The 57,671-nt window shown below is 68.1% G+C and carries 51 protein-coding genes and 5 pseudogenes (1 of these 56 running past the window's edge); 34 read left to right on the top strand and 22 right to left on the bottom strand.

Annotation, left to right across the window (positions count from 1 at the left end):
- Positions 1-998: RICIN domain-containing protein (locus ACYVLT_RS08455; RefSeq protein WP_461119575.1), on the top strand; the 998-nt coding region annotated here is incomplete at its 5' end.
- A gap of 252 nt (positions 999-1,250) precedes the next feature.
- Here the strand turns inward: ACYVLT_RS08455 and ACYVLT_RS08460 are convergent.
- From ACYVLT_RS08460 to ACYVLT_RS08470, 3 genes are all read right to left on the bottom strand, one after another.
- Complete coding sequence (locus tag ACYVLT_RS08460) at positions 1,251-2,186, bottom strand: IS3 family transposase (protein WP_461119576.1); 936 nt, start codon at positions 2,184-2,186, stop codon at positions 1,251-1,253.
- Positions 2,159-2,404: a transposase gene (locus ACYVLT_RS08465; protein ID WP_461119577.1), complete on the bottom strand. Its 246-nt coding sequence runs from the start codon at positions 2,402-2,404 to the stop codon at positions 2,159-2,161. Before ACYVLT_RS08465 ends, ACYVLT_RS08460 begins: the two co-directional genes overlap by 28 nt.
- A gap of 162 nt (positions 2,405-2,566) precedes the next feature.
- Positions 2,567-2,947 carry a hypothetical protein gene (locus ACYVLT_RS08470; RefSeq protein ID WP_461119578.1) on the bottom strand — a complete coding sequence of 127 codons (381 nt, stop codon included), beginning with the start codon at positions 2,945-2,947 and terminating at the stop codon, positions 2,567-2,569.
- Between the two features lie 38 nt (positions 2,948-2,985).
- Here ACYVLT_RS08470 and ACYVLT_RS08475 point away from each other — a divergent pair, with 38 nt between their 5' ends.
- Together ACYVLT_RS08475 and ACYVLT_RS08480 are read left to right on the top strand one after the other, a co-directional pair.
- The gene (locus ACYVLT_RS08475; RefSeq protein WP_461119579.1) at positions 2,986-3,669 is read left to right on the top strand and encodes a choice-of-anchor K domain-containing protein; all 684 of its coding nucleotides are present in this window, start codon (positions 2,986-2,988) and stop codon (positions 3,667-3,669) included.
- A gap of 94 nt (positions 3,670-3,763) precedes the next feature.
- Positions 3,764-3,895: a hypothetical protein gene (locus ACYVLT_RS08480; RefSeq protein WP_461119580.1), complete on the top strand. Its 132-nt coding sequence runs from the start codon at positions 3,764-3,766 to the stop codon at positions 3,893-3,895.
- Positions 3,896-4,259: 364 nt separating this feature from the next.
- On the opposite strand, the gene ACYVLT_RS08485 is transcribed toward ACYVLT_RS08480, so the two are convergent.
- Positions 4,260-4,883: a trimeric intracellular cation channel family protein gene (locus tag ACYVLT_RS08485; RefSeq protein WP_461119581.1), complete on the bottom strand. Its 624-nt coding sequence runs from the start codon at positions 4,881-4,883 to the stop codon at positions 4,260-4,262.
- A gap of 84 nt (positions 4,884-4,967) precedes the next feature.
- A complete protein-coding gene (locus ACYVLT_RS08490) occupies positions 4,968-5,675 on the bottom strand; it encodes an alpha/beta fold hydrolase (RefSeq protein WP_461119582.1) in 708 nt (235 codons plus the stop codon).
- 596 nt (positions 5,676-6,271) lie between these two features.
- On the opposite strand from ACYVLT_RS08490, the gene ACYVLT_RS08495 reads away from it, so the two are divergent.
- Complete coding sequence (locus tag ACYVLT_RS08495) at positions 6,272-6,520, top strand: hypothetical protein (protein ID WP_461119583.1); 249 nt, start codon at positions 6,272-6,274, stop codon at positions 6,518-6,520.
- A 246-nt stretch (positions 6,521-6,766) separates the two neighbouring features.
- Here ACYVLT_RS08495 and ACYVLT_RS08500 read toward each other — a convergent pair whose 3' ends face one another.
- Both ACYVLT_RS08500 and ACYVLT_RS08505 read right to left on the bottom strand, forming a co-directional pair.
- The gene (locus ACYVLT_RS08500; protein WP_461119584.1) at positions 6,767-7,771 is read right to left on the bottom strand and encodes a DUF2399 domain-containing protein; all 1,005 of its coding nucleotides are present in this window, start codon (positions 7,769-7,771) and stop codon (positions 6,767-6,769) included.
- Positions 7,772-8,105: 334 nt separating this feature from the next.
- On the bottom strand, positions 8,106-8,564 hold the full coding sequence (locus ACYVLT_RS08505) for a hypothetical protein (RefSeq protein WP_461119585.1): 459 nt from the start codon (positions 8,562-8,564) through the stop codon (positions 8,106-8,108).
- Between the two features lie 68 nt (positions 8,565-8,632).
- On the opposite strand from ACYVLT_RS08505, the gene ACYVLT_RS08510 reads away from it, so the two are divergent.
- Entirely contained in the window at positions 8,633-8,827 is a 195-nt protein-coding gene (locus tag ACYVLT_RS08510) for a hypothetical protein (protein ID WP_461119586.1), read from the top strand.
- Here ACYVLT_RS08510 and ACYVLT_RS08515 read toward each other — a convergent pair.
- Positions 8,806-11,157: a hypothetical protein gene (locus ACYVLT_RS08515; RefSeq protein WP_461119587.1), complete on the bottom strand. Its 2,352-nt coding sequence runs from the start codon at positions 11,155-11,157 to the stop codon at positions 8,806-8,808. The genes ACYVLT_RS08510 and ACYVLT_RS08515 overlap by 22 nt on opposite strands.
- Before the next feature lie 574 nt (positions 11,158-11,731).
- Between ACYVLT_RS08515 and ACYVLT_RS08520 the strand changes: the two genes are divergently transcribed.
- The 9 genes from ACYVLT_RS08520 to ACYVLT_RS08560 are packed head-to-tail and all read left to right on the top strand — an operon-like array spanning position 11,732 to position 18,150.
- Entirely contained in the window at positions 11,732-12,085 is a 354-nt protein-coding gene (locus tag ACYVLT_RS08520; protein ID WP_461119588.1) for an antibiotic biosynthesis monooxygenase family protein, read from the top strand.
- Positions 12,086-12,088: 3 nt separating this feature from the next.
- Complete coding sequence (locus ACYVLT_RS08525) at positions 12,089-12,697, top strand: SchA/CurD-like domain-containing protein (RefSeq protein WP_461119589.1); 609 nt, start codon at positions 12,089-12,091, stop codon at positions 12,695-12,697.
- Complete coding sequence (locus ACYVLT_RS08530) at positions 12,694-13,083, top strand: cupin domain-containing protein (RefSeq protein WP_461119590.1); 390 nt, start codon at positions 12,694-12,696, stop codon at positions 13,081-13,083. Before ACYVLT_RS08525 ends, ACYVLT_RS08530 begins: the two co-directional genes overlap by 4 nt.
- Positions 13,080-14,336, top strand: coding sequence for a beta-ketoacyl-[acyl-carrier-protein] synthase family protein (locus tag ACYVLT_RS08535; RefSeq protein ID WP_461119591.1), 1,257 nt, complete (start codon positions 13,080-13,082; stop codon positions 14,334-14,336). The genes ACYVLT_RS08530 and ACYVLT_RS08535 overlap by 4 nt, the downstream gene beginning before the upstream one ends.
- Positions 14,333-15,565, top strand: coding sequence for a beta-ketoacyl synthase N-terminal-like domain-containing protein (locus tag ACYVLT_RS08540; protein ID WP_461119592.1), 1,233 nt, complete (start codon positions 14,333-14,335; stop codon positions 15,563-15,565). Before ACYVLT_RS08535 ends, ACYVLT_RS08540 begins: the two co-directional genes overlap by 4 nt.
- Before the next feature lies 1 nt (position 15,566).
- On the top strand, positions 15,567-15,809 hold the full coding sequence (locus ACYVLT_RS08545) for an acyl carrier protein (protein ID WP_461119593.1): 243 nt from the start codon (positions 15,567-15,569) through the stop codon (positions 15,807-15,809).
- Position 15,810: 1 nt separating this feature from the next.
- Positions 15,811-16,269, top strand: a complete 459-nt coding sequence (locus ACYVLT_RS08550; RefSeq protein ID WP_461119594.1) for an SRPBCC family protein — start codon at positions 15,811-15,813, stop codon at positions 16,267-16,269.
- Positions 16,254-16,583 carry a TcmI family type II polyketide cyclase gene (locus ACYVLT_RS08555; protein WP_461119595.1) on the top strand — a complete coding sequence of 110 codons (330 nt, stop codon included), beginning with the start codon at positions 16,254-16,256 and terminating at the stop codon, positions 16,581-16,583. Before ACYVLT_RS08550 ends, ACYVLT_RS08555 begins: the two co-directional genes overlap by 16 nt.
- Positions 16,576-18,150 (top strand): FAD-dependent monooxygenase, encoded by a 1,575-nt coding sequence (locus ACYVLT_RS08560; RefSeq protein ID WP_461119596.1) that lies wholly within the window; start codon positions 16,576-16,578, stop codon positions 18,148-18,150. The genes ACYVLT_RS08555 and ACYVLT_RS08560 overlap by 8 nt, the downstream gene beginning before the upstream one ends.
- Positions 18,151-18,419: 269 nt before the next feature.
- On the opposite strand, the gene ACYVLT_RS08565 is transcribed toward ACYVLT_RS08560, so the two are convergent.
- Positions 18,420-19,478 (bottom strand): amidohydrolase family protein, encoded by a 1,059-nt coding sequence (locus ACYVLT_RS08565; protein ID WP_461119597.1) that lies wholly within the window; start codon positions 19,476-19,478, stop codon positions 18,420-18,422.
- Between the two features lie 705 nt (positions 19,479-20,183).
- Between ACYVLT_RS08565 and ACYVLT_RS08570 the strand changes: the two genes are divergently transcribed.
- Positions 20,184-21,953 (top strand): PKD domain-containing protein, encoded by a 1,770-nt coding sequence (locus ACYVLT_RS08570; RefSeq protein ID WP_461119598.1) that lies wholly within the window; start codon positions 20,184-20,186, stop codon positions 21,951-21,953.
- 72 nt (positions 21,954-22,025) lie between these two features.
- On the opposite strand, the gene ACYVLT_RS08575 is transcribed toward ACYVLT_RS08570, so the two are convergent.
- Positions 22,026-24,911 carry an ATP-binding protein gene (locus ACYVLT_RS08575; protein ID WP_461119599.1) on the bottom strand — a complete coding sequence of 962 codons (2,886 nt, stop codon included), beginning with the start codon at positions 24,909-24,911 and terminating at the stop codon, positions 22,026-22,028.
- Positions 24,912-26,205: 1,294 nt separating this feature from the next.
- Here ACYVLT_RS08575 and ACYVLT_RS08580 point away from each other — a divergent pair.
- A complete protein-coding gene (locus ACYVLT_RS08580) occupies positions 26,206-26,454 on the top strand; it encodes an integrase core domain-containing protein (protein ID WP_461119624.1) in 249 nt (82 codons plus the stop codon).
- 80 nt (positions 26,455-26,534) lie between these two features.
- Here ACYVLT_RS08580 and ACYVLT_RS08585 read toward each other — a convergent pair whose 3' ends face one another.
- On the bottom strand, positions 26,535-29,603 hold the full coding sequence (locus ACYVLT_RS08585; protein WP_461119600.1) for an SEL1-like repeat protein: 3,069 nt from the start codon (positions 29,601-29,603) through the stop codon (positions 26,535-26,537).
- A gap of 1,034 nt (positions 29,604-30,637) precedes the next feature.
- On the opposite strand from ACYVLT_RS08585, the gene ACYVLT_RS08590 reads away from it, so the two are divergent.
- Positions 30,638-31,945 carry an NB-ARC domain-containing protein gene (locus tag ACYVLT_RS08590; RefSeq protein WP_461119601.1) on the top strand — a complete coding sequence of 436 codons (1,308 nt, stop codon included), beginning with the start codon at positions 30,638-30,640 and terminating at the stop codon, positions 31,943-31,945.
- Between the two features lie 53 nt (positions 31,946-31,998).
- Positions 31,999-32,160: a hypothetical protein gene (locus ACYVLT_RS08595; RefSeq protein ID WP_461119602.1), complete on the top strand. Its 162-nt coding sequence runs from the start codon at positions 31,999-32,001 to the stop codon at positions 32,158-32,160.
- A 300-nt stretch (positions 32,161-32,460) separates the two neighbouring features.
- Here the strand turns inward: ACYVLT_RS08595 and ACYVLT_RS08600 are convergent, their stop codons facing one another.
- Positions 32,461-32,982, bottom strand: a complete 522-nt coding sequence (locus ACYVLT_RS08600; protein ID WP_461119603.1) for a hypothetical protein — start codon at positions 32,980-32,982, stop codon at positions 32,461-32,463.
- A gap of 402 nt (positions 32,983-33,384) precedes the next feature.
- Positions 33,385-33,756, bottom strand: a complete 372-nt coding sequence (locus tag ACYVLT_RS08605; protein WP_461119627.1) for a hypothetical protein — start codon at positions 33,754-33,756, stop codon at positions 33,385-33,387.
- Here ACYVLT_RS08605 and ACYVLT_RS08610 point away from each other — a divergent pair.
- From ACYVLT_RS08610 to ACYVLT_RS08655, 10 genes and pseudogenes are all read left to right on the top strand, one after another.
- Positions 33,649-33,969 (top strand): integrase core domain-containing protein, encoded by a 321-nt coding sequence (locus ACYVLT_RS08610; protein ID WP_461119604.1) that lies wholly within the window; start codon positions 33,649-33,651, stop codon positions 33,967-33,969. The two genes, ACYVLT_RS08605 and ACYVLT_RS08610, sit on opposite strands and share 108 nt — an antisense overlap.
- Before the next feature lie 62 nt (positions 33,970-34,031).
- Positions 34,032-34,745 (top strand): annotated as a pseudogene (locus ACYVLT_RS08615) (aminotransferase class IV); the annotation flags it as partial.
- A 55-nt stretch (positions 34,746-34,800) separates the two neighbouring features.
- Entirely contained in the window at positions 34,801-35,199 is a 399-nt protein-coding gene (locus ACYVLT_RS08620) for a hypothetical protein (RefSeq protein ID WP_461119628.1), read from the top strand.
- Positions 35,200-35,666: pseudogene (locus ACYVLT_RS08625) on the top strand (GNAT family N-acetyltransferase). It abuts the gene before it with no gap.
- A gap of 505 nt (positions 35,667-36,171) precedes the next feature.
- Positions 36,172-36,918, top strand: a complete 747-nt coding sequence (locus ACYVLT_RS08630) for an integrase core domain-containing protein (protein WP_461119605.1) — start codon at positions 36,172-36,174, stop codon at positions 36,916-36,918.
- A 375-nt stretch (positions 36,919-37,293) separates the two neighbouring features.
- A pseudogene (locus ACYVLT_RS08635) lies at positions 37,294-37,425 on the top strand (helix-turn-helix domain-containing protein); the annotation flags it as partial.
- Positions 37,380-37,577 (top strand): annotated as a pseudogene (locus tag ACYVLT_RS08640) (winged helix-turn-helix domain-containing protein); the annotation flags it as partial. The pseudogenes ACYVLT_RS08635 and ACYVLT_RS08640, both read left to right, overlap by 46 nt.
- A 145-nt stretch (positions 37,578-37,722) precedes the next feature.
- Positions 37,723-37,908 carry a hypothetical protein gene (locus tag ACYVLT_RS08645; RefSeq protein WP_461119629.1) on the top strand — a complete coding sequence of 62 codons (186 nt, stop codon included), beginning with the start codon at positions 37,723-37,725 and terminating at the stop codon, positions 37,906-37,908.
- Positions 37,909-38,088: 180 nt separating this feature from the next.
- Positions 38,089-39,882, top strand: a complete 1,794-nt coding sequence (locus ACYVLT_RS08650) for a serine/threonine-protein kinase (RefSeq protein ID WP_461119606.1) — start codon at positions 38,089-38,091, stop codon at positions 39,880-39,882.
- A gap of 287 nt (positions 39,883-40,169) precedes the next feature.
- Positions 40,170-40,952 carry an FHA domain-containing protein gene (locus tag ACYVLT_RS08655; RefSeq protein WP_461119607.1) on the top strand — a complete coding sequence of 261 codons (783 nt, stop codon included), beginning with the start codon at positions 40,170-40,172 and terminating at the stop codon, positions 40,950-40,952.
- 42 nt (positions 40,953-40,994) lie between these two features.
- Here the strand turns inward: ACYVLT_RS08655 and ACYVLT_RS08660 are convergent.
- The 6 genes and pseudogenes from ACYVLT_RS08660 to ACYVLT_RS08685 all read right to left on the bottom strand — a co-directional run.
- A pseudogene (locus ACYVLT_RS08660) lies at positions 40,995-41,153 on the bottom strand (integrase core domain-containing protein); the annotation flags it as partial.
- A 917-nt stretch (positions 41,154-42,070) separates the two neighbouring features.
- Entirely contained in the window at positions 42,071-44,164 is a 2,094-nt protein-coding gene (locus ACYVLT_RS08665) for a tetratricopeptide repeat protein (protein WP_461119608.1), read from the bottom strand.
- A 60-nt stretch (positions 44,165-44,224) separates the two neighbouring features.
- Entirely contained in the window at positions 44,225-44,590 is a 366-nt protein-coding gene (locus tag ACYVLT_RS08670) for an FxLYD domain-containing protein (RefSeq protein ID WP_461119609.1), read from the bottom strand.
- Entirely contained in the window at positions 44,587-45,378 is a 792-nt protein-coding gene (locus ACYVLT_RS08675; protein WP_461119610.1) for a TIR domain-containing protein, read from the bottom strand. Before ACYVLT_RS08675 ends, ACYVLT_RS08670 begins: the two co-directional genes overlap by 4 nt.
- A 31-nt stretch (positions 45,379-45,409) precedes the next feature.
- Positions 45,410-45,538 carry a hypothetical protein gene (locus ACYVLT_RS08680; RefSeq protein ID WP_461119611.1) on the bottom strand — a complete coding sequence of 43 codons (129 nt, stop codon included), beginning with the start codon at positions 45,536-45,538 and terminating at the stop codon, positions 45,410-45,412.
- 27 nt (positions 45,539-45,565) lie between these two features.
- Positions 45,566-47,539, bottom strand: coding sequence for a TIR domain-containing protein (locus tag ACYVLT_RS08685; protein WP_461119612.1), 1,974 nt, complete (start codon positions 47,537-47,539; stop codon positions 45,566-45,568).
- A gap of 460 nt (positions 47,540-47,999) precedes the next feature.
- Here ACYVLT_RS08685 and ACYVLT_RS08690 point away from each other — a divergent pair, with 460 nt between their 5' ends.
- From ACYVLT_RS08690 to ACYVLT_RS08705, 4 genes are all read left to right on the top strand, one after another.
- On the top strand, positions 48,000-48,821 hold the full coding sequence (locus ACYVLT_RS08690; RefSeq protein WP_461119630.1) for an IS3 family transposase: 822 nt from the start codon (positions 48,000-48,002) through the stop codon (positions 48,819-48,821).
- Positions 48,818-49,093 (top strand): integrase core domain-containing protein, encoded by a 276-nt coding sequence (locus ACYVLT_RS08695; RefSeq protein ID WP_461119625.1) that lies wholly within the window; start codon positions 48,818-48,820, stop codon positions 49,091-49,093. Before ACYVLT_RS08690 ends, ACYVLT_RS08695 begins: the two co-directional genes overlap by 4 nt.
- Before the next feature lie 117 nt (positions 49,094-49,210).
- A complete protein-coding gene (locus ACYVLT_RS08700; RefSeq protein ID WP_461119613.1) occupies positions 49,211-50,260 on the top strand; it encodes a hypothetical protein in 1,050 nt (349 codons plus the stop codon).
- 15 nt (positions 50,261-50,275) lie between these two features.
- Positions 50,276-53,074 carry a CHAT domain-containing protein gene (locus ACYVLT_RS08705; protein WP_461119614.1) on the top strand — a complete coding sequence of 933 codons (2,799 nt, stop codon included), beginning with the start codon at positions 50,276-50,278 and terminating at the stop codon, positions 53,072-53,074.
- Here the strand turns inward: ACYVLT_RS08705 and ACYVLT_RS08710 are convergent.
- Both ACYVLT_RS08710 and ACYVLT_RS08715 read right to left on the bottom strand, forming a co-directional pair.
- Positions 53,071-53,235 carry a hypothetical protein gene (locus ACYVLT_RS08710; protein ID WP_461119615.1) on the bottom strand — a complete coding sequence of 55 codons (165 nt, stop codon included), beginning with the start codon at positions 53,233-53,235 and terminating at the stop codon, positions 53,071-53,073. The two genes, ACYVLT_RS08705 and ACYVLT_RS08710, sit on opposite strands and share 4 nt — an antisense overlap.
- Positions 53,232-53,891: a DUF6338 family protein gene (locus ACYVLT_RS08715; protein WP_461119616.1), complete on the bottom strand. Its 660-nt coding sequence runs from the start codon at positions 53,889-53,891 to the stop codon at positions 53,232-53,234. Before ACYVLT_RS08715 ends, ACYVLT_RS08710 begins: the two co-directional genes overlap by 4 nt.
- A 485-nt stretch (positions 53,892-54,376) precedes the next feature.
- Between ACYVLT_RS08715 and ACYVLT_RS08720 the strand changes: the two genes are divergently transcribed.
- On the top strand, positions 54,377-55,459 hold the full coding sequence (locus tag ACYVLT_RS08720; RefSeq protein ID WP_461119617.1) for an integrase core domain-containing protein: 1,083 nt from the start codon (positions 54,377-54,379) through the stop codon (positions 55,457-55,459).
- A complete protein-coding gene (locus tag ACYVLT_RS08725; RefSeq protein ID WP_461119618.1) occupies positions 55,456-55,881 on the top strand; it encodes an integrase core domain-containing protein in 426 nt (141 codons plus the stop codon). Before ACYVLT_RS08720 ends, ACYVLT_RS08725 begins: the two co-directional genes overlap by 4 nt.
- On the opposite strand, the gene ACYVLT_RS08730 is transcribed toward ACYVLT_RS08725, so the two are convergent.
- Positions 55,853-57,671 carry the end of a tetratricopeptide repeat protein gene (locus ACYVLT_RS08730; RefSeq protein ID WP_461119619.1) on the bottom strand. Its footprint extends 2,105 nt past the window's final position, so only the last 1,819 of its 3,924 coding nucleotides appear in the window; its start codon lies beyond the right edge, outside the window — the gene reads right to left on this strand; its stop codon occupies positions 55,853-55,855. The two genes, ACYVLT_RS08725 and ACYVLT_RS08730, sit on opposite strands and share 29 nt — an antisense overlap.

Here is a 57,671-nt window from a genome sequence, read left to right on the forward strand (position 1 = left end):
GGGGCGACGTGTCGAACATGTGGCGCACCACCGAGGACATCACCAACAAGTGGGACACCGGGCAGACCAACGGCTACCCGATGGGCATCCAGAACATCGTCAACGTCACCGTGCCGCTGGCCTCCTACGCCAAGCCCGGGTCGTTCAACGACATGGACATGCTCGAAGTCGGCCGCGGCGGCATGAACGACACCGAGATGCGCAGCCACTTCGCCCTCTGGGCGATCATGGCCTCGCCCCTCATCGCCGGCAACGACCTGCGCAACATGGACGCCGCCACCCAGACGATCCTGAAGAACCCCAACCTCATCGCCATCAGCCAGGACACGCTCGGGTTGCAGGCCGTGCAGATCTCCAACGACGGCACCCGTCGCGTGCTGGCCAAGCGGCTGGCCAACGGCAACGTCGCGGTCGCCCTGTTCAACCAGGGCGGTGGCACGACCACGGTCTCGACCACGGCGAGCGCGATCGGCCTGTCGGGCAGCTCGTTCACGCTGCGCGACGCCTGGACCAACGGCACGACCACCACGTCCGGCACCATCTCGGCCAGCGTCCCGGCGCATGGCACGGCGGTGTACGTCGTCAGCGGTGGCGGAGGCCCCGCGCCCACGTCGTTCTCGTTGGTGAGCCAGAGCTCCGGCCGATGCCTGGACATCCCCGGCAGCACGCCGACCAACGGCGCCCTGGCCCAGATCTGGGACTGCAACAGCCAGACCAACCAGCGCTTCACCGCGACCGCGGCCGGTGAGCTGCGCGCCTACGACGGCGCGAAGTGCCTGGACGTCTACAACCAGGGCACCGCCAACGGCACCGCCGTGACGTTGTGGGACTGCAACAGCCAGACCAACCAGCAGTTCCGCGTCAACTCCGACGGCAGCGTGACCGCGGTGGCGTCGGGCAAGTGCCTGGACGTCAACGGCGGCGCCACCGCCAACGGGACGAAGGTCATCATCTGGGACTGCCACGGCGGCACCAACCAGAGGTGGACCCGCACCTGATCCCCGGGCGGCGACCGCGGACTCCGGGGTCGCCGCCCACCGGACCGACCTCGGTGGCGCGGTCAGCGGCTGGGACCCAACCTGGGCACGACCGGCGGTAACGAGCGCATGACCGCGCACCACCGGACCCGCCCCGCGCCACCTCGTCCCACACACCACCAGCCGACGATCCCGCCGACCTCGACGGCGGCCCGCTTCCGAGCACCGGGAGTCACGCGGTTCTGTCAATCCCCTCAAATCGTGGAGACGATGTTATGCCACTTCGGTCCTGACCTGGGCCGTTGATGCCGACCGTGTTCGTGCCATCCGATGCTCGAACGGGATCGGGGCCAGCCCGTCGTTGGCGCTGTGTCTCCGGGTGGTGTTGTAGAAGTCCGCGATCCAGGTTGAGATCTTGATCCGGGCCTCGGCGCGGGTCCGGAAGTGCTGTCGGTGCACGAACTCGACCTTGAGCGTGCTGTTGAACGCCTCGGCGGCGGCGTTGTCCAGGGCGCAGCCGACCCGGCCCATCGACTGCACGATGCCCAGCGACCGGCAGGCGGCGGCGGTCGCGGTAGCGGTGTATTCCGACCCGCGGTCGGTGTGGAGAACCACCCCGTCGACGTCCCCGCCCCGGATCGCGGCGGCCATCCGCAGCGACGCCACGACCAGGGCCGCGTCGTGGTGTTCGGACATCGCGTGACCGAGCATCCGACGGGAGAACAGGTCCTCGGTCGTCGCGAGGTAGAGCGGTCCCTCGTCGGTGTCGACCTGGGTCACGTCCCCGCACCACAACACATCCGGCGCCACGGCGGTGAAGTTCCGCCGCACCAGGTCCCGGGCCACCGGCCGTCTTCCCTGCCGGGTCAGCGACCGCCGCCGCTTCGGCGGACGCCCGGCCAGACCCAGTTCGGCCATCCGCGCCGCGACGGTGTTCTCCGAGATCACCCAGCCGGCCTCGCGCAGGTCACGGGTGATCCGCGGGCTGCCGTAGGTTCCGCCCGAGGCGGTGAACAGTCTTCCGATCTCCTCGTCCAGCCGCGCCCGCCGCCGGTCACGCGCGGTCGGCTTCCGGTTGACCCACTTGTAGAACCAGGACTGCGAGACCTCCAAGGCCCGGCAGGCGATCGCATGCGGGACACCAAAGGCGGTCCTCTGGGACGCGATGAACTCCGCCACGATCACCGGTCCATCGAGTCCTTCACCCACAGGACCACCGAGCGCTTGAGGACATCACGCTCCATCTCCAGCTCGGCGCGTTCCTTCTCCCACCGCGCCCGCTCGGCCCGCAGCCGCGCCATGTGCAGGGTGTAGGCGCTGATCCCCAGATCCCGGGCCACCTGCGCGACCGGTTTGCCGGTCTCGGCCACGATCCGCACAGCACCCGCACGGAACTCCGGATCGAACCGGCGTCTCTTGTCTCCCACGACCCAACCATCTCTCTTGGTTCAGGTCTCCACGCTACGAGGGGAAGCGCATTCCCCATCCGTGACTGCGACGGCAAGTTCCCCGCCCTGTTGACGTCATCCTCGCCGACGCGGGCACCCGAGGCATCCTCAGCGGCGTCCGGATACCGCGGATGAACGCGATCATGGAACGCTGGATCCGGACCTTGTGCCTGCCGATAACCTCATCCATGCAGGTAGAAGACGCACGGCGCTTGGCGTCCCGAGGCGCTCAGGGTCTCGGCTGCCATCCGCTGTGGCATCGACCAGCACGGCATGATGACCGGCGACCCGGAACCGCAGCGGCAGGTCGTGGCCGGAGAGCAACCGGCCCGGCATCGCGATCCGCTCCGGTTCGGGCAGCGGGGCCTGGCGGGTGATGATCCGGGGCCGCAGCTTCGCGACCGCGGCCGACGGCGCGGGCCGGCCGTCGGTGGCGGTCTTGCGGACGCCGGCGGTCTCCGCGGTGGTGGCCACCAGGTCGGCCGGGGTGCAGCCGAGGATGTCGCAGAATGCGGACAGCACCTGAAGCGAGAGCCGTTCCGGGTGCGGGAGACCAGGCGGTGGACCTGGGACCGTCCCAGATGATCACCCGTTCGGATGATGTGGATGCGCTCGTGCACGCACCACTGTTGGCGCATACCTCGTTCGTGGAGAACCCCAAGCGCAAGGAGCGCCTCGTGGTGGATCAAATTCGCACCGTCGGCAAGTGGATCTCAGTCGATCCGAACACGCCCGAGATGAAGCTCGACGGTCTGGACAGCGATCACATCAAATGGGGCGTCCCGGCCACGGGTGACCCGAACGCCGGGCGGAGCGAGTACGAGTTCACCGGCGCCCTCGCTCACACGAAACACGACGGTAGCAACAAGTTCGAGGTCACACTGGGCACGTTCACGCACCACAACTACGTGATCTTAATGGGGCAGCAAACGGAATTCCAGGCGACTCTCGAGGTCGACATCGAGTTCAGGGACGATGGTACCAAGCACAAGTGCACCGTCGTTTTCTCTCACGTCGAAACCGTCAACTCGCCTGGCTACGTGGACGACAAGGTCAAATTGCCGGAGGTCTCCGGTAACGAGATCGTGCACATCGAAGGTGTCGAGTACAAGGTGTCGATCGTCGGTTTCCTGGTGGGCGGCCACGGCGAACCGCTTCCCCAATTCCTCAGCGCTGAGGGCAGGCACAACGAGGCCGACATCATCGCCAGGTTCGAGCGGACGAACCCGTTGGTCGGTGGCTGAACCGTGGATGGGCTTGATGACGGTTGTGGTCGCCTCGGGCGTAGCTGCTCCAGGTCGTTCCGGCTTGTGCGGCGACCTTGGCGGCGGTGACTTGGTGGTAGCCGAGGGCGTCGGCAACGACCGGGGCGGGCATCTCCGAGACGTGCTGGCGGAACGCGGCGGTGCGGCCGGCAACGGTCGGGACGCCGAGCTCGTGGACGAGTGCGGTCAGGTGCTCGGCGTGTAGCGGCTGGTTGGCGCGGCGGCCGGGGAACAGCCAGGTGGCGCCGGGGTTGGTCGCGGTGCTCGTGTTCGCGCGGTCGGCCGCGTAGTTCAGCAATGAGCCGCGCCTCCGTCGGCAACTCGCGAGTCCAGTCCGCTACGAGCCCGCGGACCGGCTCTGGTTCGCCGCCCTGTCCGGCTTGGTGGATCGTCGACGTCGGTCGGAGATCTTTCCGGTCACCCCGGCGGCGGCGGTAAGAACGCTCGTGCTGAAGCCCGGCAGCACCCCACCGCAGCACACGACCCCGCCGCCCACAGACCGCTCCGCACCCGCGTCCTCGGCGGGCTCATCAACGAGTACAGACCAGCAGCGATGACATCAGGTGCTGTTAGAACGCGCGCTGCTCGGGAAACGTCCAGTCGAAGCGGATCGCGATCAGACGCAGAGCCGTGGTCACGACAACGCAGACCAGACCCGCGATCGGGATGGGCGTACCGAACTCGGCGAGCACGACGAGCATCCCCGCCCCCGCTCCGGCTGCGACCGCGTAGAGAGTGCCGACCTGGAGAAACGAGATGGGCAGGCTCAGGATGACGTCGCGCAGCATTCCGCCGCCGATCGCTCCGATGACGCCCGCGACCACTGCTCCGGCCTCGCCGGCGCCGAGCGACAGCGCCTTCGAGGCCCCGATGGCGCCGAACAGTCCCATGACGACCGCGTCGAGCCCGGTGATCAGCCAGTCGACCCGCGCGAGGACCGGTTGCAGTGCCATGCCGAGGATCGCGGAAGCTCCCGCCACCACCAGGTACCAGTTCTTCCACAGCACGACGGGCGGCTGGTCGAGCACGATGTCGCGCAGCAGGCTGCCCCCGAGCGACACGGCGAGACCGATCACGACGACGCCGAGCACGTCGATGCGGCGATGCCGCTCCCCCGCCGCGAACAGAGCACCCTGAAGGCCACCCAGACCCGCGGCGGGGAGCTCGATCCACAGCGCCACCTGAAACGGCATGACGGACATGCTGGGACGCCCTCCGAAAAACCGGGGGCCGGCTCGCGGAGCGTGCGAGCCGGCCCGGGATGAGACAGCCGTGCGTCAACCGTTGGCGGCGGCCTTCTGCGTGGCGGTGACGATGACGTCGGCGACGACACCGGCCTGCGTCGCGTACAGGGCGTGGCTCGCCGAGACGTTGGTGATCTCCGCACCGATGCGCTTGGCCATGTGCTGCAGCATCGCCTGGTCGAATGCCTTGTCCTCGGTCGCGATGACGGCCCAGCTCGGCTTCTCGCGCCAAGCCGCGTTCTTCACCGGCTCCGCGAAGACCGACATGTTGATCGGCACCTGCGAGTCGCTCAGGAAGGCGGCGTCCTCGTCGCTGGCGTCCGCGGCGAAACCGGCCTTGAACTTGTCGCGGTTGATGAAGCCGTAGCCGTCGTCCCCCACGTCGATGACGAAGTCCGGTGTCGCGGCGAACCCGTCGTACTGCTGGGCGGTCGTCTCACCGGCGTCGGGCGCCAGCGCCGACACGTAGACCAGGCCGGCCACCTTCGGGTGGACTCCGGCCTCGGTGATGACCGTGCCTCCCCAGGAGTGGCCGACGAGGATCGCCGGGCCGTCCTGCAGGTCGAGCACGCGCGTGGTCGCCGCGACGTCGTCCTCCAGCGAGGTGAGCGGGTTCTGCACGATCGCGACCCGGTAGCCCTGGGCCGTCAGCCGGTCGTACACACCCCGCCATCCCGCGCCGTCCGCGAACGCGCCGTGCACCAGCACGACGTTCTTGATCTCTTGACCGGTGCTCGTCATGAGGCTTGTCCTTCCGTGTGCCGCGCCTGGTGCAGTCGGAGCGGTTCGAGTGAGTCAGCGGCCTCCAGGAACCTGTCAGCCGCTCGGGCAACTAATATATTGGACATTACATATCGGAGCTCGTCTTGGCCAGTGCGTCCCGAAGCAGCCGACCGCAGTCGCCGAACCCGCCCTGACCAGGCCTTTGTTGGGTTGATGCAGCAAGACACCTGCCGAGACGACTGACGCCCGGCTGCGGCTCTCGGGCACTTGAGTGCACTTCGTCGCGCCCAGAGGGCATCCGCCGACGTCCTCGCTTGCTCTCCGCAGCCGCTCGGCTACAGAAAGGCCGCTGCCTGTGGGGTGTCAGAACTCCGCACTGGCATGCCGAGCTACGACGATCCCGCGCGCTGGGCCTCCAGGGCATGATCGTGGGGTGTGGCGTTACGACTGCTGCACCTGATCTTCGTCCGACTCAGTGACTGGCTGGTCCTGCTCAGCCGGTCCTCCGCAGCGGAGCGGTAATGCAACATGCTGATCGGTCCTGCTCCTCGGGCTGATCTATCTGAAGTTCCCTGGAAGTGACCAACGCATTCGCGTTGCTGCGCCTGGCGCCTATGGGCGATCGAGACAAGGACATGGAGAGCGTCGCGCTACGGCACCGGACTACCGTCCTGCAGCGCCAACTGGGCAACGCCCACCTGCGGTTCTCCTCCGCCGACCAAGCGTTCCTCGCGGCAGTGCTGCACCGGCTCCCGGCGGACGTGCTTCGCCGGACCCGCCTGCTGGTGCGCGCGGGGATAGTCCTGCGCTGGTCCCGCTCCTGGAGTGCCAGAACTCTGCACTCGGGCGCTGAGCTGCGGTGATCGCCCATCATGTGCCGTGTGCCGCTCGAAAAGTCATCGCCGCTGCTAGAGCGCGAGCGACACCGTCTCGGGAGCATGACCGTGTGATCGTGTCCCTGCTGTACAGGGCGACTCGGGAGCTGCTGTCCACCCCGCCGGCGCTGCTGCGCAGCGAGGCCGCGAAGGACGTCGAACCGCTGACCTGCGGAGGATCGTGCGCAGATCATCTACGGGGGCACAGGTGGCGGGACGTGAAGCGGTTCGCCGTCAGAGGAGTGACGGCAGCACGTGCTCCTCGGTGATCATCAGGCCCGTGGCGGTCATGGTCTTGGCCAGGTCGGGATCCCAGGTGGCCTCCGCGGGGCCGTTGTTCAACGTCGGCAGTTCGACGCCGCGGGCGATCAGGGTGGTGACGGCCTCGCGGTAGTCGTTCGCCGACATGCGCCACGCCGTGCCGCCGGTCCAGGCGAGGATGTCGTTGGTCGCGCGGACGCCGTCCGGTGTGAAGTCGTTGTGGCAGCGGACCGCCTTGCCGACGAGGTGGTGCTTGGCCTGTGTGGTGAGGCCGTTCGGGAGCACCATCAACGGGCCGGGCACGCCGGATTCGAGCAGGCGCGGGCTGCGGACAACGGTGATCTCCGGGGTCTCGAGGGTGTCGTTCAGCGTCAGGTAGCCCTGGGAGGTCAGCACCGGATCGCTATAGGCGTCCTTGAGGATTCCAGCCTGCTCCCAGGTCGTGCCCATGAGTTCGAGCGCCTTGCCCACGATCCGGGCGAGCGGCCGTCCGTCGTCGAGGTCGTTGCCGGCCAAGGCGTACCGGGTCGTGGTCGGACCGAGCTTGCCGAGTACCCAGGCCGCCTGGTTGGCGAGCATCGGCAACGCCGGTTGTGGGATCTTGCCGTACCGGCGCACGTGCGCGATCCACGGTGCGGCCCACGGTTCGTGCAGCAGGTTGTGCTGACGCAGTGCGAACTTCAGCACGGCGTCGGCCGTCGAGGCCTCCTCGGCCGTGGACATGCCGATCGGCCTGCCGTGCAACGCTTCCAGCACCTCGGTCAGCGTGCTGCCGTGCGCACGGACGTGCTCGTCCAGACGCGCCAGGGAGATCTGCCGGCGGGCCGGGTGCGCGACCGGCTTGCGCAACAGTTCGGTGAGCGCCGCGGCGGTCTTCTCGTCCTCGACGCGAATGCCGAACGCAGACCGGCCGCCACCCTCCAGGGTCTCGCGGGCCAGCCGCCACAGCTCAGCGAGTTCAGGTTGGTCCAAGCGCACCGCCCAAGCCTAGTTTCGCGATCCGGAGCGCGCGCGCCAGCCCTGAACACCCTTCGTAGCCGGAGAGGGTGGGCACGGCCCATGCGTTGAACCTGTGCAGTCGCGATCCTGCCGAGGTGGAACGCGGTCTGGATCACCGGGAGCGTTTGGGGTGCCAGAACTCTGCACTGAGGCGCTGATCTGCGGCGGCGAACTGCTCGTGCTACGAAACGAAGCCGCCGTACTGCACCGGACCACTCCCCGCCCGCGGCTGGAGTGGGCCGATCGCGCAGTGCCAAAAGCCGGGCACGTGCTCTGACCTGCGGTTGGGCTGCTGTGGGTTCGTACTCGTTGATCAGGCCGCCGAGGACTGGTCGGTGGCGTATCGAGGTGTAGCCCGGCTTTGCCGTCGGTCGATCTGGCCGCGGTGGCACGAGATGCAGTGCTCTGTGGGGTCGTCGGTGGTGTAGTGGGTCGCGTAGTGGTCCAGCACGGTCCGGAGATGGTGTTCGTTGATGATGAGAAGGCGGTCGGTGGCTTCGCGTCTGACGGTGCTGACGAACCGTTCGGCGTAGCGGAAGACGGCGTCGAACGCCTGGGCGTACTTGTCGTCGCGGTCGCGCAGCCCGCCGATCGGTTCTGGTTCGCTGCCCTGTCCGGGTTGGTGGATCGTCAGTTCCTCACCGCCCAGGCCCAGGGAACCATCGCGGCCGACTTCCTCCACCTCGATACCGTGCCCGGGAGGCGCCTCTTCGCACTGGCCTTCCTCGAACACGGCACCCGCCGACCGCACATCACCGGCGTCACCGCCCACCCACACAGGCATGGACAACGCAGCAGGCCAGGAACCTCGCCACCGACCTCGGTCATCGGATGGAGTCCTTGCGCTTCCTGCTCCGCGACCGCGACGGCAAGTACGGCAAGACGTTCGACACCGTCTTCCAGACCGACGACCTGCGCGTCATCGAGAGCGCGCCACAAGAGCCTCGTATGAACGCCCACACTGAAGGTGCTGTCCCGCGGCGGGGCGCGAATGGCCCCGCCGCGGGAAGGGCTCAGGCGCGGACCGTGAAGTAGTGGTCCCGCGTGCCTGAGACGTAGCCTTCCGGTGTGCGGCTGAACACCCGGAGCCTGTGGGTGTACGCGTTCGTCGGCGTGTAGGTGATGGTCGCCGTGCCGTCCGGACCGGCCGGGACGGTGATCTGCGGGCCGAATTCCAGCCAGTAGACGAACTCCGTCGACTCGGGCAGTGCCGAGGTGAAGGTGAACTCGATCGGTTCGCCGACCCGGACGCCACCGCTGCCGTCCGGCGGGTACTGCGGGCTGGCGACCGTCGGCTCGAACGCCTTCACCTGGAAGTCGTGCCGCGCGTGCGCCGACACCAAACCGGTTCGGGACACCGCTTTCACGTACATGTACCACCAGCCTGGCTTGGTCGGCGTGAAGTCGAAGGACGCGGTGCCGTCCGGGTTGGCCGGAACCACGCGCTCCGGCTCCCCTTCGAACCAGTACCGGTATTCCACGACGTCGGGCAGCTGTGACGACAAGCTGAACGCGCCCTTGACACCCGGCCGGCCGGACACTTGCCACGCGGGGTAGTCGGTGCTGGTGACCACGGGCGCGGCGCCGTCCGCGTGGAACTCCACCGTGGCAGCGCCGGACCGGACGCCCTCCCCGTTCGTGCTGAACACGGACAGCTCGTACCAGCCCACCTCAGTCGGGGTGAAGGCAAGCTCCGCCGTGCCGCCGGCGGACGCGGGCACCGTCGTCTGCGGCCCGTTGTCGACGCGGTATGTGAACGACACGGCGTCGGGCATCGTGGCGGTGACGGAGAACTTCCGCTCACGGCCGATCGGGCCTTCCCACGTGTCGATCGACACCTCCGGACGCATCGCGTCCAGGTAGAAGAAGTCCATCGAGGTGCCCGACTTCTGGCCGGTCGCGTTGGTGGTCCACGCCACCAGCTCGTGGAACTCCGGATCGGCCTCGGTGACCGTGATCGTCGCCTTCGCCGTGCCGTCCGGGCCGAGGGGGACGGTGGTCTCGGGTCCACTGTCCAGCCGGTAGGTGAGCTGGACCGCGCCCTCCTGGCGGGCGGTGAAGGTGAACTCCTCGGGCTTGCCCAGCTGCGGGCTGCCGTCGATCAACGGCCCGGTGGAGCGCACCCAGAACCGGTAGCTCCGTTCGGGTGAGCGGTTGCCGGCGCGGTCGATGCTCGTCACGGACAGGTACACCGGACCGTCGGCGACCGGGGTGAGGGACACCGTCGCCGACCCTCCGGGCCGGTCGGCGGAAACCCTGCCGTAGGGCAGGCCGATGCCGTCGTACTCGAATGCCACCACGTCGGCCACGCCGTTCGCGGTGAACGTGAAGTCGCCCGGCACGCCCTGCCCGCCGTCACCGGGCGGTCCGCCGTCCTCCCGGTACACCGGGGAGGTCACCGTCGGCTCGACGTCCGGCCTGGTGTGGTCGGCGGTGAACAGGCACTGCTCGGACCACTCGGACGTGGCGAAGCCGTCCTCGCCGCGCACCTGCCAGGCGTAGGTGCCCCCGTCCTGGACCATGTCCTGGGGGAAGTACGCGGCGGCGTAGCCGCTGCCCGCCCAGACGGGGAACACCTCGCGCCGCTGATCGGGCGCGGCCACCGGCCAGTACGCGAAGCGGGCTTCCAGCCCGTAGGGCCCGTCCGGGTCGCCGACCTGGGCGTGCAGGTTCGGCCCGTGGGAGGCGGTGATCATCGGCTCGGCACCGCAGTCCATGCCGTCGAGCTTCAAACCGGTGGGCTTCGCGGGCGGTTTGTTGTACCCGATGTAGACCCACGGGTTGTTGTCGTAGGTGCGCCCGTACGCGACGTCGTCCTGGAAATCGGCCGAGATCCGCGCCACGACGGTCAGCGTCGTGCCGCCTTCCGCGAGCGTCTGCCGGACGGCGTCGCCCAGGTCCCACGTGACGCGGTCGAACAGGCAGCCCTCCGGGGCGTTCGGACCGGGCAGCTTCACCTTCTCGCGCGGCTGGCGGGCCCACGAGACGGTACCGGTCGGCTTGACCAGCCACAGCTCGGTCGCACGCGGCTTCGCGCAGTCGTTGGCGGCGACTTCGGGTAATCGGAGGAGCGCGGAGAACACCGCGGCGCCTTGGAGTTGCGCCAGGTCGAATGTGAAGTAGGACTTGCTGATGTGCAGCTTGTCGTCGTCGTCCCGCCACGCGCCGACGCGCGCGTCACCGGTGGTGATGTTGCGGTGCGGGTTGCGGCTGTCGGTGCTCGACCAGGTCGAGCGGTGGACGGTGGCGTAGGACGGCTGAGCCGCCGCGGCGGCGGTGCCGGTGGGCACGGTCAACGCCCCGCCCACCAGAGTGGAGATGATCAATCCGGCGCGCACGAGGCGCACAGGTCTCGTCGGTTTCATGTCCCCCCTTGGGATGTGGCGGCTGTGTAGCCACCATCACGAATGATGCCATCCAACAGGATTCGGTGAGGCCGCAAGGACATGATCGTGAGATGTGGCGTTACGACTGCTATACCTGATCTTCGTCCGAGTCGGTGACCGGCTGGTCCTACTCAGCCGGTCCTCCGCGGCCAGGGACGTGCAATTGCTGGTCATTCGAGCTGTGCGCACTGGGTAATGCGGTACCGGCTCGGCAGACTGAACACCCCACTGCGGTGTGACGCATCCGGCGATGAAGACCGGAAGGTCATGCCCTAGGTAATCCGGTCGGGTGATGTAACACCCGGTTGAACGGTTCTGCGGCGTTGATCGGCTAGCCGTTCACTTCGCGGGCATCCCTAGTCCCGACGCCCCGGTGCGGACCGTGCTGGACGGTCCGGCAGCGCGTTCGGGGCGACAGAGGAGGGATCACGCCCATGTCACTCGAATCCCGCACCGCAAAGTCCTTCACGGCGATGTGTCGAGCACCCGGTTTCGGCATGTCGACGGCCCGCACGACACTCGCCGCCACCGCGTACCCGGAACACACATCCTCATGACAGCCGTGGACGCGCGGCACGCAGGCCGCCTGCGTGTGATCTTCCGCCTGCGCATCGCAGACGGCTCGGAGGAACCATTCCTGGCCGCGTACCGGCAGATCTCTCACCAGATATCCGAAGTGGACGGCTATCTCGGTGACCAGCTGTGCCAGTCGGAGGAGGATCCCGCCGACTGGGTGATCACCAGCGAGTGGTCGAGCCCTGCGCAGTTCCACGCGTGGGAGGCGACTCCCGGCCACCGCGAGATCGCGGCCCCGTTGATGGCGTGGGTGACGGCACGCAGTTCGCTGCGCTACCACATCCGCCTCGCCACCGCGGCGGCGTCGAAGTCGAGCAAGGTTGGAGGCTAGGTCGTGAACCGCTACGCGTTGACGTTCTCGGTGCGGCCAGGGTCGGAGACCGAGGTGGCCGAGATCCTGTCCACCTACGCCGCACCACCCGCGGGCCGGCCGGAGGCCGCGCGCCCGCTGCTGGATCGCACGTCGGTCTTCATGGCAGGCCAGGTCGTGGTGCGAGTCGTGGACATCAACTGCCCGCCCTCGGTGGCCGTCCGGCACCTGGCCGGGCAACCGCAGATCCGGGCGGTCGAGGAACGGCTCCGGCCGCACCTGATCGAGGACCGCGACCTGTCCGACGACAACAGCCGCCGGCGTTTCCTGGCCACCTCGGTGATGCGGGTCGTGTCCTCGCGCAATGCCCACACCGGTCACCTGGCCCGCACCGCCGCGCTCTACCAGGCACTGCCGCGCCAGGGCCGTGAGGTCGCCCGCCTGCTCGCCGCCGACGGCGCGGGTTCCGGTTGCGGTGCGACGGTGTTCCGCCGGCGCGACCTGGTGGTGCACCTGCTGGAGTCGTCCGACGAGGCACCCGCCGTGCCGCTGGCGGGTCTGCTCGCGCCGCACGTGCAGCTGGCGCGCCCGATGACGTTGGTGACCGACCGCGTAGTGGGAGTGATGAGATGACCGGCCAGTTGCACCGGATGGTGAGCACGTCCGACGCCACCCCCAACCGCAGGCGCGGCGGGGACATCCGGGTCCTGTTGAGCCCGACGACCGTCGGCGCGACCGGGGGATTCCTCGGCGTGACGCTGTTGGAGCCGGGCGAGCAGGTCAACGAGCACTACCACCCGTACTCCGAGGAATTCCTGTACGTCGCGGAAGGCGCCATCGACGTGGACCTCGACGACGTGCCGCACACCGTGCCGACCGACCACGCGCTCCTGATCCCGATCGGTGTCCGCCATCGGGTGCGCAACACCGGATCCGGGCTCGCCCGCGTGGTGTTCCAGCTGTGCCCGCTCGCGCCCCGGCCGGAACTGGGTCACGTCGACACGGAGCGGACGTCATGACCCGCCGGGTGGCCGTGACCGGACTGGGGGTGGTGGCACCGGGCGGCATCGGGAGGAAGGCGTTCTGGGAGCTGCTGGTCTCGGGACGCACCGCTACCCGACCCATCAGCCTCTTCGACGCGGCGGGTTTCCGGTCCAGGATCGCCGCCGAGTGCGACTTCGACCCCGCGGACGCGGGGCTCGGTCCGGCCGAGGTCGCACGCATGGACCGGTACGTCCAGTTCGCCGCCGTTGCCGCAGACGAGGCGTGGCGGCAGGCGGAGGTGGACGTGGTGGACCCCTGGCGGGTGGGCGTGTGCACAGGTTCGGCGGTCGGCGGCACGACGCTGCTGGAGCAGGACTACGTGACGACCTCACACGCGGGTGCCCGATGGCTGGTCGACGCGGGCTTGGCGTCGCCGTTCCTTCACCGCGTCCTCTCACCGGCCACGCTGGCCGCCGAGGTCGCCGACCGGGTCGGCGCGCGTGGGCCCGTGCGCACGGTGTCCACCGGCTGCACGGCCGGACTGGACGCGGTGGGCCACGCCGCCCGCCTCATCGAGGAGAACCGGGCGGACGTGATGGTCACGGGTGCGTCCGAGTCGCCGATCTCGCCGATCACGGTGGCCTGTTTCGACGCCATCCGCGCTACTTCGGCCCGCAACGACGATCCCGCGCACGCCGCGCGTCCGTTCGACCGCGACCGGGACGGGTTCGTGCTCGGCGAGGGTGCGGCGGTGCTGGTGCTGGAGGAGTTGGGGCACGCCCGCCGCCGGGGCGCGGTGGTGCACGCCGAGGTGGCGGGTTTCGCCACCCGCAGCAACGCCCACCACATGACCGGGTTGAAAGCGGACGGCGTCGAGATGGCCGAAGCGGTGCGGCGGGCCATGGACCAGGCCCGACTGGGGCTCGACGACATCGACTACATCAACGCGCACGGCTCGGGCACCCGGCAGAACGACCGGCACGAGACCGCAGCGTTCCGGCGGGTGTTCGGGGCGCGGGCGTACGAGGTGCCCGTGAGTTCGATCAAGTCCATGATCGGCCACTCGCTCGGCGCGATCGGCTCCATCGAGCTGGCGGCCTGCGTGCTGGCCCTGACCAACGGCGTTGTCCCGCCGACCGCGAACCTGGACACGCCCGATCCGGAGTGTGACCTGGACTACGTGCCGCACACCGCCCGGGAACGGGACCTGCGCGCGGTGCTGTCGGTCGGCAGCGGCTTCGGCGGTTTCCAGTCCGCCGTGGTGCTGGCCCGGGGGGACCGGTCATGAACGCCGTCGTCACCGGTCTTGGCGTGGTCGCGCCGAGCGGTATCGGGGTCGACGAGTTCTGGCCGGCCGTGCGGGACGGGCGCGTGGCACTGGGGCCGTTGCGCCGGATCGAGCCCAACCCGTACCCGGTGGTCGTGGCGGGCGAGGTGGACGGGTTTGAACCGGACGGCTGGATCGACCCGCGGATCACCGTGCAGACCGATCGGTTCACCCACTTCGCGCTCGCCGCAGCGGGAATGGCGCTGCGGGACGCCGACCTCGACCCGGCCACCGTTTCGCCGTTCGGGTTCGGTGTGGTGACGGCGAGCTTCTCGGGCGGTGTGGAGTTCGGCCAGCGGGAGATCGAACGGCTCTGGAAGGACGGGCCCGGGCACGTCGGCCCCTACCAGTCGATCGCGTGGTTCTACGCCGCGTGCACCGGTCAGATCTCCATCGGCAACGGCCTGCGCGGGCCGTCCGGGGTGTTCGTGGCGGACGAGGCGGGCGGTCTGGACGCCTTCGCGGCGGCGGGCGGCGAACTGCGCCGAGGTGCCAAGGCGATGCTCGTCGGTGGCGCGGAAGCCCCGTTCTGCCCGTTCTCGGTGTGCTGCAACCTCGGGCTCGGCCTGTTGAGCACGGGCGCGGACCCGGCCACCGCGTACCTGCCGTTCACCGTGCACGCGAACGGGTTCAGCCCAGCCGAGGGTGGCGCGATGGTCGTGATCGAGGACGAGGACGCCGCGCGCGGGCGAGGTGCCGAGGCGCGGGCGGTCGTCGCCGGGCACTGCGCCACCTACACCGGCTCGCAACACCCTGACCTGTCCGCGGAAGGGCTGCGGCGGGCCGCAGAGGGCGCGTTGGACGAAGCCGGACTCGGCCCCGGCGACGTGGACGTGGTCTTCCTCGACGCGTTGGCCGATCCACGTGCCGACGACGCTGAAGCCGAGGCCGTGCGCCTGCTGCTCGGCGAACGCGCCGACCGGGTGCCGGTGACCGCGCCGAAGACCGGGTACGGGCGCTGCTACGCGGGCGCGGCCGTGCTCGACGTCGCCGTCGCCGTCCTGGCGATGGAGCACGGCGAAGTGCCGCCCACGCCGGGCGTGCGCGACTGCCGGTTCGACTTCGACCTAGTCACCGGAACATCCCGGGCGGCCGACATCCGCACCGCCTTGGTCCTGTCCCGGGGCCTGTACGGCGGGAACTCGGCGCTGGTGCTCCGGCGTCCGGAACCGATCAGAGGAGACGACTGACATGGACACGACCCTTTCCCCCAACGACCTGGCCGCGCTGATCAGCCGCTGCACCGGGGTCACCGTGACCGGTGAGCAGGTCACCGATGCCGCCCGCACCTTCGACGACCTCGGCGTCGACTCCCTCGGCCTGATGGGTGTTGTGGCCGAGCTGCAACGAAACCACGGCATGCCCCCCGGCGTCGAACTGGAACCGAGCCAGTCGCCGCGGGAGCTGCTGTCCCTGCTCGCCGGGAGGGCGTGAGATGGCCGGGCACACCGATAACGAGATCGTGATCAACGCGCCGATGGACTTGGTCTGGGAGCGCACCAACGACGTCGAGAGCTGGCCGGACCTGTTCAGCGAGTACTCGTCGGCGCAGGTACTGGAACGAAACGGGAACCGGATCCTCTTCCAGCTCACCATGCACCCGGACGCGGACGGCAACGTGTGGACCTGGGTGTCCGAACGCGTCGCCGACCTCGCCACGAGGACGGTCACCGCGCGACGCGTCACGACCGGCCCGTTCGAGCGGATGGACATCCGGTGGACCTACGAGCAGGTCGACGGCGGCGTGCGGATGCGCTGGACGCAGGACTTCGCGATGAAGCCGGACGCACCTTTCGACGACACCGCCATGACCAGGCACATCAACGACAACAGCCGCGTTCAGATGGCACTGATCAAGCAGAAGGTGGAGGAGTTCGCGTGCACCGCACCCTGATCGTCGCCCGGATGGTCCCGGACACCGCCGACAAGATCGCGGCGGTGTTCGCGGACTCGGACCACAACTCCGGCCTGGCCGAAGCGATCGGGGTCCGGGCACGCAGCCTGTTCCAGTTCGGCGAGTTGTACCTGCACCTGATCGAGGGTGACCGGCCGTTGGCGGAGGCGGTGGCCGGACACCGCCACGACCCCCGGTTCAGGCGGATCAGCGAAGACCTGGGCCCGTTCGTCAGCGCGTACGACCCGGAGGTGTGGCGCGAGCCCAAGGACGCCATGGCGCACGAGTTCTACCGGTGGGAACGCCATGTCTGAAAGCGCCGGTCGGCACATCCCGGTGCTGATCGCCGGCGGTGGCGTGACCGGACTGTCCGCAGCGGTGTTCCTGGCCTGGTACGGCGTCCCGGCGCTGCTGGTGGAACGCCGCCCCGCGCCGCTGGACGATCCGAGGGCACGCGCGCTCCACCCGCGCACCATGGAGCTCTACCGCGCGGTGGGTTTGGAGGACGTCATCCGGGAGGTGCGGTCGCCGATCCTCGGCAACAACGTCGTCGCGCACGCCGAGACCTTGGCCGGTCCGGAACTCCTGAGACTGCCCAGCTTCCTGGATGCCGACACCGGTGCGCTCAGCCCGTGCGGGTGGGCGACCATCGACCAGAACCAGCTCGAACCGGTGCTGCGTGACCGTGCCGTGTCGGCCGGTGTGGACGTTCGGTACGGCACCGAGGTCGTGGCGGTGAACGACACACCGGACGGTGTTGTCGCGTTGCTGCGCTCCCGCCGCACCGGGCACGAACAACTCGTGCGCGCCGACTACCTCGTCGCGGCCGACGGGTCGCACAGCCCTGTCCGCCGCATGCTCGGTATCGGGCACGACGGCCCAGGGACGCTCGCCCGCAAGGTGAACGTCTACTTCGACGCCGACCTGCGGGAACCGTTGCGCGGGCGCAGGGTCATCGTGATGACCCTGCGCAATCCCGCCGTGCACGGCTTCCTCAGCCCGATCGATGGCATGAAGCGCTGGCGGTTCGCCATCTCACTCAAGCCCGACCAGGACACCGCGATCAGCGAGACCCAGAGCGTCCGGCTGGTCCGGGCGGCCATCGGCGTGGACACCCTGCCGATCGTCATCGACAGGGTGTCCGAGGTGCCGTGGGAGATCTCCGGCCGCGTCACCCGCCGGATGTGCACCGGCCGCGTCTTCGTCGCGGGCGACGCCGCCCACACCATGCCGCCGGTCGGCACGTTCGGTGTGGCGACGGGTGTGCAGGACGCGTTCAACCTGGCGTGGAAGATCGGCCTGCACCACCGGGGGCTGGCCGGACCCGGAGTGCTCGCGAGCTACGAAACCGAGCGCCTGCCCGTGGCGCAGCACACGACCCGATTGACCGTGGAACGGTACTGCCTGATCAACGGTGGCCCCGGCGATGCGCAGGAAAGCGCCGTGCGGCAACGGATGATGATGTTCGGATACACCTACCGCGCCGGCGCTCTCGTGCCCGACGACGTCCCGCCGCACCCGGTGGAGGATCCCGACCGCCCGTCCGGCGCGCCGGGCGCCCGTGCCCCGCACGTCCCGTTGGCGCACGACGGTGGCCTGACGTCGCCCACCGAACTGATCGGCCGGGGGTTCGTGCTGCTGACCGGCTTGACCGGGTGGGATCGCGCGGCGGCCGACGTCACCGCCGGATCCGGTGTCCGTATCGACCATTACCGGATCGGCGACTCCCTGCGTGACACGACGGGCACGTTCCACCGCCGTTACGGGATCACCGACGGCGGGGCCGTGCTCGTGCGCCCGGACGGCTTCGTCGCCTGGCGCAGCCGGACTACCGACCCCGAGGCCCTCGCCGGGGCAGTCGACCGCGTGCTGTTCCGCTGAACCCCAGCGGTCGGTCGTCGAGTGTCGATCCGCGAGGTGGACGGGGACCCGACGAACCAAGACGGCCGTCGGGCAAGGCAGACGGAGCCGGCCAACGACCTGGAGAGCGGTGATCGGCTGTTGGCCGAAGTGGCTGCCCGGCCCCCACCACCACGAGGCCGGGCGGCCCGGGCGATCGCTCGAACAGGCCGCCACAGCCCTGCGGCCGCCCTGGAACGGCCGGCTACCTGGGCAGGACATGCGCTGGGCAGGACATGCGCACAGGCCGCTCAAAGGCACGCCAGCGCGGGGAAGAGTCGGAGTGCGTTGTCCCGGTTGATACAGCCGCGCAGCCCCGCGTCCAGCGCGGGATCGGCGTCGAACGCCGCGGTCGTGTCGGCCAGTTGCGCGGTCGACGTCGCAGGCCAGTCGCTGCCGAAGAGCAGGTGCGTCGGGCTCACGGCGGACAGGAGCGTCGGCGTCGAGTGCGAGGACATCGGCGCTGCGGTGTCGTAGTAGAAACGGCGCAGGTAGTCGTCCAGCCTGCCCGGCGGGAGTGGCGGGTCGAAGCGGTCGGCGTTGAGAGTCACCCGGTCGGCGATGTAGGGCAGGAACCCCCCGCCGTGCGGCAGGACGACGGTGATGTTCGGATAGCGGTCGAGCGTGCCGTGGACGACCAGGTTCAGCGCGGCCCGCGTGGTGTCGAGCGGGTAGTCGCACACGTAGCCCGGTATCCCCGGCACGACGGCCTGGTCGGGCGTACTGCCTGCGAGGTCCGTCGGGTGCAGCACGAGGACGCTGCGCAGCGCGTCGAGCTCGGCCAGCAGGGGGTCGAAGGCCGGATCGCCGATGTAGGTGCCGTCGCGGCCGTGCGTGAACGCCTGGCACCCCACCGCGCCCATCTCCGCGCCCGTCCGCGCCGACCACACGTCGAGGTCCACGTCGTCCAGGCGCACGCGCGACAGGAACGCAAACCGCCCGGGATGGGCGTCGGCCAGCTCGCGTACCTCCTGGTACGCGATCATGAGGCCTTCCTTGTACTGATCTCCGTCACGGTAGCGGGCGACGGGCATCGCCACCGACAGGACCGCTGTCCCGACGCCAACACCATCCATTGTGGACAAGGCTGCCCCGGCGTCCCACTCGGCCCACCAAGGCAGGGGCGAGACGGTGACGATGCCCTGCTCCTCCGCCCACCGCAGCCAACCAGGCGGCGTGCAATGGTGGTGGACGTCGATGCGCCGGTCCCGGTGCTCACCCCCCGCCGATGCCGCCGAACCACCGTGGACGAGCGAGCCGACACCGCCCACTCCGCCGATCAGCACCGACCGCCGGGAGACCACGCCCACGACCGCCTCCTCCGTTCGCGCCACACCGCATCCGACTCCCAGGATCAAGCCGCGCCGGCACGCCCGCAAGACCACCACCCATTCGTGTCCGCACGCCCAACGCTCGCGCACACCACTACGGCCGGTTTCCGGGCGCCTCGGCACCACTTCCTCCCGTGCAACTACAGGGGTTGAATCGTCAGCGATCAGTCGCGACGTGGCTGACTGTGGCCGATGGTGCGGTATGGGGGTTGGGGTGCGCTATCCCGACCGACGGCCGAAGGGGCGTGCCCGGAGTGGAGCGGTCCGGTTGCAGGCGGCGGCGCTGTTGACCAACTGAACTCCCAACTACCCATCGGTTCGACCGCTCGTCTGCCAGGCGCAGAGCGAACACCGTCGTGTTCGATCACGGGTTGCCCGTCAACGGCGAGCTGAAAAGGTCCAATAGATACGTATACGCAAGAACTCCTACCCCGATTGTCCGCTTCGTGAGCGCTGTCGACGCTTGACGAGTCGGCCAGGCCCCTACACCCGGCCCAGTCAAGCGAGGGGGTGTGTCGGAACATCACCGACCGGCCTCCGGCTGACATGGCCGCCGAAGTCCCGCGGACCGCGTGTGCCGCCCGACCGAACGTCGGTCTGCGCACGAAGCCGTCACGGCACATCACCCTGTCGTGGCGGTGGGTTGAGTCGTTCCCTGCTACGGCTGAAGGAGTCTGGTTACGCATGTCCGCTTCACACGCAAGAGGCAAGCGCATGGCCGGTGTGCGCACCGGCCTCGCCTCGACCATGGCGCTGGCACTGGGCGTCGTCGGCGTCGGCGCCGCACAGGCGACCGAGGGGCAGATCCTGAGCGGAGGTGCCCGAGGTGCCGTCGACGGCAGCTACATCGTGGTCCTGGACGGTGTGCCGTCGACGGCCGCGAGCGCCCAGGCCGCGGTCTCGGCGCAGGCCACCGACCTGGCCGGGGAGTACGGCGGCGAGGTCTCGCACGTCTACTCCGCCGCGCTACGCGGCTTCTCGGTGCGGATGAGCGAGCGGCAGGCCAAGCGGCTCGCCGCCGACCCGGCGGTGCGCTACGTCGAGCAGAACGGGATCGCGCGTGCGACCGAGACGTGGGGCTTGGACCGCGTCGACCAGCGGGACCTGCCGCTGGATGACGGCTTCACCGCGCCGAACGACGGTTCCGGCGTCACGGCCTACGTCCTCGACACCGGCATGGACTTCCGCCACCCCGATCTGGAGGGTCGGGCGAGCAGCGGTTACGACTTCATCGACAACGACAGCGACGCGAGCGACTGCCACGGTCACGGCACCCACGTGGGCGGCACGGTCGGCAGCAAGACCTACGGTGTGGCGAAGAACGTCGAGCTGGTCTCGGTCCGGGTGCTGGACTGCAACTCGAGCGGACCGTGGGACAAGATCATCGCGGGTATCGACTGGGTGACCGACAACGCCCCGCAAGCCGCCGTGGGCAACATGAGCCTCGGCGGCAGCCGGGCCACCGCCGTGGACCAGGCCGTGACCAACTCGGTCAGGGCCGGTGTCGCGTGGGCCATCGCGGCCGGCAACAACGGGCAGAACGCCTGCAACTTCAGCCCCGCCGCCGCGGAAGGTGTGCTCACGGTCGCCGCGACGGACAACGGTGATCGCCGCAGTGTGTGGAGCAGCTCGTCGTCGTCCAACCACGGCAGCTGCGTCGAGCTGTTCGCGCCGGGCAGCAACATCACCTCCGCCACCAAGGGCGGCGGCACCGCTGCCTGGAACGGCACGTCGATGGCCGCTCCGCACGTGGCCGGTGCACTGGCGCTGGTGACAAGCGCCGACCCGGGCATCTCGGTGGCTGACGCCAACGCCAAGGTCCTCGACACGGCGACCGTCAACAAGGTCTCGGACCCGAAGGACTCGCCGAACCGGCTGCTGTACGTCAAGGACCTCGGGGCCCGTGACCCCGGTGCGCCCACGGCGTCGTTCACCCCGAGCTGCTCGTCGACGACCCCCTCCTGCTCGTTCGACGCGTCGGGCTCGTCGGACCCGGACGGCACGATCTCCTCGTACGCCTGGGAGTTCGGCGACGGCAAGACCGGCAGCGGTGTCAAGCCGTCGCACACCTACAGCACGGCGGGCGCCTACACGGTGAAGCTCACGGTCACCGACAACAGCGGCAAGACCGCCACCACGTCGAGGAGGGCCACCGCCGGTCCGCAGCCGCCGACGGCGTCGTTCACCGTGTTCTGCCGGCAGACCGTCTGCTCCTTCGACGGCACCGCGTCGAGCGACCCGGACGGCGACATCGCCTCGTACACCTGGAACTTCGGTGACGGCCGGACCGGCAGCGGTGTCAAGGTCAGTCACACCTACGCGAGCCGGACGGCCACCTACACCCCCGAGCTCACCGTGACCGACCGCGCCGGCAACAAGAACTCCGTCGTCGGCAAGCGGATCCAGTGCAACACCTACGGCACCTTGACGTTCTGCCAACCGCTCTACTACTGACCGCACATCGTCCACGTGTCGAGCGGCGCTTCCGGACGGCTTCCGGGAGCGCCGCTCGCTCCCGATGAGAACTCAACCGAGGCGGTCGGCGCGCAAGTGGGCGCGCGACTTGATCCCCAGCTTGCGGAACAGCCGGGCCACGTGCTGCTCGACCGTCCGCGACGACAGGAACAGCTTCTCGGCGATCTCGCGGTTGGTCCGCCCGTCCGCGACCATGCGTGCGACCTCGACCTCCCTGGGTGAGAGGTCGTTGCCGTACCCCCGCCGTCCCCGCCGAGCCGGTCTCGCGCTGCCGAGGGCGTGCAGGGCGTGGCGGCAGCGGGCGGCGTCCTGCGACGCACCGAGCGCGTCGAAGGTCTTCACCAGGTCCGTGAGCAGCTCGACCGCCTTCTCCGGATCGGACGGCACCAGGACCGTCGCCTCACGTTCCCTGGCGATGGCGGCGAAGTACGGCGCAGGCATCGCCTCGTAGCGTGCGACGGCCTCCCTGAAGTGCCCGACGGCCTCGGGCAGTTCGCCCCGCGCCTCGGCCAGCGCGCCCCGGCACTGCGCGAGCGCGGCGAGCACGGCGGGCGCGTCGCGGTCGGCGATGCCTTCGGCGACCTCGTCCACCAGCCGTTCGGCTTCCGCGATCCGTCCGGCGGCCGAGTAGGCGACGATCGCGACCGGCGCCAGCAAGCCGGCCCAGGACCGGCCGGCCGTCCGCCGCACGGCGGCCAGTCCTCGATCGACCTCCGCCGCCGCGTCGACCACCGCTCCCCGTTGCAGCAGGATCGAAGCCATGCCCGCGGTCCCGCTGATCGCCACCGGCGCGATCGCGTCGCACGGGTCGTGAGCGCCGGTCCTCCCGAAGTGCTCACCCGCCACCGCCCAGTCCCCGCGGGCCGCGGCGAGCCAGCCGAGCACCAGCTCCAACTCGCCGGTCATGGCGGTCACGTCGCGGTACTCCTCGATCAACCCGCTCGCCCGCTCCGCCAGACCTTCCCACCGACCGGTGATCCAGTCGAGTCGCGCCTCGGTGGTCCGACCGTTGCTGACCACGTACGACGCGCCGCTGTCGGTCGCGAGGCGCAGTCCGTCGTGCAGGAAACTAGCACCCAGGTCGAGGTGGCCGAGCCACACGCACGCGTCGGCGACGTTGCACCGCAGCCGAGCCAGGTGCTGCTGACCACCGAGCGTGTCCGCGCGCTCGGGCACCTCGTCCAGCCCCGTGAGGTACCCCCGGTGCGAGCGGTACGCCAACTCGTTGGCCAGCAGGGAGATGCGCAACTCGCCCGTCGCGGTCGCCAAGTGGGTCGCAGCGAGTCGCCGCCACCTCTCCAGGTCCTCCGGCGGAGCTGTGCCGAGGTACGGCATGGACAGCACGGCGGCGGCGCGGGCGACGAGATCGGGCCTGTCCGCGAACTCGTCGATCGCGCGTTCGAGCTCGGCCCGCCCCTCCCGGACATGGCCGATCTGGCGGACCAGCAGCGACGCTCGGTACAGGCGCACTTCGCCGCGTACCGACGTGGCCAGGCGCGGGTCGGCCAGCAGGCGCTCCAGCGTCTCTGTCGGATCCCGCTGGTCCAGCCCGGTGTTGGCGATGCGCCCGAGCTTGATCGCCAACCGGTCGACCACGTCGGCGGGCAGCACCGGCACGGCGAGCAACCGCTGCAGCAGCGTGGTCGCGGTCGCCGCGTCACCGGAGTCGATCGCCCGGTCCGCCGCCGCCTCACCGTGGGTCAACCAGTCAACCGTCCGGCCGGCCCGCTCGCTGTGCCCGGCCAACTGGACCAACGGCCTCGGTTCGACGTGCTCCAGCACGTCGACGGCACGGTCGTGCAGACCGGCGCGCTCCGGAGCGCTGATCGTGTCGTAAACGGCCTGACGGGCCAGCATGTGACGGAACCCGTACCTCAACCCGTCCACCTCGTGCAGGACGTGCCCGTCCACGGCGTGCGCGAGCGCCGCCCGCACCCGCTCCACCGGGACACCACCGACCTCGGCGAGCAACTCGGCGGGCGCGGGCGCGCCGAGCACCGCGGCCGCCTCGACCAGGCGGACCGTGGCGGCGGGCAGGGTGGCCAGGCGATCGGCCATCGCGTCACGCAGCAGCACCGGAACCCCGACCGCGTCGAGCAGCCGTTCGGCCCGCACGCTGCCCGCGTGCACGGCGCCTTCGGGGTCACGCAGGGCGCGCAACATCTCCTCGACGACGAACGGGATGCCCGCGGTCCGCTCGTGCAGCCGGGCCGCGAACTCCGCCGACACCTTCTCCGCGCCGAGGATCGCCTCGGTCAGCCCGCGCACACCGTCCACGTCCAGCGGCTCGATCTCCAGCACCGCGACCAGGCCGCCGGCGGCGGACCGGAACTCCGCGCCCAACGGGCTGCCGCCGGACAGGTCCTCCCGCCGGTAGGTCAGGACCATGCTGAGGTTGGCCGGCGGCCCACCTGCCAGGAAGCGCAGCAGTTGCCGCGTGCCGTCATCGGCCCAGTGCAGGTCCTCGACCACGAGCAACACCGGACCGATCGCGCCGAGGAGTTCCCGCACCGCCCGGAACAGCCGGTGCCGCTCGGCCCGGGGATCGCCGACCGGCGGCAACGGGGCGGGCAGCTCGGCGGCGATCTCGGGCAACAGCGGAGCCAACGCGCCGATCACCGGATTCAACTCCCGCTGCCGGGCCAGTACCCGCCCCGCACCCCGCAACGCCTCCAACAGCGCACCGTAGGAGAACGGCTCGCCGACCTGCCGGCAGTAACCGACCAACGGCAACACCGCACCCAGGTCCCCGGCGAGCAGCTCGGACACCAACCTGCTCTTGCCCACCCCCGCCTCGCCTTCGAGCAGGACGACTGCGGGATGGCGCACGACGACCTCACGCAACGCGGCCAACTGCTCGCCGCGCCCGATGAGGATCGGTGAGCTGGTCCGGAACCAACTGCCGCGCCCCGTCTCCGAACCGCCATCCCGTCGCATCACCACACCTCCAAGGCGCACCGACCGACGTCACCGGGTGCCGAGCTTAAACGAGCGTGCCCGCACGGTGACGGCGCCGACCAGGGCGATGGACCCGGATGCCGGTACGGCTTCGATCAGCGGACCAGGCTGGGGCGTTTGGGGCGAACCGCTATCCGGGGACCAGTTGGCGCACGGCGGCGGCGTCGTCCCGGGCGCCGAGCCCCGTGTTCCAGGTACAGCTCGTGCGCGGCGGCGAGGCAACCCGGTCGAGTTCGACACCGGGCCCGGGTGCGGTCGGGACGGTGATGCCGCCGTCCCGGATCCGCAACGGTGTCCGATCGCCAGTGAGATGTCGAAGTGGTTGTTGGGGGCCTTACCCCGGATGTTGGACACGGGGTTATGCGGCGTGGGTCAGCGTAGTCGGTGTCGGGGTGAGGGTGTTCTCGTAGTCGATCGGGGACTTCTGTCCGAGGTGGGAGTGGCGGCGGGTGGTGCAGCGATGCGGCCAGCCGAAGGCGGCGAGCCGCGCTTCCCTTTCACTGTCCCGATTCTGGGCGCCGGCGGCGAAGTCCCAACCAAGCAGGTCCGGTGCGAGGCACCGGCACCCGGCCACAAGGAAGTGGGCCAGCACGCGTCGAACACCCGACCGACCTCGGCGGGACATCGCACAAGCCCTGAACAGACCGAACGGCAATCAACCGCACCCCGCGCCCTCTTCGGTGCGGTACGAACAGGTCACCACGACACTCGGGATGTCGATCAAGGCCATAGACGCGCGACCAGCAGTTTTATGACCGAAGACAGACGAATCCGACTACAAATGCGATGGCCCTCAAGGAGGTCTGCTCCCAAAATGCTCCCCAGAACGATCACCGGCACGCAGACGGTGATCCGTCTGCGTGCCGGTGACCTGCACAAACGTACTGTGGGCGATACTGGGATCGAACCAGTGACCTCTTCGGTGTGAATGAAGCCGACATAACGCCTTTACCAGCAAAGATGGAATCCGCGCAGGAAAAACGCGACCATTAGGAGCCGTTGAATGCGGTTCAACACCGTTGAACGCGTCAGGCGGCTCCCAATCTGCTCCCACAGTCCGCTCCCACATGGTCGATGAAACTTCCGACCTGCCACCCGATGCTCCCACCACCGACCGCCAGTACGACCCCAGGCGAGCACAATCACGCGCTCAACAACACAAGGTTTCAACGTCAGCGCAGGTAAAGTCTCTGCGCCGACTTTCAACACCCACGGCCAGTCCACTGCCTCGTTCGATGCCGTCCTCTCTAGTGAAGGCATCCAGGTCGCGAAGATCCCAACAAATTGTCCGCGAGCTAACGCCCACGCCGAAAGGTTCGTCGGCACCGTCAGACACGAAGCCACCGACCGCCTGCTCATCCTTAACGAACACCACCTGAGGGCCGTGCTGCAGCGCTACGCGAACCACTACAACCACCGCAGACCACACCAAGCCCGACAACTCAGCCCACCACGACCCGACCACCCGACGGCAGAGCCGAACTGCACCTCGATACGTCGCGACCAGTCCTCGGCGGCCTGATCAACGAGTACCACCACGCCACCTGACCTGCACGGGACGGATTTCGGCAAGCACAGGACGCGCAGACGGTTCATAGCTGATCACCACGGATCCGCCGGAGATCCATCGGATGTCACACCCCACACGCGCAGCCGCTCAGCTTCGTCCTTTCGGCCCGAATCACGTAGGCGCTGAAGCAGCATTTCCCGAGCGTGGACGGTGCCAGCGTGCACCTCCTTCCAAAGCATCTGCCACTCGCTCCCTCCGGCTAACAGACGAGCGAGCCTGCCCCCGGCGACGGCGTCGCCTGCGTCGGAACGGGTGCGCAGTTCCTCCACCCGCCCCTGCTCGGCCAGCAGCTCAACCAACCGGCTGGCGGCTGTGCGGTCTCCGGCATCTGCGCGGGCACGCAGTTCCTCCACCCATCCCCAGTTGACCAGCAGGTCGGCCAACCGGCGGGCGGCTGTGTGGTCTCCGGCATCTGCGCGGGCACGCAGTTCCTCCACCCATTCCCAGTTGACCAGCAGGTCGGCCAACTGGTCGGCGGAACGGCTGTCGCCCGCGTCGGCGTGTGCACGCAACAACGCCATCGCGTCGTCGACATTGCGCTGCTTGATCAGCAGCCCCGCCAACCTGCGCGCGGAACGACCCTCGCCCGCATCCGCGCGGGCACGCAGTTCCTCCACCCATTCCCAGTTGACCAGCAGGTCGGCCAACTGGTCGGCGGAACGGCTGTCGCCCGCGTCGGCGTGTGCACGCAACAACGCCATCGCGTCGTCGACATTGCGCTGCTTGATCAGCAGCCCCGCCAACCTGCGCGCGGAACGACTGTCGCCCGCGTCGGCGTGTGCACGCAACAACGCCATCGCGTCGTCGACATTGCGCTGCTTGATCAGCAGCCCCGCCAACCTGCGCGCGGCATGGCCGTCGCCCGCATCCGCGCGGGTACGCAGTTCCCCCATCAGCCCTTGCTCGACCAGCACATCGACCAACTGATGAGCGGAACGGCTGTCGCCCGCGTCGGCGTGTGCACGCAACAACGCCATCGCGTCGTCGACATTGCGCTGCTTGATCAGCAGCCCCGCCAACCTGCGCGCGGCGTAGTGGCCGTCGACGTCGGCGTGTGCACGCAATAACGCCATGGCACCGTTGACATCACCCTGCTCAACCAGTACATCGACCAACCGGCCAGCGGCATGGCGATGGCCAGCGTTCGCGCGGGTGCGCAATTCCTCCACCCATCCCAGCTTGGCCAGCAGATCGTTCAGGCCACGATTGACGTAGCCGTCAACGTTGACGAGAGTGCGCAACAGCGCTCTGGCCTCGTCGAGCCTGCCTTGCTTGATCAGCAACTCCGTCAACCGGTAGACGGCGTAGATGTCGCCAGCGTCGACGAGGCGGGGCACAAGGGTCATGACCTCGTCGACCTTGCCCTGCTCGACCAGCAACTCCGTCAACCGGTAGACGGCGTAAGCGTCGCCAGCGTCGACGAGGGAACGCACAAGGGCCGTGACCTCGTCGACCTTGCCCTGCTCGACCAGCAACTCCGTCAACCGGTAGACGGCGTAGATGTCGCCAGCGTCGACGAGGCGGGGCACAAGGGCCGTGAACTCGTCGACCTTGCCCTGCTTGACCAGCAACTCGGCCAACCGGTGGACGGCGTAAGCGTCGCCAGCGTCGACGAGAGTGCGGTGGAGGCGTTGGGCGTGACGGTATTGCATCCGGTTCTCGGCCTTATAGGAAAGGCGGCGGCGGTCGTCGGAGTCGTGAGTGTGGCGGATGAGTGCGTTCCAGGTGGTGTCGGTGAGCAGTGCGCTGCGTCGCTCACGAAGTAGCTTCTGGAGCAGGTAGTCGGTGACGGTGTAGCCGAGGATGCCGCGGTGGTCTGCGGTAGGGATGGCGAGTAGTGGTGCGGTGGCGGCGTCGTCGCGGCGGTCGTGGCGTTGGAGTTCATCGAGGGCGTGGTCGAACCAGGTGTCGTCGGGGTGGATGCCGGTGAGGTAGCCGCGGGCGGCCTGGCGCAGCAGCTCCCGGGTCAGAGGGCCTTGGATACCCAGGCGGCGGGCGTCGACCGCGGCGTGGACTACGATCTGTCGGCTTTCGGGGGCTTCGCGGTAGCGCTGCATGATGCGCGGGGCGCCGGCGAGAGTCTCGGTGACGTTGAATTCCGCGTCGTCTGCTGCGGCGAAGGCCAGTCGAGGGTCGTGTGTTCCCAGTTCGCGCGCACGCCGTTTCTCCTCTGCGGTGAACGTGTCCACCCGCAGTCGTCTCGGCCGTAGGGCCAGTACGTCCGCGGCGCCGGGATGGCGGTGCCGGGTCACGCCCGCTTGGTCGGTGTCGGTGGCGCGGAGCTGGTCGAGGTAGTCCGGCCACAGGGTGGCCAGCACGATTACTGGTGTGTCGCCGTCGAGCAGGCGGCGCAGCGCGGCGGCGGTGACGGGCACGTGCCCGGCGGTGGCGTCGGGGACGAAGTAGGGGCCTGCTAGGAAGCGTTGCAGTTCGTCCAGCCACACCACCACCGGCCTAGGCAGCTCAGTGCCAGTCAGGGCATTGACTGCACCGCCGTCGCCCAGGTCCGGCACCAGGACCCGGAACTCACCCAGCTCCTGGCGGGCGGTGTCGAATAGCAGCCTCGTCTTGCCCACGCTGGAGGTGCCCACCAACAGCAAAAACCCGCCCTTCGTGCGCGCCTGCCTCATCCATTCGGTGACCTCGATCGACAGGTCGCGCTTCACGAACAGCGGCAAATCAGGGTCCAGTGTCGTATCGGGTGCCCGAGGCGGTGCCCCCCATCGGCGTCGGGATACGACGCGGCCGGTCGGCAACGGAATGGCCTCGTGCACTCGGGCCTGCCCCGCTGCCAGCGCCTTCATCTGCGGCAATCCCCGCGGATCGGGAGGAATGCTCGCCACAGATGTAGTCGACGTGTCGGTGTGGGAACGGCGGTTCTGCCAAGCCGACACCACGCCGAACAGCACTGTCACCATCAACGAGATCGCGCTGATCGCCGCACCTGCGACGCTGGCCCGCGGGTCGCGCTCGTTCCAGTCCAGCCCCAAGTATCCGTCCAGCATCTGTCGCAGTTGCGGCAGCCACCACCACGCACTCGCCCCCAGCGCGGCCAGCACCAGCCATAACGACAGCAGTCCAGGCCGTCGCACCCTGCTCACGACCCCACCCATCACACCTCCCGGTCACCGGCACCACCATCGACCACGTGACCCTATGGCCCGCCAGCTGCTCATCACCCGCGAACCGAGATGTGTCACCCCGGGCGGCCGGGTCTGTCAAATGAGTGGCTCTGGCCCATAGCCGGTGGTGACTCCGGGTCACGTATAGGGAGGAGGATACGGTTGCGGAGAGAGCAAAGCTGGCGCGACCGTGCATCTGTCTCATGATTCTTTGGGCGCGGGTGTTGACGTCTTCGGTGCGGCCATTGCGATAGGGCAAGATAAGGGTAGCGTCCACAGTAGACCAGTCGATCTCGACGTTGGTGAGGCTGCGTAAATCCGGCAGGTCGACGACCCAGGCCGCCGCGATCCACCCGGTGAGTTCACATTGATCCTCACCCCGTTTGGCGGAGTTGGACTACTGGAGTTCAGGATACTGGAGCGATCCTGTGAGGTTCCAGAATTCTGCACTGAGGCGCTGAGCTGCGGTGATCGCACCTAATCAGCCGTAGGAGCAGGATCGTCCACCCGTGAGGCTGAAGATGTCCGCTCGTGCTGATCAGCGGATGCCGAAGCTCCTCATTCGAACAGCGCTCGATATATTGGCTTGGTCGATCGCTATCAGAGTTGTGGGCCACCGAGATGTAACGACTACCTGTCGGCGGACAGCTTTCAGGCGAAGAGATTGAGCAACCATTTGGCGAGAGCTTGGAAGATGCCGGACAACGCAGCCTTGAGGAAGGTGGTATACAACGTGGAGCAAAACCCTGCGCACATCCGTGATCAACAACTACTGCGGAGAGCCCAACGAGCCACGACGAGACTGGCATCTGGGTGAAGCCATGAGACGGATCAGACAGGCTGGAGAACCAGCTCAACAACCGAGTTCTCCGACCCGCATGCTGACACGTGTCCCACGCGCGCCGGCTCACCAGGGCAAAACCACACGAACGAGATCGCGACGATCGGGACAGCGATGCGACGTTGCAGCGGATCGGCCCCTGCAGGCCGATGGGGTTGTCACACTGGGCTGCATGTTCAAGCAGCCAGGCATGCGCAACGAGATCAGCGGCACCGTGATCGGGAACGTGGTCCAAGGAAGAGACGTCTCTGTGTCCCTGCCGGCCGCATTCCCTGTCGCTGTGTCGGGGCTGCCAGCACAACCAGTCTTCGTCGGTCGCGATATTGAGCTGGCCCAACTGGCCAGTTCCCTCGACCCGGCCGCGGCTGACACGATTGGCGCGCCCGTGGTCGTCTCCGCCGTGGCCGGCCTGGCTGGGGTAGGCAAGACCGCTCTCGCCCTCCGGGCAGCCCTCGACGCAACCACCGCCGGATGGTTCCCGGGCGGCGTGGTGATGGTGGACCTCCGCGGCTACGACACACCCGAACGATGCGTGCAGCCAGCAGCCGCCCTGGCCAGCCTGCTCGGCGCCCTTGGCACGCCCAGCGAACACATTCCGCCCGACCAAGGTGATCGCGAACGGCTGTGGCGCTCTCTGCTCGCTGACCGCCATGCCACCGGCCGGTGCATGCTGATCGTGCTCGACAACGCCTCCAGCGCAGAGCAGGTCCGCCCACTGCTGCCTGGCTCGGGCGGGCACCGAGTGCTGGTCACCAGCCGCGATAGCCTGGCAGATCTGCGTGGAGCGCGGCTGTTCGACGTTGACGTGATGTCCGTCGAGTATGCGGTGGAGCTACTCCAGCGGGACCTGGCGGCGGCTCATCCCGATGACAACCGAATTCATGACGACCTAAGCGCCGCTCATCAACTTGCGCACCTCTGCGGCGGCCTGCCCTTGGCCATTCGCATCGCCGCGGCGCTGCTGGCCGCCGACCCCGGCCGACCGGGCCTTTTTCGCGACACTGCTGCACCGACTCCCGATGCAAGCGCTTCGTCGACTCCGACTGCTGGTGCGCCCGGAGACGGTGCTCCGGTGGCACCGAGACCTCCTCGCCCACCGCCACGCAGCCAGATCCCGCCCCAAGAGTCCCGGCCGACCACGGACCATCCGCTCGATCCGACTCCTGGTGCTGCGCCTGGCGCGGGAAAACCCCACCTGGGGTTACCGCCGCATCCACGCGAACTCCTCGTCTTCGGCATCAAAGTCGCCGCGTCCACCGTCTGGCAGATCCCTAAGGACGCCGGAATCGATCCGACGGCCCAGCGCACCACGACGACCTGGCCGGCCTTCCTCCGCTCGCAGGCCGAGGCGCTACTGGCCTGCGACTTCTTCGAGGCCTCCACGTTGAGCGGCACCCGCCTGTACGTGCTCGCGGTGATCGAGCACGCCAGCCGCCGGATCCGCGTCCTCGGCGCCACCGCGCACCCGACCACATCCTGAGTCGCCCAAGCCGTCAGAAACCTTGTCATGGACCTCGAAGACGAGGCCGACACGTGAGGTTCCTGATTCGCGACCGCGACGGGAAGTACGCCGCCCTGTTCGACCACATCCGCGCCGACGCGGGCGTCAAAGTCGGTCTCAGCGGCGTCCGCATCCCGAGGAACGCGATCATGCAACGCTGGATCCGCAGCTGCCGCCGAGAACTCCTCGACTGAACCCCTCATCTGAAACCAACAGCACCTGCTCCATGCCCTGCACGAGTACGAGAAGTTCTACAACACCCACCGACCTCACCAAGGCATCGGCAACGCACGACCACTACGCACCCTTCCACCAGCCGTCACCGATCAAGTAGCGATCACCCGACTCGACATCCGCCGACGGCAACGACTGGGCGGCATCCTCAACGAGTACCACCACGCCGCCTGACCTGCACGGACGATATTTCCGGCAAGCACAGGGTCGCAGGAGCCGGGCACCGTCTCGACAACGACTCGTCCGCGAATCGTCGGTCCTCAGAGGCCGAGGACGACCAGTGTGGAGAGGCCGGTGAGGCTGGACACGCCTGTGCCCGCGCACTGGAGGCTGTCGGGTGTGACGAGTGTGGTGACCTGTTGGGCACTTGCCGAGGCAAACGTGCCACTGGCGATCAGACCCGAGTTGGTGATCACGGTCTGGCCGCCCGTGCGGGTGACGGTCCAGTTGTAGGAGAAGGTGCTCGGTTCGACCGCCGGGTTGCTCCACCTGTAGGTGCGGGACGTAGCTCCCGAGACCAGCAGCTGCGTGCACGACACGGTGTCGGTGAAAGTCTGCTCGTACGCGCCGCTGGGCGCCAGGAGGTTCGTGCAGGTGAAGAAGTAGCCGGTGACCTTGACGTTGGTGGTGGTCGGGGTGTTGGTGATGGGCGGGTCGTAGTTCACCGACCATGTGCCGGTGCAGTTCTGCTGCTCGATGTCGGCACGAGAGGATCCGGCCATGCCGACCAAGCCGCTCGCGGCGAGCGTCACCACCGCCAAGAACGTTGCCCATGAACGCACTCGTGACACCGCCTTCTCCGTTTGGGTGGAACCTGACCCACCTCGTTCCTAACGGACCCAGGCGGTCGCCCACACTGCCGTTCAGGGCGTCGTGGGACGCCGGCTTCGTGTGCGTGGTTCGGGTAGACGTGTTGGGTCGGCCGACGTCAGCACGTTGGCGATGCGGTCACAAAACGGGTTGATCGCCTCGGTGGTTCACCAGCCGACTGCCTCGTCAACCCGCGTGGTGATCATCGGGACGGTCGCCTCAGCAGCTCGGGCTCAGCCCGGCCATCGACTCGGACCACGAACCGCACAACAGCCACATCCGCCGTCAACGCTTGCTGCTCGAACGAGCCGAACTCCTGGTCGTCAAGCGAGTCGGCCAGGAATGAGGAGTCGGCCACGTGGTCTGAGGCGCGTTCAGGTGGCGACCGGTTCGTACTCGTTGATCAGGCCGCCAGGTAGCAGGAGGTGTTCGGTGCGGTGGTGCCTTGGGTACGACAGGGTTGACGACCGATCAACCGCCCTGACTACGCGGCGCTGCGGGTCAACGCCGCCGCAAACCCGCAACCTCTTGATGGACCTCCGCGACCGGGCGAACGACTTCCGGTCCTCACCCGCGACCGAGCCGACCAGTTCACCACCTCGTTCGACGCGGGTTTCTCCGGCGCAGGCATCCAAGTCGTGAAGACGCCGCCACGGTGTCCGCGAGCCAACGCCCACGCCGAACGGTTCGTCGGAACCGTAAGACGCGAAGCCACCGACCGACTGCTCATCCTCAACCAACACCACCTACGGACCGTGCTGGACCGCTACGCGACCCACTACAACCACCGCAGACCACACCAAGCCGCCAAACGGACGCGCGGGTGCGCGTTCGAGGCGAGGCACGGCGTGTTCGCGCTGCCGGACGGGCCGCTGCGCACGGTGCTTTCATTGCAGGACAGGGGTGAGCGAGCCCGGCTCGCCGCCGAGTGCGGTTCCGTGGCGGTCGAGTGGACGTGACAGAGGGCCCGGTGTGGATCGACGGCACGGTCGTCGACGGCGCCGATGCCGTGGTGCACCTGATGAACCCGACCACGCACTACGGGTGGGGCGCGTACGAGGGCGTCCGGTTCTACGCGTCGGCGAACCCCGACCTGCGCGGCCCGCTGGTCTTCCGGCTCCGCGAGCACCTGCGCCGACTCGTGACGTCCGCCCGCGCGCTGGGGATGCGGGTGCCGTTCGACGAGGGGGAACTCGTCGCGGCGTGTGCGGACCTGGTAGCCCGCTCCGGGCTCGACTCCGGCTACCTGCGGCCGCTGGCGTTCCTGAGGCCGGGTGCGATGTCCGTCGCGGCGCAGCTGGACCAAGTGCGGGTGGCCATCGGTTACTGGTCGTAGCCGGGCTACCTGCCCGGTGGCGACGAGGGCATCCGGGTGCGCACCAGCGGCTGGGTGCGCAGCGGTCCGGCGCAGCTGCCACCGAACGTGAAGTCCACAGGTGGTTACCTGAACCCGTCGCTGGCGCGGCTGGAGGCGGTGCGCGGCGGTGACCACGAGGCGATCCTGCTGAACCTGGCGGGTCGGGTAGCGGAGGCGTCGGCAGCGAACGTATTCGCGCTCGTCGACGGTGTGCTGGTGACGCCGCCGGTCGAGGAGGGCATCCTGCCCGGCATCACCAGAGACGCGTTGCTGCACCTCGCGGCGGATCTGGGTATCGGCACCGCGCAGCGCCCGCTCGCGCCGGCGGAGCTCCGGACGGCGGACGAGGTGCTGCTGGCGGGAACCGCGATGGAGGTCGTCGCGGTGAGCACTCTGGACGGGATGCCGGTGGGCGAGGGTAAGCCAGGACCCGGTGCTCGGGGCGCTGCGCGCGGCGTTCGACGCCGCCATCTCCGGCGCGCTCCCGGTGGTCCGCCAAACGTTCGGCGAGCCGGTGCTCACCTCGGTGCGGGAACACCTGGCCTCGGCGGACGTCGCCCCGCAGACGATCTGGTTCGGCGTCGCGCCGTGCGCCGGCACGCTGGCGCGGATCGACTTCCCCGACCTCCCTGACGTCCGCTTCGAGCAGGAGGGCCCGGACGGCGAGAAGGTCGGCGAACTGCGCGACTCGGGTTCCCGCCTACTATGGGCCCGCGCCGATGGCCCGGACCCGCGGACCGCGGTGCGCCGCGCGTTCGAGGCGGTCGCCGCGTGCACGCTGACCGTATCGGTACCTTTGGCCGGTCCCGGAGGCCTCGACGCCGCGGTGTGAATGGAGATTTCGAACGTGAGTGATATTGAGTTCCGGCGTGCCGTCGCCGACGACCTGCCCGCGATCGTCGCGATGCTGGCCGACGACGTCCTCGGCGCGACTCGCGAGTCCCCGGACGACCTGGCGCCGTACCGGCGCGCGTTCGCCGCCATCGACGCCGATCCGAACCAGAACCTCGTCGTCGTGGTGCGCGGTGGTGAGGTGATCGGCACCCTTCAGCTCACCCTGGTTCGGGGCCTGTCCCGCAAGGGCACGACGCGCGCCCAGATCGAGGGCGTCCGCCTGCGGGCGGCGAACGCGGCACGGGCCTTGGCACCCAGCTGTTCGAGTGGGCGATCGAGGAGTCCCGCAGGTTGGGCGCGCAGCTGGTGCAGCTGACATCCGACCTGAAGCGCACCGACGCGCACCGCTTCTACGAGAAGCTCGGCTTCCGGGCGACGCATGCGGGTTTCAAGCTCGACCTTTGAACTGTCGAGGGGGTGGCGCACCGGCAGCGGCGCTGTGCCTGCCGATAACTCCATCCATGCAGGTTGAAGCCGTGCGTAGCGTGAGGGGCCGAGGTGCTCGTGAGTGCGGCTGCAGGTCCGCAGCGCCCTCGGCTGACGCGGCATGATGACCGACTGTGCTGCTCCGACTGGCCTACCTCGGTGTGACCAACGCGTTCGCCTTCCTGTGCCTGCTGCCCATGAGCGACCGGGACAAGGACACGGAGATCCTGGCGCTGCGCCACCAGGTCATGGTCCTGGAACGCCAACTCGGAGACGCCCGCCCACGGCTGTCCCCCGCCGACCGGGCATTTCTCGTGGCACTGCTGCACCGACTCCCGGTACAAGCGCTTCGTCGACTCCGACTACTGGTACCCCGGAGACGATTCTGCGGTGGCACCGAGACCTCCTCGCCCACCGCCACGCAGCCAGATTTCGCCCCAAGCGGCCCGGACGCCCAAGGACCATCCGCTCCATCCGACTCCTGGTGCTGCGCCTGGCACGAGAGAATCCGACCTGGGGCTACCGCCGCATCCATGGAGAACTCCTCGTCCTCGGCATCAAGGTCGCCGCCTCCACGGTGTGGCAGATCCTCCGGGACGCCGGGGTCGACCCGGTACCCGAGCGCACCACGACGACCTGGTCGGTCTTCCTCCGCTCACAGGCCGAAGCGCTACTGGCCTGCGACTTCTTCGAGACCCGCACGTTGAGCGGAGCCCACCTGTATGTGCTCGCGGTCATCGAGCACGCCAACCGCCGGATCCGCGTCCTGGGCGCCACCGCGCACCCGACCGCCTCCTGGGTCACCCAAGCTGCCAGGAACCTCGTGATGGACCTCGAAGACGAGGGCCGACACGCGCGGTTCCTGATCCGCGACCACGACGGCAAGTTCCCCGCCCTGTTCGACACCGTCCTCGCCGACGCGGGTATCAGGGTCGTCCTCAGCGGAGTCCGCATCCCGCGCACGAACGCGATCATGGAACGCTGGATCAGCAGCTGCCGCCACGAACTCCTCGACCGCACCCTCATCTGGAACCAGCGGCACCTACTCCACGCGCTACGCCAGTACGAGCAGTTCTACAACACTCACCGACCCCACCAAGGCATCGCCAACGCCCGACCGCTACAACCGCTGCCACAGCCGACCGCCGATCAAGCAGCGGTCACCCGACTCGACGTCCGCCGACGGCAACGACTGGGCGGCATCCTCAACGAATACCACCACGCCGCCTGACCTGCACGGACGACATTTTCGGTAAGCACAACCTCGGGGACTGGTCCCGACGTATTTCGCACCGCCGCCTCGATGGTTGAAGACGTCGGTGGGGGACGGGCGCGGTGCGCAACGCGTACACGGCGTCGTCGGGTGTGATCGACGATGGATGACCAGCATCCGGCTGACCGGCGGCCTGATCCCCGAGTTCGACCGCTCGTAGCGCTTGAGGGTCGTGGGTAGCCGCCGTCGGGTTGGTCCGGCGACGACTAGAGACGCCGAAAGATCTAGTGAGTCGAAAGTGATCGTCTTCCTGTTGGTTGATCACTCGTGATCGAGGTCGGGGGTGCGCACCGGTTGTCGCCTGCGGAGCGTGAGGTGTTGCGGTTGCGGGTGGTGGCGGCGTTGGGGGCCGGTCGGGTCGAGGGCTATCGGCAGGCCGCGGAGGTGTTCGGGGTCTCGGAGCGCTCGGCGGGCACTTGGTGGCGTGCATACCGGCGGGAGGGTCGCGAAGGCTTGGCTACTCGCAGGGGACATCCGGGCCCGGCCGAGCTGATCCGGCTGGTCGTCGGGGTCGACATGACCGAGCAGGGCGTGGCCTGTGGCTGCGCCGCCACGGCTTTACCCCGCAGAGTCCGGCGCGCCGCGCCTACGAGCAGCAGCCCGCCGCGGTGCGGGCCTGGCTGGACGAGGAGTATCCGGAGAGCGAGGCACGCGAACGCCGAGGGTGCGGCCGTCGCGCGGGTCGACCAGTGCGGGTTGTGCTCGGATGCCGCGCCGCCCGGCCGGTCCTGGGCGCCGAAAGGGCGCACGCCGGTGGTGAGGGTGACCGGGAAACGGCTGCAGGACAACGCCGACCGGATCGAGCTGCACCTGATGCCCGGCTACAGCCCCGAACCCGACCCCGACGGGTTACTCAACGCCGACCTCAAACGCAACGTCAACGCCTCCCGCGCCCACAACGTCGACCGCCTCGCCCACGAGACCCGTCGCTTCCTACGCCGCTGCTAACGCCAACCGCACATCGTCCGCGGCTACTCCCGCGCACCCCAAGTTCGCTACGCCACCATGTAGGCAACCGAGAACTTACGCCTCCATAACTCACGAGTGGAGGGTCACAACAACGGGCCGGTCGTTGCCCGTCCCGGGCGTTGTGCCCTGTGGCCGCGAGTTGGTTCGTAGACTTCGGCAATGGCCGATGATCGAGTGGTGGCGGGCCGTTATCAGCTGGAGGAGCAGCTCGGCGAGGGAGGCATGGGGGTCGTGTGGCGCGCCCTGGACCTGGAACTGGGTCGCCCGGTGTCCCTCAAGCAGTCGCTGGGCGGCGACACCGGGCAGATCCGGCGGGAGGCGCGGATCGGGGCCGGGCTGCTGCACCCGAACGTCGTCACGGTGTTCGACACCGTCGTGGACGACCGGGACACGCGCTGGCTGGTGACCGAGTACCTGGCCGCGCGGAGCCTGGAGCAGATCATCGAGGACGAGGGCCCGCTGCCGCGGGAGCGGATCCGGCGGATCGGCGCGCAGCTGGCCGCCGCGCTCGCGGCCATGCACGCCCGCGGCATCGTGCACCGCGACCTCAAACCGGGGAACGTGCTGGTGACCGCGGACGACATGGCGAAGCTGACGGATCTGGGCATCGCCCGCTGGACCGAGGTCACCCGAACCGGTGGTGCCCAGTTCGCCGGCACGCTCGGGTACGTCGCGCCCGAGGTCGCCGCCGGCGGTGAAGCCGGAGCGGCGGCGGACGTGTTCTCCCTGGGCGCCACCCTTTACGCCGCCGTGGAAGGCCGGTCCCCGTGGGGGTCGGGCGAGGACGGCCCCTTCGTGCAGATGCGCCGCGCGGTCGGCGGCCGGCCGGAGCCGATGCGGCTCGCGGGGGAACTCGCCCCGGTCCTGCGGGCACTGATGGAGCACCACCCGGGCGACCGGCCCACTGCGGCCGAAGCGGGCGACCTCCTCGGCGGCGACCTCTCCACGCCCGTCGGCCGGTTCCGGCGGCGATTGTCCCGCCGCGGCCGGCGCGGGCTGGTCCTCGCCGGCGCGCCGATCGCCGTGACCGCGCTGGTCGCGGCCTTCGTCATCACCCAGCCCTCGCCCCCCGCCACCACGGCGCACGGGCCGGGCACGCTCGGCGACGACCCGGCTGCCGCGGACCCGTGCGCCGCGATCTCGACGGACTCGCTCTCCCCGTTCGGTCGGCCCTTCATCGACCCCGAAGTGCTCAACTTCGGCAGCTGCGTGGTCACGACCGAGCTCGCGGACGGCAGCGGTCAGGTCCAGACGACGCTGGCGCTGACCGGGCCGCTGCGCTACCCGTCACGAGTCCCGGTCTCCGGGAAGATGGGCGAGGTCGAACGCTCGCAGTCCGGTGACGACGCCTGCGAGCGGAGCATCTCGCTGGCCGACCTCAACCGCGTCGTCATCACCACGCGCCCGCTTAACGGCCTGCGGGGCGCACCGCTGTGCGCCGTCTCCGGATCAGTGCTCTCCGACGTCCAGTCGATGCTCGCCAACGGGCCCCTGCCCAAGCGGACACGGCCGTTCGCGCCGTGGTCACTGGCCCGCGTCGATGCCTGCGGTCTGCTCGACATGGCGGAGGTCGACGAGGTGCTCGGACGAGTCAGGCGCGCCGACACGGAGTTCGGCGGGTGGGGCTGCACCTGGCAGAAGGACCGGCGCACCGTCGTCGTGCGGTTCAGCCGGGAGTGGCCGATCGAGCTGGACGAGGAGGTGCCGGGGGAGCGGGTCCTCGTTGGCGACCGCAACGCTGTCGTGGGCGTCGTGCCGGGCGTCCCGCCCAAGTGCGGTGTCCAGGTGGTGCACAAGTTCTACACCCCCGAGCAGCCGGTGCTGCGCGGCACCGAACCCCACCGCGAGGAGATCGCCGTGGTGACCGTGGAGGACACGAGCGCGGTCGACGCGGCCGGGCTCTGCGGCCCGGCCCGCTCGTTGGCGGAAGCGCTCGTGCGGCGGCTGCCGTGAGCGGGGACCCGTCCCCGACCGGGGGCGCTAGAAAGGGCGGTAGGTCATCGCCGGGACCGCTGCCGCGCCGGCGAGGGGGAGGGCGACCAGTAGGGGGGTGGGCCCGGCGCGGCGCCGGTGATGACCACCGTGCCCGTTCCGGCAGCCCGGTTGGGGGCTTCCGGAACGGGCACCCGGCTCCTCTGCGCCGACCGGGTGGTGATCAGGTCACCACCGGGCTACACGGGTAGGGGCTGGTGCGCCTTCGCCCGTCGGTTACGACATCCGCGCCTGCGAAAGAGGTGACCATGCCCATCGGGCAGCTCGACCCACACCGGCAACGCAGCCTCCGGCTCGGTTTGGCCGAAACCCCTCCCGGCACCTTGAGCGCGCTCACCGTCACCGGGGGTGTCACGGCGGCGCCCACCCCCGGAAGGCGGCTGAGCTTCGGACGCAACCGGTTGGAGGTGGACGTCTGCGTCGGTGAGGACGACGTGCGCATCAGCCGGGTCCAAGGCCTGCTCACCCGCGACCTGGACCACTGGTGGCTGACCAACACCGGCCGCTCCCCGATCCGGCTGTCCAACAGCGTTCTGCTGCACCGCGACAGCGGACGGCTGCTCCTGGTGCCCGGCTACACTGCTCTGTTCCTGCGCGGCACCCGCACCCGAGAGCACCTGTTGGAACTGCACGTCAGCGACGACGAGACCCGGGTCACCCGCCCCCGGCCCCAATCCCCCACGGTGCCGCCGAAGCGCTGGCGCCTCACCGCGGAGGAGCACCTCGTGCTGGCTGTGCTGGGTCAGCGCTTCCTCACCTACGACCCGCAGCCACTGCCCCTCCCTCGTCACCAGGCTGCCGCCGAACTCGCCGAACGCCAACCGGGTTCCCACTGGACGGCGAAGCGCGTCGAGCACATCGTGTCCCGGGTCCGGCAGCGCCTGTCCGACGCGGGCGTGCACGGGCTCAAGCGCGAGGAGGTCGGCGAACCGGTCGGCCTGACGCTGACGGTGAACCTCATCCGGGAACTCGTGCTCTCCACGACCCTGGTGCCGATGGACCTGGAATGGCTGGAACATCCGGAACCGTGAACGAGGACGGGACGGATCGATATCACGGAGCTGGAGCGCTCGGTGGGGTCGGCGGTGGTTGTAGTGGGCCGCGTAGCGGTCCAGCACCGTCCGCAGGTGGCGTCTATTGATGATGAGCAGTCGGTCGGTGACTTCGCGTCGGACGGTGCCGACGAACCGTTCGGCGTGGGCATTGGATCGGTCATCGACGACCGAGGACATGGAGTTGCTAGTGCTGCGGCACGGGGTCGCCGTGCCGCGCCGGACTACCCCTCGTCTGCGGTTCGACTGAGCCGATCACACAGCGATCGCCGCACTGGGCATCAATCCCCGACTGCTGTTCGATCACCGTGCACCCGCCCGCCACGGCACCAGACCAGGTCATGAGGAAGCGGACCATTACGCGATGACAGCCGATTGACCCGGCAAGACGTCGCACAAGTCGCCCAACCGACCCATACAACGGTCAATCGCACCCCTGACCTCTTCGGTGCGGTATGAAGCCAGAACAAAGCTTCTACCAGCAGAAACAGAATTACCCCAGAAAAAAGCACGCCATTGGAAGCCGTTGAACGCGGTTCAACACGGTTGAATGCGTCCGACGGCTCCCATTCTGCTCCCAACGTCCGCTCCCACCCTCCCGGACAATCTATGGACCGCCGACCGCCCGGTTCCTGAGCCGCGACCGGGACGGAAATTTCCCACCCTGTTCGACGCTGTCCTCGCCAACGCGGGCATCCAGGTCATCCTCACGGTGTCCGGACCCCGTCGATGAACACGATCATGGAACGCCGGATCCCGACCTACCGACGGGAGCTACTCGACGCACACTGGCCTGGAACCGACGGCACCTGCTCCACGCCCTGCGCGAGTACGAGAAGTTCTACAACACCCGCCGACCCATCAAGGCATCGCCAACGCGCAGCCACTACACCCACTGCCACCAGCCACGGACCAAGCAGTCGTCGCCCACCTCGACATCTGCCGACGGCAACGATTGGGCGGCATCCTCAACGAGTCCACCACGCCCCTGACCTGCACGGCCGTTATTTTCGGCAAGCACAGGTTTGCACAAATGGCGATTCATCGGACGCCGTTATTCGGATTCTGGTTCGGACGGCCGGCGAGCAGCAGCCGAGCTACTGACTGGCAGGCAATCGCGCGAGTGCTTCCGCCACGGTGCTCCCGTCGGCAGACCCCGATGCGCGGTACAACTCCAGTGCGGCGATCCACCGGCGCCTCGCTTCGTCGAGATCACCGGCCGACGCGGCGAGCACACCGAGTTCTTGAAGTGCGCGTGCCTCCTCGTGCTTGCTGCCGCAAGACCTCGCGCGCAGAGCGGCCTGACGGAACGCGATCTCCGCTAGGAATTGGTCACCTGCGCGGTGCCGGATCCGACCGAGCCTGCTGAACCCTTCAGCCGCATCCAGTTCCGAGCCGAGTCCAATCGCGATGTCGACAGCCTCCTCGATGTGCTCGACGGCGTCGCCGAAGTGGCCCAATTCCGTTTCCACGAGGGCCATGCTGCGCAACGTGATCCCGACGTTCCGTTGTGCGCCACTGCTGCGGTACCCGTCGAGCGCGAGTTTCTGGTTGTGCAATGCCGCCGTGAATTCACCACGCCGGCGAAGCACTGCCGCCTCGTTGGCGAGCGCGTTGCTCCTCCCATGTCCGTCACCGAGTTCTTCGAACAGCTCCAGCGCTCGCCGGTAGTGCTTCGCCGCTTCGTCCAGTTCGTTCATCTCGACCAGCGCCATGCCGAGGTTGTTACGGGTGCGCGCTTCGGCCAGTGGGTCGTTCGCGCGAATGCACGCCAGGAGCGCATGCCGATGGGTGCTCAGCCAGCCGTCGAGTGCTTTGGTCAGGAAGTAGTAGTCCCGCAACGTGTAGGCGAGTTGCCAGCGCCGCTCGTCCAGCGCCGGGTCGTCGACGGCGCACATCGCTTCGAGGTTCTGACGTTCGAGGTCCAGCCACCGCAGCGCGTCCTGGCGACCCTGGAGGTCGAGAAGGGCTACCGCTCGTCCGCCGAGAGGGAATCGGAGCCGGTGTGGCATGACGATCCGCCCGGCCCGGTCCGCCATGTGCAGGTAGTGGTCGAACAACCGCGCGACCGCGGCTCGTCGGTCCTCATCCGCCTCGACCCGATCGCACGTCTCCCGCGCGTAGATGCGCAGCAGGTCGTGCAGGCCGAAGCGATCGGACCCCAGGTCGAGGACGAGGTGCCTGCGCGCCAACGACCGCAACAGCGTGGTGGCGGCGAGGTGCGGGACGTCGAGAAGCGCGGCCGCAGCATTCGCGCTGAACTCCGAACCAGGGTGCAAGCCGAGTAATCGGAACATCCTGGCCTCGGGAGCCGGCAGTGATCGAACGGACCAGGAGAACACGGTCCGCACCGTGGAACGGGCGTCGTCGTCGTGGGTGTCGAGCACGTCGAGACGCGCGTGTTCATCGGTGAGGTCGGCCACGACGCCGTCGAGATCGGCGAATGGGAAGCGGCTGATCCGCTCGGACACGATGCGCAACGCCAGCGGCAGTCCGGCGCACAACCGCACCAACGTGCCGGCGGCGGGGTGATGGGCTCGGTCACCGATCTCCGTGCGAAGGAGCGTCATGCCGGCGTCTTCGGCGAGTGGCTCGACCCGGAGCGCGGTGGCCGCGTGCTGAACCACGAGTCCGCTGAGCTGATGACGGCTGATCACGATCACCACACCCCCGGCGGGACCCGGTAGCAGTGGCCGGACGTGGTCTGCGGACAGCGCGTTGTCCAGCACGACAAGTGCCCGACGCCCGCTCATCAACGTCCGGAAGTGCGCGGCACGTTCTTCGACCGTGGTCAGCTCTTCCGGTCGTGCGTACCCGAGCGCTCGCAGGAAGGCCGCCAACGCGTCCTGCGGGCGCAACGGCTCGCCTCCCCCGAAACCGTGCAGGTCGACGTAGAGCTGCCCGTCGGGGAACTTGTCGATCACACTGTTCGCCCAGTGCAGCACGAGCGCCGTCTTGCCGACACCACCCATGCCGGACAGGACGACGAGTCCGTTGGACGGCAGCGCGGTCAGCCGGGCCAGCAGATCCTCGCGGCCGGTCAGCGTGCCACCTTCGGCTGGAAGCTGACGGGGTACGGCCCTGGCGGAAGCGTGCGTCGTGATGTGCACGTCACCGTGGATGGCGCCAGCTTGCACTGCGAACGTCGTATCACCGGTGAGGCTGTTGTGCACGTCGTGTCCAGGAGTCATGACTCGATTGTCGACCCGTCCGACCGCGGGCACGATCGTCCGAAGAGCGCGGGCAGGTCCTCAGAACGCGGTTTCGACTTCGACCTTGTAGTCCCGATAGCCGCTGACCTCGTCCAGCGTGTCCAAGGTGAATGTTTTCGTCTGCCGCGGCGCGAGGTCGTTCACCGCACCGCTCCCCGTGCCGAGGATCCCACCGTTCGCGTTGTAGAAGGTGACTTTGAGGATCAAGTGCTTCGGGGAAGACCCGGCGTTGTGCGCCTCTCCGTACACCCTGTGGTCGGGAGTCACGGTGAAGTTGCCCAACTGGAGGCCGTCGTCCCCCGTTTGCATCGAGCGGGCGACCGGAGGTTTCGAAGCGATCTGCGGGTTCGTTGTCACGACCGGTGGGGTGAGGTCGCCCGCTTCCAGCCAGTCGCTCCCGCTCAAGTCGACCGCGCACCCGACACTCGACAGGCGCTGGGCGAGGAGCTTGGCTGTGCGGGGTCGTTGCTCAACCGCACCACGAAATGCCCGCCGAGGTCCGTGAACCTCCGCACCTTGCCGAGCTCGACCAGGATCGTGCGCTCCGGGATCAACATCATCGCCATGCCGGTTTCGTAGATCACGTTCGGACGGGCCTGCCCAGCGGGCTGCGTCTCCGGGTCGTGTTCGTCGTCGGCGTGTTCGGTTTTGAGCTGCACCACGTCGTCCGGGGTAGCGAGCACGATCACGGCGCGGCCCTTGCCCAGGACGGCTTGGAGGGCATCACCGATCTTCGGTGAGCCCTGCCGGACCTCGGCCAGCACCTGGGACCACTCCAACGGCTGCAGGCCGATCGCCCGCAGGAAGTCGAACAACCCACGTCGCGCTTTCTTGTCACGCCCGTGGATTACGAAACCCGTGCGATCCGGATCAGGCTTGGGCGCTGGCTCCTCCTGGACGTCGTGGTGGGGCAGCGGCGCGACGGACGAAGCTTGCAGGTCGAGCCTGGCGCGGGCCTCCAGCAGCAGTTGCTTCTGCGTCTTGAGGGGACCCTTGAACCGGTCGGTGTAGGGGTGCTGCCAGTAACCGAGCAGGCCTTGGTGCTCGCTCGGCCGCCTCTGCCGGCCACCGAAGAACTTCGGCCGGGGCTTCACGGGCTCGTGGAGGAAGTGCTTGATGCGGTATTGCAGCGTGCGGACGCTGCCTTCGTACTCGAAGCGAAACTTCTCCCGCAGGTCGCTCGGCAGCAGCAACAGGCAGCTCGTGAACCACTCGTCGTAGGCGTCACCGAGCTGTTTCGCCGTGCGCCCCTGCGACGACGTCGTCGATCTGCACCTGCTGGGCCAGCCGGTCGAGCACCGGGATCCGGTCGATGAGCTCGTCCAACCTGCTCGACCGGGCTTTTGCCTCCACGTGGCGAGTCTATCGAGCCAGCCGGCATCACGGCCGGAGGAATTCGATCAACCGATCGATGCTGCTCGGACCTTGGTAATCCACCCGTTGATTGATCCGGACGCTACCGGGCAGGTCTTCCACGTCGAAGTCCTGGTCGATCACCAGGACCTGGATCGCCCGATCGACGGGATTCTTGACCTGACGATGGGCGAATATCGCCGTTTCCTGCTTCGCCCAGGCGGATTCCGAGTACGAGCGACTGGCGAAGATGAGCATCCGCCGACTGTGCTTCAAGCCGTACTCCACAGTACCCAGGGTCCGGTCGCCCGGCCGCATGTTGTTATTGTCGTACCAGCAATCCAGACCGGCTCCCTCCAAGCGCTTCAAAACCTCGAGGACGATAGGCTTGTCCACGCTGGAGTGGCACAGGAAAACGTCGTAAAGGTAGCCATCCTCGGACCGTTGCCCAGCACGGGGCAGTGCCTTGAAAAGTGCATCCTTTTGTCGGCCGGTCAATTTTCCGATACCTCTGGATTCGATGCGAAGAATCTTCGGTGACGTAAATTCCCTGTAGGAGCGCGGCGGAATCTTCAGGTCAGGCAGGTCGATCCAAATGATCGGAAACTCCCGCCCGTCCAGTTTGTGGTCGGTTTCGGTGAGTAGCGCACCGGCGACAAGGATGCACAGGCCCTTGTATTGATCTTGCGGAGCGATGTCGTCCAGTGAAATCCGGAACTCGGTGAGCGGAACGAGTTCGCAGTACCTGCGCAAGGGCTGGAGCGGGTCGTCCGGGGAGGCTGGCCCGACCGTGAGGGGTCCACTCGGGTTGCCCTTAGGACCCGCCAGGTATGAGACGTTGTCACTGACGTGTTCGAGGATGCGTTCGCTGATGTATTCGTTGAACTGGGTAGCCGCGGCCCTGCCCACGCCGTCTTTTCCGAGCAGCTTCGACTGAACGTCGTTGTTGTTGAACGACAGCAGCGACACGTCCGTCAGCGCCACGAGGTCGGCGGTGCGGTGGCGACCCAGCGCGAAGGCGAAGTCGCCGACGATCTCACCCACACCGTAGGGGTACATCGGTGCGGCATCGCCGTGGTAGCCCTTGCCCTCGGAGTTGTACACGCCGACCTGACCGCGCAGGATTACGAACAGGGAGTCGCCCGGCTCGTCGAAACGGCAGATGAACTCGCCCTCGGTCCGCTCGACGAGCTGCCCCAGTCGCAGCATGCTCGCCAGTTCGTCCTCCCTGAAGCGGTTCAACAGCGGGTTCGCCTTGAGCTCGTTGCTGCTGCGGTCGCGATACTGCAGATTTAGCGCTGCTCCTTTGAGCTCATTGGTGGCGAGCTCGGAAGACGAGTGCACCTGCCAGATCCGCTTGGTGAAGTACAGTGCGTCCCAGTGTTTCCGGTAGTCGTTCACAGGTACTGATGGGTTTTTCAGACGGGCTGAGTCTTCCCGGTTCTCCACCGGCCAATCGGGTGCGGTACCGTCCAAGGAAAGCAGGTAGAGCAGCAGTGTCGGAAAATCGCGACCTGGAAAGGGTAAAGGGGTGTGGAAGGTCACGACCGGATCGGTTCCCGACGATTCCATCCCACGCCGAAAATCCTCTGAGGCGACTACGTTGTCAGCAAGGACCTGCCCCAGCAGCCACCCTGCGTAGTTAATGCCGCTGCCGACGAGTTGTACTCGGTTGTCGGCGCCGAGGACATCGCAGACGTCGCCGACGTGACAGGTGATGCGCAGCGGCACGTGCTGCGCCTTCGCCCAGGAGATCAACTCGACGAGCAGGTTGACGGCGGACTGCTGCCAGGCGGTCTGCCGGAAGACCACGTGACCGCCGTCGCCCCCAGACGACCAGACGACCGCTCCCGGGTCGCACGATCCGATCGTCGCCGCCACGATCCGGTTGATCTTCTCGACTCGTCGGACTTGGTCGCGCGCGTTCGTCGCTGAATGACCACGGATGTCACACGACACGATCGCCACCTTGTAGAAGCCCATCTCCCGGGACGACTGCACAGAGCTCCTCCATGGCGCCTGTCGACCACTCCAGGCGCAATAATGCGGATACGTTGCGTCCGGTGCGGCTCGAACCGGGATGCGATCATATCTTCGACGCCACGCGGACACCCGTAGCTTGTTACGCCGCCGGTAACGTGCTTCTCCCACAGATGACGGCACGCGAGTTGGTTCGGATCCGCAGATCTACGGTTTGCGTTCGGCGGGTTGCGGCTATGGTGTGCGTTCTCGAACGAAGAGTCCGGCTGGCTGTGAGTGGTGGAGTGGAAGAACAGGACGCAACGCCTCCGATGGCGGGCGGTATCTCCAACGCGGTGCACGGACCGGTCAACGGGTTCCTGCTGCAGGCCGCGAACGTTTACGGTGACGTGCACCACTACCACCAGGTCGCCGCGCCTGTGCCGCTCGAAAAGTCATCGCCGCAGGTAGGGCGGGAAATACAGTGTTGGAGCATGTCCGGGTGGTCGTGTCCCTGCTGTACGAGGTAACCCGGAAGCTGCTGTCCGTCCCGTCGATGCTTCTCCGCAGCGAGACGGCGAAGGACGCCGAACTGCTCGTCTTGCGGCACGAGAACGCGGTCCTGTCCCGACACCTCGCGGGTCCGATCCGCTACGAGCCTGCGGATCGGTTCTGGTTCGCCGCCCTGTCCGGGTTGGTGGATCGTCGCCGGTGGCGGGAGGTCTTTCCGGTCACGCCGGGCCCCCTGGTCGTCTGGCATCGCAGACTCATGGCCCGCAAGTGGGACTACTCCGCGCGTCGACGCATCGGACGCCCACCGACACGATCGGCGGTCAAGTCGCTCGTGCTGCGACTCGCCGAGGACAACCCACGATGGGGTCACCGCCGAATCCAGGGCGAACTGGCCAGACTCGGCCACAGGACCGCCCACTCGACGGTCCGGCAGATCCTGCACGACGCAGGCATCGACCCGGCACCACGCCGCACCGGCCCGACCTCGCGAGAATTCCTCAACGGCCGGGCCCAGGGCATCATCGCGGCCGACTTCCTCCACCTCGACACCGTGCTCGGTCGAAGGCTCTACGCCCTGGCGTTCCTCGAGCACGACACCAGGCGCCTGCACATCACCAGAGTCATAGCCCACCCGACCCAGGCCTGGACAACGCAGCAAGCGAGGAACCTCGCCCCGACCTCGGAACGCGCATGGAATCCCTGCGCTTCATGCTCCACGACCGCGACGGCAAGTACAGCCAGACGTTCGACACCGTCTTCCACGCCGACGACCTACGCGTCATCACCAGCGCACCACAGGCACCGCGGATGAACGCCCACTGCGAACGGGTCATCGGCACCATCAGACGCAAACTCCTCGACCACATCCTCATCACGAGAGAGGCCCACGCACGACAAGTCCTCAAGACCTACGAAGACCGCTACAACCGACACCCCCCCACCAGGCCCGAGACCAGCTACCACCCGAAGCCCAGCAGCACCCCGCCACGATGCACGACCTCGACACCCGCCAGGTGCTCCGCACCCGCATCCTCGGCGGCCTCATCAACGAATACAGACAAGCCGCCTGACCAGCAGCGATGACTTTCGAACGGCACAAGGTCATCGTTGGCGGCCCACGAGGCGCCATCGGGCGCCGAGTGACCGTCCCGGCGCGCTGAGTAACATTGCGGACCCTCGACAGGGGGAGGAGGTCACATCGTGGCTGTGCGATTCGGAGCGCTGTTCTGCGGCGTCGGCATCTTCCTGCTTACGGGGGTACCAGGCGATACCCCTCACCTCATCGGGCTCGGCATCTGGTGGTTCGGCGTTCTGCTGATCATCGACTCGCTGATCGGCGGCGGACGGCCCGCGCAGTACCTCTGGGGCATCGGTGTCCCCGTGGCGGTCTGGGTGTACTCGGGGGACTTGGCTCAGAAGGCGACCGTGAGCCCCGGGCGCATGGCCGTCGCGGTGATCAGCGTACTGGTCGCCGGGATCGTGGCGGTGCGTTCTGTGCGGGAGCGTCGATCGGGGGCTCCCCGTTACACCGCCAATGGCGAACTTCAAGCGGCCTTGTCCTGCTGGGACACCGCGCGGAGCCGGGTGTCGGCGAGCCAGCGCGCGCGAGCCGCCCGCGCCTACCAGGAAGGAATCGACCACTTTCTGTGGTGCGTTAACCTGACACAGTCGGCCGCGAAACGCTCGACCTCACTGCCGCGACCGGACGATCTCATGCCGGTGTTCCACGCTATGGGCGCGATGGGACGGGAAGGGGTTCCCGTACTGCGGCAGGCGCGCATGACGCGCTCGGCGATGGACCTCGCCCGGATGGCACTCGCCGCTTCCCATCTCGCGGATCCGGTCGAAGGGAATCCTGAGTTGATCGAGAAGACCCTGGTCGCCGACCGCGGCGCACAGCCTCCGCTCGACCTCAACGGAGACGGCCCGCTGTCGACCGAATCCCGGATCGCCGGTGCGGCCGAGGCCCGTCTGCTCCTGGCGAAACTCCTCGCGGAGCGGCCCGGCCTCCGACGGCGGGAAGGTCGACCTTGGTTGATCGAGAGTGGCGAGCCCGTGTACTACGAGCGGGAGAAGGCACAGTTCCAACGGGCCGTGCTGCCCAGTTGCGCCGGCATGGCCTTAGCCGAGGAGGTGCGACAACTGGCCCAGGAAAGCCTTCGTATGTACACGAAGCTGTGCGGGTTGGCGCCGGGATACGAGTCGGCTCGGGACCAGGCCAAGGAAATCTTCGCGAGAAGCCGGCCCTAGACGGTGTGGCCCAATGTGCTGGCACTGTCCGGAGGCCTTGTCCTGCTCGTTTCCTATGCGGGCCGGGACCGCTTCCCGTTCATCGCGCTGTATTGGCAAGCCGGGCGCGCGGTAGGCTTCACCTGTTTTGTGGTGGCGTATTTCCTGGCGTCGGAGGAAACCGCCCGTCCGAACACATGGGGCTTCGTCGGAGCGTATATCGCGTTCTCCGCCGCAGGAAGCATCGGCCTCGTGCGGAGAATGCTGGAATCGCGGCAGCAACGAACCAACCCCGCCTACGATCCGGAAGCCGCAGCCAACTGGTCCGCCGATGGCCGAGATCAGCTGCGATGGTTCTTCACCAGAGGTGACGTGGAGGCACTGAATCGCGCCATCGAACATTTCCGGCGGTCCGTCGGTGCGACCGCGGGAAACGCTTCGTATTTCACCCACATCGTGTCGCTATCGACCGCGTTGCAGGCACGCTATGAACGGCTGCGCCGTCTTGAAGACCTGGACGAGGCCATAGAGCTCGGCCGCAGTTCAGCGGGGGCCGGTTATCTTGGAGGCGCGTCCCGTGGTCTCGCGTCGTCCTTGCTCAGCACCGCGCTGCGGCTGCGCTACGACAACGTCGGTGCCGTAAGCGATCTCGAAGAGGCCCTTGCTGCATCCCGGTTGGCCATCCGGCTCGTGCCGTCCAGAAGTCGTCATTCAGCGCGCTGCAGCAGTGAACTCGCAGCGGTGTACCGGACCGAATACGAACGCACCGAACAGCCACCATTCCTCGACCTAGCTATCGAGTGGGCGCGGAAGAACGCGCGCCCCGGCGATTTGACGATCTTGTGCGCACTACTCGCGGAACGAGGAAAAAGAACGCGGAGCCTGCAAGACCTGGGAGACGCGATCGACGCGGGCAGAAACGCCTTGCGTCGGGTCCGGCCGGACGATCGCCTTTTCCAACCGTGTCAGAACAATCTGGCGTTCGCACTGCGTGCCCGTTTCGAACTCGAGCCGCACGTCGACGATCTGGACGAGGCGATCCGGCTCGCGCACCGGGCGGTCGAGTCGGTTCCTGCGGCCGTCCCGCAGAGCGCGGACCACCGGCTGAATCTCGCTTTGGCTCTGCACAGGCGTTTTCGGTACGAACAGGATGGGGACCGCACGGAGCGGAAACTGAAGTGGGCACTCGACGCCGCGCGTGATGCCGCAAACCATGATCTGGCCGATGTCCCCACCCGGATCAGGGCCGGCCTCGTTTGGAGCGACATCGCGGCCTCGGCCGGACGGTACACCGACGCGGTGACCGCCTTCGAGGGTGTGATCGAGTTGCTGCCGCGGCTCGCGTCCCGCGAGTTGCGCAGACAGGACCAGGAAGACCGGCTCGGGCGGTGGACCGGTATCGCCGCGGGCGCGGCGGCCTGCGCGCTGGCCGCAGAGCGACCAGAAAAGGCGTTGGTGCTGCTGGAACAGGGACGTGGCGTATTGCTCTCGCGCACCCTGGACATCCGCGCCGACCTCACGAGGCTACGGGCGCGGAACCCGGCGCTCGCGGCGGAATTCGAGGATCTCCGGGCGGCGTTCGACACGACAGATCAGCCGTCGGCGACGGCCGGTGACACGATCGAATGGGTCGACGACGAGCCGATTCCCGCCGCCGATGACGAGGCACGACACAGGCGGCGCGAGCAGATCGAGCGCTGGGACGGCCTGCTGGAGCAAATCCGGGCCGAGGACGGGTTCGCCGACTTCGCGGGAACACCCGGCCCCGAACAGATCCTCGCCCAGGGCGCTAGAGGGCCGGTGGTCTACCTCAACGTCAGTGACCACCGCTCAGACGCGATCATCGTCGGGCCGGATGGCGTGACGACGCTGCCCTTGCAGATCACCCCGGGAGTAGTGGCGGAGCAGACCAGGAAACTCGATCTGGCGCTTCATCCCCGCAACATCACCGATGTGGTGCAGCAGGAAGCCGTTCACGACGTGCTGGCCTGGCTGTGGGACGACGTGGTCGAGCCCGTCCTCGACGCGGTGGGCGTCCCCGCTCCCCATTCCGGCGAGAAGCTGCCACGGGTGTGGTGGATCCCCACCGGAGCACTGGCCCTGCTGCCGATCCATGCCGCGGGGCGTCATGGGCAAGGCGAAACCCTGTCTCTGCTGAACAGGGCGATATCGTCCTACGCACCGACCATCCGAACGCTCGCGGCGGCGCGGGAACGGCGGCCCGTCTACTCGACCCTGCGTCCGCTGGTCGTGGCGATGTCCGAGACACCCGGCGCGGAACCGCTCGACAATGCGGAGGCGGAAGCCGAAACGGTGCGCGACTTCTTTCCGGGCGGCCTTCTCCTGAAGAACCGCGAGGCGACCGGACAGCGGGTCCTCGACGAGCTTCGCGGCCACTCGTGGGTGCATTTCGCCTGTCACGCGGTGACCGATCGCGCCATCCCGTCCCGCGGGCGACTGCTGCTCCACGACCACGAACGGCGGCCACTCACGACGGCCGAGATCTCCCGCCTCGAACTGCCGGAACCGGCGCTGGCCTACCTTTCGTCGTGTGAGACGGCCCGCACCGGTTCACGGCTCGCCGACGAGGCGATCCACCTGGCGTCCGCGTTCCAGCTCGCCGGTTTCCCGGACGTCGTCGCGACGCTCTGGAAGATCCCCGACCGGGCGGTGCACGAGTTCGCCAAGGACGCCTACGCGGCGTTTCACCACACCGTCCGGTCCGGTGCGGTGTTCGACGCGGCGGGCGCGGTGCACGAGGCGACGCTCAAGGTTCGAGCCAAATACCCGAACCTTCCGGGCCTGTGGGCGGGCTATGTCCATATGGGACGCTAGGTCGGCTCCGGCGTGTGGTCCACGGCCGCGATGGAGGTCCCGGCGGGTTCCGACGGGCCCTCCATCGGCTCGGGGACGTCATCGTCCGGGGTATAGCCGCGGTGGTGGATGGGATCACCGAGCAGTTCACGCTCGAAGAGGGTCAGTTCCGGACGGTTCACGCGGCCTCCACCATGGGCTGGTTCCTTACGGGCGGCAGGAGCAGTTCGAGCACCTCGATGTCGACGGCGCGGAGGTGCAGTCCGGCACTCCCTTCGATGGGTCGGACGAACCTGCCGTCCGAGGCCATGACCCACGCAGTCTGGAGGAAGATCTCCGCCGGCTGCGGATACGAAGTGGCGTAGGACCGGGAGCCGTACCAGCCGCCCGCCCACGCACCGTCGCCCAAACGCACACGGACGAAGCAAGAGCCGCGATTCTGGAACATCCGGTCCCAGGCGGTGGGAGTGCTGCGATAGCGCGCCCCGCGCAGCCTGCGCCGCTGCCACCAGGTGACGCACCCGGCCGCAAGCGCGGGAACGGCGACGAACAGGAACAACCCCAGCAAACCGGCCAGTCGCGCCTGCTGGACGAAACCGCTCCAGCCGCGGGTGGCGATGTCGCGAGCCAGTCCTGCCAGCGCCGGACCGGCGACGACCAAGTATAGCGTGTCGAGCAAGATCGAGGCGGCTATCGACCGCAGGACACGTTCTCCCAGATCGCGTTCGCCGGGAACCGGCCCACGCCACCGTTCCCGCAGGAACTGGTAGGTGATCCCGGGAAGGACGAGGACTACCAGCATTCCCAACTGGATTGCCGTCGAGGGCGTTTGACCCATTTCTCTCCCCGGGGATCCCCTGCACTGTTGACCGATAGTAGCCGGAGAAGGACCATGCAGGACGGGTTGTGCAGTTTGTGGGCCGGCACGGTCAGGGACGAAAGGTAGTCGCCATGGGTGACGCGTGCCCAGACCAGCACCGGGGCTATCAGGCGTTTCTGCTCGGTCCAGTGGGGCGTACCCTGTGCCGCTCGAAAGCCCGCGGATCGGTTTCTGGTTCGCCGCCCTGTCCGGGTTGGTGGATCGTCAGAGGTGGCGGGAGGTCTTTCCGGTCACGCCGGGCACCCTGCTCGCCTGGCACCGCAGACTCATGGCCCGCAAGTGGGACTACTCCGCGCGTCGACGTACCGGACGCCCACCAACCCGAGCGGCGGTCAAGACGCTCGTGCTGCGGCTCGCCAGAGAGAACCCGCGGTGGGTGTGCCGCTCGAAAAGTCATCGTTGCTGGTAGAGCGAGGCTGCCACGGTGTTGGGAGCATGGCCGGGTGATCGTGTCTCTGCTGTACAAGGTGACCCGGAAGTTGCTGTCAGTTCCGTCGGTGCTGCTGCGCTGCGAGGCGACGAAGGACGCCGAGCTGCTGGTGCTGCGGCACGAGAACGCAGTTCTTCGTCGGCAACTGACTGGTCCTGTCCGCTACGAGCCCGCAGACCGGTTCTGGTTCGCCGCCCTGTCCGGGTTGGTGGATCGTCAGAGGTGGCGGGAGGTCTTTCCGGTCACGCCGGGCACCCTGCTCGGCTGGCACCGCAGACTCATGGCCTGTAAGTGGGACTACTCCACGCGTCGACGTGCCGGGCGCCCACCGACCCGAGCGGCGGTCAAGACTCTCGTGCTGCGGCTCGCCAGGGAGAACCCGCGGTGGGGTCATCGGCGGATCCAGGGCGAATTGGCCCGTCTCGGTTATCACATCGCCCACTCGACGGTCTGGCGAATCCTGCACGAAGCGGGCATCGACCCGGCACCACGCCGCACCGGCCCGACCTGGCGCGAGTTTCTCACCGCCCAGGCCCAGGGCGTCATCGCGGCGGACTTCCTCCACCTCGACACCGTGCTCGGCAGGCGCCTGTACGCGTTGGTGTTCCTCGAACACGGCACCAGACGCCTGCACATCACCGGCCTCACCGCCCACCCCACCCAGGCGTGGACCACGCAACAGGCCAGGAACCTCGCCGCCGACCTCGGACACCGGACGCAGTCCCTACACTTCCTTCTCCGCGACCGCGACGGCAAGTACAGCCGGGCGTTCGACAACGTCTTCCTGGCGGACGACTTACGCATCATCAAGAGCGCGCCGCAGGCGCCTCGGATGAACGCCCACTGCGAACGGGTCATCGGCACCATCAGACGCGAACTTCTCGACCACATCCTCATCACCGGCGAAGCCCACGCACGACACGTCCTCACGACCTACGAAGACCACTACAACCGGCACCGACCCCACCAGGCCCGCAACCAACTACCACCCGAAGCCCGACAGCACCCCGCGCCAGTACACGACCTCGACACCCGCAGACTGCAGCGCACCCGAGTTCTCGGCGGTCTGATCAACGAGTACAGACACGCCGCTTGACCAGCAGCGATGATTTTTCAAGCGGCACAACCGGGCACGGCCCGCGGATCAGATTCCTCATCCGCGACCGCGACGGCAAATATCCGGCGTTGATCGATGAGATCCTCAGCACCGCAGGGATCGCCACGATGCTGACCGGTGTCCGGATACCCCGCATGAATTCGATCACCGAACGCTGGGTCAAGACACTCCGCACCGAACTGCTGGACCGCATGCTGATCTGGAACCAGACCCACCTCCGGCACGCGCTGCGCGAGTACGAGCGGCACTACAACCAGCACCGAACCCACCGATCACTCGCTGCCGCAGCACCCCTGCGAGCCCGACCCCAGCCTCTTGAACCCGACCGAATCGAACATCTCCTGATACACCGACGTGATCACCTCGGCGGAGTCATCCACGAATATCGAAATGCGGCTTGACCTGCATGGATGTAGTTTCCGGCACGAACACGGTTCGACCGGAGGGTAAGCGACGTGACGAGTGGCTTCCGTGGTCACGATGTCGGGACGGACCGCGTTCCGTGACAGTCAGCAGCTTGCGAACTCGGTCGGCTTCGGCCGTTGCCCTGGCAGCGTCCGCAGTTCGCCCCAGCGTCGTCAGGATCTGCGCCAGCTCCTGCAACGCCGACACCAGCTTCTTCTGGCTGTCCTTATCGTTCGCGTTCGCCAGCGGCCGCCAGGTGGCCACCGCGTCGGCCGCCGATCTCGCCGCGTCACGGGACATGTTGAGTTGGACCTGCATCCGCGCAAGGCTCATGAACAGTTGGCCGAGCCTGCGTCTCTGCCGCGGCGCCTTGAGTTGCCGCTGAATCCGGATGGCTTCCTCCAACGCGTTCTTGGCGTCCCAGTACCGGCCCGCCCGAGTGAGCAGGTCGGCGTACACGCCGAGTGTCCCGGCCAGGCGGGGACTCACGGTCAACCTGCGCCGAATGCCGACCGCCTCCGACATCGCGGTCAGTGCCTCTTTCCCCAGGCCCTGGGCCTCAAGAACGGTGGCCAACTGCGTCAGCGTCGCGGCCACCTCCGACCACTGTCCCGGCCGGCTGGCCGTGGCGAGCGCGCGCCGGAGCTCGACGGCTTCCTCGACCGCGGACCTGGCCTGCTCATCCTGGCGTACCTGCATGAGGAAGTCGGCGAAGTGCAGCAACGCCCCGGCCAGCTTCTCACCGCCGTCCTCCGCGGCCAGCAACCGGTGAATCGCAACACATTCCGCCATCGAGGCCGTCGCGTCCGCGCCACGCCGAAGCGGAAGCAGCCACTCCGCCCGCGCCTGCAGGGCACGCGCAAGCGGTCGCAAGGGGGTCGTGGGCAGGCTTCGGTACAAAGCGATCGCCTCGGTCGCGAGATCCACCGCCTCGGCCATCTCGCCGCACGCCGCCAGGCACGAGGCCGTCAACACCAGGGCCGCGGCGAACTCGGACTGGTGTTGTTCCGGACGAGCCTCAGCGAGGCTCCGGCTGATCCGCACGAGTTCCCGGCCCGCCTCCGCGGCGGCCTCAGCGAGTTGCAGTTTGTCCAACCGTCGCACCAGGTTGCTGAGCGCGCGGACCAGGTCCTGGTGGTGCGCCTCCGGATTGGCCTCACCCAGCCGCCGCAGGATCGCCACGGCTTCCTCACTCGCCTCGAGCCCGTCTCTCGGGCCCCCGACAGACCACTGCCAGTTCGAGAAGTTGTTCAGCGACGCAGCGAGTTGGGCCAGGTAGGCGTCGGGCTGGGCCTTCGCCAGCTCCCGGCGGATCTCCAGCGCCTCCTGGATCGCGCTCAGTCCCTGCTTCGGCCCGTGGTCCATGCTCTGCTGGACACCGAGGATGTTCAGCGACGTGGCCAGACCCGGCCGGTACGCCTCGCCTCCCACACCACCAGTCAGGTCACGGTTGATCTCGACGGCCTCGGCGGCGATGACGCTCGCCGAATGGTGCTCGCCCGCGATTCCCAGCCTGCTGGCGAAGCCGTTCAACGCTCCGGCCAGGTGCGCGGGTGTGCCGGGGCCGGCGGTCGCAACGCGCCGGGCGATGGCAACCGACCGCTTGCTCACGTCCAGCGACTCGGGGATGCGGTCCAACCGGCTGAGTTGATCGGCCAAACTTCCCAGTGCGCTGCCGAGATCGAGCAGCTGGGCGTTGTCCGACAGGTCGGCGAACCGGTCGAACAGCTCGATCGCCTCCTGGTTAACCCGCACCGCATCCTCGAACCGCCCGCGGTTGCGCAGC

The organism is Saccharothrix stipae, from assembly GCF_054781895.1.

What these genes read in the sequence shown, in the direction of transcription:
- ACYVLT_RS08485 (WP_461119581.1), bottom strand. Translation starts at nt 4,883, where the DNA reads ATGCCGTTTCAGGTGGCGCTGTGGATCGAGCTCCCCGCCGCGGGTCTG.
- ACYVLT_RS08490 (WP_461119582.1), bottom strand. Translation starts at nt 5,675, where the DNA reads ATGACGAGCACCGGTCAAGAGATCAAGAACGTCGTGCTGGTGCACGGC.
- ACYVLT_RS08495 (WP_461119583.1), top strand. Translation starts at nt 6,272, where the DNA reads ATGGGCGATCGAGACAAGGACATGGAGAGCGTCGCGCTACGGCACCGG.
- ACYVLT_RS08515 (WP_461119587.1), bottom strand. Translation starts at nt 11,157, where the DNA reads ATGAAACCGACGAGACCTGTGCGCCTCGTGCGCGCCGGATTGATCATC.
- ACYVLT_RS08520 (WP_461119588.1), top strand. Translation starts at nt 11,732, where the DNA reads ATGACAGCCGTGGACGCGCGGCACGCAGGCCGCCTGCGTGTGATCTTC.
- ACYVLT_RS08530 (WP_461119590.1), top strand. Translation starts at nt 12,694, where the DNA reads ATGACCGGCCAGTTGCACCGGATGGTGAGCACGTCCGACGCCACCCCC.
- ACYVLT_RS08535 (WP_461119591.1), top strand. Translation starts at nt 13,080, where the DNA reads ATGACCCGCCGGGTGGCCGTGACCGGACTGGGGGTGGTGGCACCGGGC.
- ACYVLT_RS08540 (WP_461119592.1), top strand. Translation starts at nt 14,333, where the DNA reads ATGAACGCCGTCGTCACCGGTCTTGGCGTGGTCGCGCCGAGCGGTATC.
- ACYVLT_RS08545 (WP_461119593.1), top strand. Translation starts at nt 15,567, where the DNA reads ATGGACACGACCCTTTCCCCCAACGACCTGGCCGCGCTGATCAGCCGC.
- ACYVLT_RS08550 (WP_461119594.1), top strand. Translation starts at nt 15,811, where the DNA reads ATGGCCGGGCACACCGATAACGAGATCGTGATCAACGCGCCGATGGAC.
- ACYVLT_RS08560 (WP_461119596.1), top strand. Translation starts at nt 16,576, where the DNA reads ATGTCTGAAAGCGCCGGTCGGCACATCCCGGTGCTGATCGCCGGCGGT.
- ACYVLT_RS08570 (WP_461119598.1), top strand. Translation starts at nt 20,184, where the DNA reads ATGTCCGCTTCACACGCAAGAGGCAAGCGCATGGCCGGTGTGCGCACC.
- ACYVLT_RS08575 (WP_461119599.1), bottom strand. Translation starts at nt 24,911, where the DNA reads ATGCGACGGGATGGCGGTTCGGAGACGGGGCGCGGCAGTTGGTTCCGG.
- ACYVLT_RS08590 (WP_461119601.1), top strand. Translation starts at nt 30,638, where the DNA reads ATGTTCAAGCAGCCAGGCATGCGCAACGAGATCAGCGGCACCGTGATC.
- ACYVLT_RS08650 (WP_461119606.1), top strand. Translation starts at nt 38,089, where the DNA reads ATGGCCGATGATCGAGTGGTGGCGGGCCGTTATCAGCTGGAGGAGCAG.
- ACYVLT_RS08655 (WP_461119607.1), top strand. Translation starts at nt 40,170, where the DNA reads ATGCCCATCGGGCAGCTCGACCCACACCGGCAACGCAGCCTCCGGCTC.
- ACYVLT_RS08665 (WP_461119608.1), bottom strand. Translation starts at nt 44,164, where the DNA reads ATGACTCCTGGACACGACGTGCACAACAGCCTCACCGGTGATACGACG.
- ACYVLT_RS08695 (WP_461119625.1), top strand. Translation starts at nt 48,818, where the DNA reads ATGAACGCCCACTGCGAACGGGTCATCGGCACCATCAGACGCAAACTC.
- ACYVLT_RS08715 (WP_461119616.1), bottom strand. Translation starts at nt 53,891, where the DNA reads ATGGGTCAAACGCCCTCGACGGCAATCCAGTTGGGAATGCTGGTAGTC.